General features: G+C 61.8%; 33 protein-coding genes (2 of these 33 cut by a window edge). 18 read left to right on the forward strand and 15 right to left on the reverse strand.

The features are described from left to right. The 9 genes from AACY11_RS02310 to AACY11_RS02350 all read left to right on the forward strand — a co-directional run. A protein-coding gene (locus AACY11_RS02310; RefSeq protein ID WP_339493780.1) for a TonB-dependent receptor crosses the window boundary here: on the forward strand, positions 1-172 show its end. It extends 2,540 nt beyond the left edge of the window; 172 of the gene's 2,712 nt are visible here — the last part of the coding sequence; the start codon falls outside the window, past its left edge; its stop codon occupies positions 170-172. 150 nt (positions 173-322) lie between these two features. Further along, a complete protein-coding gene (locus tag AACY11_RS02315) occupies positions 323-2,188 on the forward strand; it encodes an extracellular solute-binding protein (protein WP_339493782.1) in 1,866 nt (621 codons plus the stop codon). A gap of 1 nt (position 2,189) precedes the next feature. After that, complete coding sequence (locus AACY11_RS02320) at positions 2,190-3,254, forward strand: microcin C ABC transporter permease YejB (RefSeq protein WP_339493783.1); 1,065 nt, start codon at positions 2,190-2,192, stop codon at positions 3,252-3,254. Next, positions 3,254-4,276, forward strand: a complete 1,023-nt coding sequence (locus AACY11_RS02325) for an ABC transporter permease (RefSeq protein ID WP_339493784.1) — start codon at positions 3,254-3,256, stop codon at positions 4,274-4,276. Before AACY11_RS02320 ends, AACY11_RS02325 begins: the two co-directional genes overlap by 1 nt. A gap of 14 nt (positions 4,277-4,290) precedes the next feature. Continuing rightward, on the forward strand, positions 4,291-5,925 hold the full coding sequence (locus AACY11_RS02330) for an ABC transporter ATP-binding protein (protein WP_339493785.1): 1,635 nt from the start codon (positions 4,291-4,293) through the stop codon (positions 5,923-5,925). A gap of 167 nt (positions 5,926-6,092) precedes the next feature. Beyond that, entirely contained in the window at positions 6,093-6,614 is a 522-nt protein-coding gene (locus tag AACY11_RS02335) for a DUF3455 domain-containing protein (RefSeq protein ID WP_339431926.1), read from the forward strand. 155 nt (positions 6,615-6,769) lie between these two features. Continuing rightward, positions 6,770-7,306 carry a sigma-70 family RNA polymerase sigma factor gene (locus tag AACY11_RS02340; RefSeq protein ID WP_339493786.1) on the forward strand — a complete coding sequence of 179 codons (537 nt, stop codon included), beginning with the start codon at positions 6,770-6,772 and terminating at the stop codon, positions 7,304-7,306. Continuing rightward, the gene (locus AACY11_RS02345; protein ID WP_339493787.1) at positions 7,303-8,004 is read left to right on the forward strand and encodes an anti-sigma factor; all 702 of its coding nucleotides are present in this window, start codon (positions 7,303-7,305) and stop codon (positions 8,002-8,004) included. Before AACY11_RS02340 ends, AACY11_RS02345 begins: the two co-directional genes overlap by 4 nt. A 132-nt stretch (positions 8,005-8,136) precedes the next feature. Next, entirely contained in the window at positions 8,137-8,499 is a 363-nt protein-coding gene (locus tag AACY11_RS02350) for a hypothetical protein (protein WP_339493788.1), read from the forward strand. A gap of 71 nt (positions 8,500-8,570) precedes the next feature. On the opposite strand, the gene AACY11_RS02355 is transcribed toward AACY11_RS02350, so the two are convergent. Then, complete coding sequence (locus AACY11_RS02355) at positions 8,571-9,662, reverse strand: DUF1615 domain-containing protein (RefSeq protein WP_339493790.1); 1,092 nt, start codon at positions 9,660-9,662, stop codon at positions 8,571-8,573. A gap of 190 nt (positions 9,663-9,852) precedes the next feature. Between AACY11_RS02355 and AACY11_RS02360 the strand changes: the two genes are divergently transcribed. Then, on the forward strand, positions 9,853-12,057 hold the full coding sequence (locus AACY11_RS02360) for a TonB-dependent receptor (protein WP_339493791.1): 2,205 nt from the start codon (positions 9,853-9,855) through the stop codon (positions 12,055-12,057). Positions 12,058-12,184: 127 nt separating this feature from the next. Continuing rightward, positions 12,185-13,720 (forward strand): FAD-dependent oxidoreductase, encoded by a 1,536-nt coding sequence (locus tag AACY11_RS02365; RefSeq protein WP_339493793.1) that lies wholly within the window; start codon positions 12,185-12,187, stop codon positions 13,718-13,720. 114 nt (positions 13,721-13,834) lie between these two features. Here AACY11_RS02365 and hemB read toward each other — a convergent pair whose 3' ends face one another. From hemB to AACY11_RS02380, 3 genes are all read right to left on the reverse strand, one after another. Then, positions 13,835-14,809: a porphobilinogen synthase gene (hemB, locus tag AACY11_RS02370; RefSeq protein ID WP_221734359.1), complete on the reverse strand. Its 975-nt coding sequence runs from the start codon at positions 14,807-14,809 to the stop codon at positions 13,835-13,837. Between the two features lie 147 nt (positions 14,810-14,956). Continuing rightward, the gene (locus tag AACY11_RS02375; protein ID WP_339493794.1) at positions 14,957-15,799 is read right to left on the reverse strand and encodes a PhzF family phenazine biosynthesis protein; all 843 of its coding nucleotides are present in this window, start codon (positions 15,797-15,799) and stop codon (positions 14,957-14,959) included. A 9-nt stretch (positions 15,800-15,808) separates the two neighbouring features. Further along, positions 15,809-16,507: a glutathione binding-like protein gene (locus AACY11_RS02380; protein ID WP_339493795.1), complete on the reverse strand. Its 699-nt coding sequence runs from the start codon at positions 16,505-16,507 to the stop codon at positions 15,809-15,811. A gap of 226 nt (positions 16,508-16,733) precedes the next feature. Here AACY11_RS02380 and AACY11_RS02385 point away from each other — a divergent pair, with 226 nt between their 5' ends. Continuing rightward, complete coding sequence (locus AACY11_RS02385) at positions 16,734-17,408, forward strand: histidine phosphatase family protein (RefSeq protein WP_339431917.1); 675 nt, start codon at positions 16,734-16,736, stop codon at positions 17,406-17,408. Between the two features lie 54 nt (positions 17,409-17,462). Here AACY11_RS02385 and mnmH read toward each other — a convergent pair whose 3' ends face one another. Next, on the reverse strand, positions 17,463-18,566 hold the full coding sequence (gene mnmH, locus AACY11_RS02390; protein WP_339493797.1) for a tRNA 2-selenouridine(34) synthase MnmH: 1,104 nt from the start codon (positions 18,564-18,566) through the stop codon (positions 17,463-17,465). Continuing rightward, on the reverse strand, positions 18,566-19,600 hold the full coding sequence (gene selD / locus AACY11_RS02395; protein WP_339493798.1) for a selenide, water dikinase SelD: 1,035 nt from the start codon (positions 19,598-19,600) through the stop codon (positions 18,566-18,568). Before selD ends, mnmH begins: the two co-directional genes overlap by 1 nt. Positions 19,601-19,895: 295 nt before the next feature. On the opposite strand from selD, the gene AACY11_RS02400 reads away from it, so the two are divergent. Both AACY11_RS02400 and AACY11_RS02405 read left to right on the forward strand, forming a co-directional pair. Continuing rightward, positions 19,896-20,855: a nucleoside-specific channel-forming protein Tsx gene (locus AACY11_RS02400; RefSeq protein WP_339493799.1), complete on the forward strand. Its 960-nt coding sequence runs from the start codon at positions 19,896-19,898 to the stop codon at positions 20,853-20,855. Between the two features lie 15 nt (positions 20,856-20,870). Continuing rightward, positions 20,871-21,893, forward strand: coding sequence for a purine-nucleoside phosphorylase (locus AACY11_RS02405; protein ID WP_339431913.1), 1,023 nt, complete (start codon positions 20,871-20,873; stop codon positions 21,891-21,893). Positions 21,894-22,033: 140 nt separating this feature from the next. Here AACY11_RS02405 and AACY11_RS02410 read toward each other — a convergent pair whose 3' ends face one another. From AACY11_RS02410 to AACY11_RS02420, 3 genes are all read right to left on the reverse strand, one after another. After that, on the reverse strand, positions 22,034-22,990 hold the full coding sequence (locus tag AACY11_RS02410; protein WP_339464945.1) for a quinone oxidoreductase family protein: 957 nt from the start codon (positions 22,988-22,990) through the stop codon (positions 22,034-22,036). 31 nt (positions 22,991-23,021) lie between these two features. After that, complete coding sequence (locus tag AACY11_RS02415; RefSeq protein WP_095138741.1) at positions 23,022-23,195, reverse strand: DUF1427 family protein; 174 nt, start codon at positions 23,193-23,195, stop codon at positions 23,022-23,024. A 149-nt stretch (positions 23,196-23,344) separates the two neighbouring features. Beyond that, positions 23,345-24,121, reverse strand: coding sequence for an AraC family transcriptional regulator (locus tag AACY11_RS02420; protein WP_339493801.1), 777 nt, complete (start codon positions 24,119-24,121; stop codon positions 23,345-23,347). A 137-nt stretch (positions 24,122-24,258) separates the two neighbouring features. Between AACY11_RS02420 and AACY11_RS02425 the strand changes: the two genes are divergently transcribed. Next, on the forward strand, positions 24,259-24,486 hold the full coding sequence (locus AACY11_RS02425) for a DUF6555 family protein (protein WP_221734424.1): 228 nt from the start codon (positions 24,259-24,261) through the stop codon (positions 24,484-24,486). Between the two features lie 41 nt (positions 24,487-24,527). Further along, positions 24,528-24,800: a hypothetical protein gene (locus AACY11_RS02430; RefSeq protein WP_221734423.1), complete on the forward strand. Its 273-nt coding sequence runs from the start codon at positions 24,528-24,530 to the stop codon at positions 24,798-24,800. A 23-nt stretch (positions 24,801-24,823) separates the two neighbouring features. Here AACY11_RS02430 and AACY11_RS02435 read toward each other — a convergent pair whose 3' ends face one another. The 5 genes from AACY11_RS02435 to AACY11_RS02455 all read right to left on the reverse strand — a co-directional run bounded on the left by AACY11_RS02435 (position 24,824) and on the right by AACY11_RS02455 (position 54,504). Further along, the gene (locus AACY11_RS02435) at positions 24,824-24,991 is read right to left on the reverse strand and encodes a metallothionein (RefSeq protein WP_221733310.1); all 168 of its coding nucleotides are present in this window, start codon (positions 24,989-24,991) and stop codon (positions 24,824-24,826) included. A gap of 194 nt (positions 24,992-25,185) precedes the next feature. Then, on the reverse strand, positions 25,186-26,145 hold the full coding sequence (locus AACY11_RS02440) for an alpha/beta hydrolase (RefSeq protein WP_339431908.1): 960 nt from the start codon (positions 26,143-26,145) through the stop codon (positions 25,186-25,188). A gap of 68 nt (positions 26,146-26,213) precedes the next feature. After that, complete coding sequence (locus AACY11_RS02445) at positions 26,214-41,204, reverse strand: non-ribosomal peptide synthase/polyketide synthase (protein WP_339493803.1); 14,991 nt, start codon at positions 41,202-41,204, stop codon at positions 26,214-26,216. Further along, complete coding sequence (locus AACY11_RS02450; protein ID WP_339493804.1) at positions 41,204-53,524, reverse strand: non-ribosomal peptide synthetase; 12,321 nt, start codon at positions 53,522-53,524, stop codon at positions 41,204-41,206. Before AACY11_RS02450 ends, AACY11_RS02445 begins: the two co-directional genes overlap by 1 nt. 242 nt (positions 53,525-53,766) lie before the next feature. Further along, complete coding sequence (locus AACY11_RS02455) at positions 53,767-54,504, reverse strand: thioesterase II family protein (RefSeq protein WP_339464950.1); 738 nt, start codon at positions 54,502-54,504, stop codon at positions 53,767-53,769. 129 nt (positions 54,505-54,633) lie between these two features. Between AACY11_RS02455 and AACY11_RS02460 the strand changes: the two genes are divergently transcribed. Then, a complete protein-coding gene (locus AACY11_RS02460) occupies positions 54,634-55,767 on the forward strand; it encodes a cupin-like domain-containing protein (RefSeq protein WP_339432428.1) in 1,134 nt (377 codons plus the stop codon). Between the two features lie 20 nt (positions 55,768-55,787). Here AACY11_RS02460 and AACY11_RS02465 read toward each other — a convergent pair whose 3' ends face one another. Next, positions 55,788-56,960 (reverse strand): MFS transporter, encoded by a 1,173-nt coding sequence (locus AACY11_RS02465; protein ID WP_339432429.1) that lies wholly within the window; start codon positions 56,958-56,960, stop codon positions 55,788-55,790. 377 nt (positions 56,961-57,337) lie between these two features. Between AACY11_RS02465 and AACY11_RS02470 the strand changes: the two genes are divergently transcribed. Next, on the forward strand, positions 57,338-57,671 hold the 5' end (the start) of the coding sequence (locus AACY11_RS02470) for a family 2 encapsulin nanocompartment cargo protein terpene cyclase (RefSeq protein WP_339493832.1). 710 nt of this gene lie beyond the right edge of the window; only the first 334 of its 1,044 coding nucleotides appear in the window; the start codon lies at positions 57,338-57,340; the stop codon falls past the right edge of the window.

The raw sequence follows: 57,671 nt of genomic DNA on the forward strand, positions 1-57,671 counted from the left end.
GGCCGGCTACACCTTCGACAAGGTGCTGGACGTGGACGCGGGGATGAAAAACATGTTCGACCGCAACCCACCGTTCTCCAACCAGGCTTACAACTTCCAGAGCGGCTATGACCCCCGCTACACCGACCCGCTGGGCCGCACGCTGTTCGCGCGCATGACTTACCACTTCTAACCGCAAACACCAGATGTCTCCCCTGTGGGAGGGGGCTTGCTCCCGAAGGCGATGTGTCAGTCAACACCCCCTTCACTGATCCATCGCCTTCGGGAGCAGCCCCTTCCCACAGATTGATCTGTGTGCATTCAGGAATTAAGGAGTGACTTCATGACTTTCATGCGCAACATGGCCGCTCTGCTGCTCGGCAGCACGCTGCTGTGCAACGCGGCACCTGCGCTGGCCGTCGGCAGCTATGCGATGACGGTGTACGGCGAAGCGCCGAAATACCCGGCGGGTTTTCAGCATTTCGATTTCGTCGATCCCCACGCGCCCAAGGGTGGCTCACTCAGCCGCGCGTCGATGGAGATTGGCCAATACAACTACATCACCCCGTATGCCGATCAGGGCATTTCCGTGGTGCAGGTCAACGATTGGGTGTATTCGCCGCTGGCGTTCCGTTCGCTGGACGAGCCCTACACCGTCTACGGCCTGGTCGCGCAGCAGATGGAGCGCGATCGCGCAGGACTCTGGGTGCGTTTCACCCTGAACCCCAAGGCACGCTTCGCCGACGGCACGCCGATCACCGCCGAAGACGTGCGCTACACCTTCAACCTGCTGATGACCAAGGGCAGCCTGAGTTATCGCCAGCAATACGCCGACGTGCAGGACGTGTTGATCGAAGGCCCAAAGCAGGTGCGTTTCACCTTCAAGAACAATCTGAATCGCACGCTGGCGCTGGATCTGGCGACGATGCGCGTGGTGCCCGAACACTGGTGGAAAACCCGCGACTTCGCCAATGGCGGCGGTTTCGAGCCCCCGCTGGGCAGCGGCCCGTACCGGGTCAGCAAGGTCGACGCCGGGCGCAGCATCAGTTTCGAGCGCGACCCGAACTGGTGGGGCAAAGACCTGCCGGTCAGTCGCGGGATGTACAACTTCGACACCCTTACGGTGAATTTCTACGGCGACACCGACGTCGCCCGCCAACTGCTGCAGGCCGGCGCATTCGACTACAACCGCGAGTTTTCATCCTCCGGTTATGTGGTCGGCTACGACAGCCCGGCGCTGCGCGATGGGCGCCTGCAACAGTCAATCCTCGCCCCGGAAAAACCGACGGCGGCGCAGGGCTTCGTGTTCAACCTGCAAAACCCGATTTTCCAGGATCGCCGGGTGCGTCAGGCGATCAGCCTGTTGTGGGATTTCGAGTGGACCAACAAGCAGATGATGCGCGGCTTCTACGTGCGTCAGAACAGCTACTGGCCCAAAAGCGAAATGGCCGCCACCGCGCTGCCTGACGCCGAGGAACTGAAAATCCTCGAACCGCTGCGCGGGCAGATCCCCGACGAAGTATTTACCGAGGTCTACAAGGCGCCGAAAACCGATGGCAGCGGCTATATCCGTGACAAGCAATTGCAGGCGCTGAAGCTGCTGGCCGAGGCCGGCTGGACGGCGAAAAACAATCGGTTGGTCAACGCCAACGGTGAGCCGCTGGCGTTCACCTTTCTCGACGGTCAGGGCGGTTTCGACCGCATGTTGCTGCCGTTCAAACGCACCCTCGCGCAGATCGGCATCACCCTCAATCTGCGCCGGATCGATTCGGCGCAGTACGTCAATCGGCTTAATGCCCGGGACTACGACATGATCGTCACCAGTTTCCCGCGCAGCGGCGATCCGATCGTCTCTCCCGGCCGCGAGTTGTACAGCCTCTACGCCTCGCAAAGTGCCACGCAAGTCGGCAGTTCCAACTCGATGGTGTTGGCCAACCCGGCGGTTGATCAGTTGATCGACGGCCTGGTGCAGGCCAACACCCGCGACGCCATGGTGCATTACGCCCGCGCCCTCGACCGGGTGCTGCAATGGGGTTACTACATGATTCCCAACTACTACTCCAAGGGCACGCCGACGGTGTACCAGAACCGTTTCGGCATGCCGCCGGTGCAACCGGCGTACGACGAAGGCCTCAACACCTGGTGGGAAGTCTCGGCCAAGCCGTTGACCACGCAACAGATGCACGCACAACGTGCGGGGGGCCAGTGACATGCTGCGCTATCTGAGTCGACGCCTGCTGCTGATCATCCCGACGTTGCTGTGCATTCTGGTGGTCAATTTCCTCATCGTGCAGGCCGCGCCGGGTGGCCCGGTGGAGCAAGCCATCGCCCGCCTGCAAGGCTTTGGCGGGCACAGCATGGGCGGTGGTGGCGAGGTCGCGGCAATTGGCGGCGCCGGGCGCAGCAGTCGCGGTCTGGACCCGGCGCTGATCGAAGAAATCAAGCACCACTACGGCTTCGACAAACCGCTGCATGAACGCCTGTGGCTGATGCTGAAAAACTACGCGCAACTGGATCTGGGCAGCAGTTTTTTTCGTGGCGCCAAGGTTACCGAACTGATCATTCAGAAACTGCCGGTGTCGCTGTCCCTCGGCTTGTGGGCGACGCTGATCACCTATCTGATCTCGATCCCGCTGGGTATCGGCAAAGCGGTCAAGAACGGCAGCGCCTTCGATGTCTGGAGCAGCACGGCGATCATCATCGGCTATGCGATGCCGGCGTTTCTGTTCGCGATTCTGCTGATCGTGGTGTTTGCCGGCGGCAGCTACGTCAACTGGTTCCCGGTGCAAGGGCTGTTCTCGGATGACTTCGACAGCCTCAGCACGCTGGGCAAGGTCGGCGACTACCTCTGGCACCTGGTGTTGCCGGTGACCGCATTGGTGATCGGCGGCTTCGCCACACTGACGATCCTGACCAAGAACAGCTTCCTCAACGAGATCAGCCGCCAGTACGTCATCACGGCGCGGGCCAAGGGTTTGACCGAACGGCGCGTGCTTTACGGCCATGTGTTTCGCAACGCCATGCTGCTGGTGGTCGCCGGGGTGCCGTCGGCACTGATCGAGGTGTTCTTCGCCGGTTCCTTGCTGATCGAAACCCTCTTCAACCTCGACGGCCTCGGGCGCATGAGTTACGAGGCGGCGGTGTCGCGGGACTATCCGGTGGTGTTCGGCGCGCTGTTTCTGTTCACCCTGTTCGGCCTGCTGATCAAGTTGATCGGCGACCTCTGCTACACCCTGCTCGACCCGCGCATCGACTTCTCGGCGAGGACTGCCTGATGTTCACTCTCTCTCCTCTGGGCCCGCGCCGTGTCGCTCAATTCAAGGCCAACCGGCGCGGGTGCTGGTCACTGTGGCTGTTCATCGGTCTGTGCCTGATCTGCCTGGGTGGCGAATTGATCGCCAACGACAAACCGTTGGTGATCCGCTACCACGACGCCTATTACTTCCCCATCCTCAGTGATTACCTGGAAACCGATTTCGGCGGCGAGCTGCCGTTCCAGCCGGACTATGCCAGCGCCTACGTACACAAACTGATCGAGGATCAGGGCGGCTGGATGCTGTTCCCGCCGATCCCGTTCAGTGACGACACGGTCAATTACGACCTCACCGAACCGGCACCGAGCCCGCCTTCGACGAGCAATTGGCTGGGCACCGACGATCAGGCGCGGGACGTGTTGGCGCGAGTGATTTTCGGCACGCGGATCTCGATCCTGTTTGCGTTGATCCTCACCGGCATCAGCGCATTGATCGGCATCGTGGCCGGGGCGTTGCAGGGTTACTACGGCGGCTGGGTCGACTTGCTTGGGCAACGGATTCTGGAAATCTGGTCAGGGTTGCCGGTGCTGTACCTGCTGATCATTTTGTCTGGCTTCGTTTCGCCAAGCTTCTGGTGGCTGCTGGGGATCATGGCGCTGTTCTCGTGGCTGGCGCTGGTCGACGTGGTGCGCGCCGAGTTTCTCCGTGGGCGCAATCTGGAATACGTCAAAGCAGCGCGAGCCTTGGGCCTGACCGACAGCGAACTGATGCGCCGGCACATCCTTCCCAATGCGATGACCTCTACCCTCACTTACCTGCCGTTCATTCTGACCGGCGCTATCGCCACCCTCACGGCGCTGGATTTTCTCGGTTTCGGCATGCCGCCGGGCACCGCGTCGCTAGGCGAGTTGATCGGCCAGGCCAAGCGCAATCTGCAAGCGCCATGGCTGGGGCTGACGGCGTTTTTCGCGTTGGCGCTGATTCTGTCGTTGCTGGTGTTTATTGGTGAGGCTTGCCGTGATGCATTCGACCCACAATCCTGATCAGCGGAGCTGACATGAACGACCATTTGATCGAGATCCGCGACCTGCGTGTCGCCTTCGCCGGGCAGGCAGTGGTGCACGGTTTGAACCTGGACATTCGCCGTGGCGAGTGTTTGGCCCTGGTCGGCGAATCGGGCTCGGGCAAGTCGGTGACGGCGCATTCGATCCTGCGCTTGCTGCCGGGGAAAACCGTCAGCAGCACGGGCAGCATCCACTACAACGGCGTGGACTTGCTGCACGCCAGCGAGCAACAGATGCGCGGCTTGCGCGGCAACCGGATTGCGATGATTTTCCAGGAGCCGATGACTTCCCTGAACCCGTTGCACACCGTGCAAAAACAGGTCAGCGAAGTGCTGGAAATCCACAAGGGGCTGAAGGGCCGCGCCGCCCGCGCTCGCACCTTGGAATTACTGGAACTGGTCGGCATTCGCCAACCTTTGCAGCGTTTGAAAGCCTATCCGCACCAACTCTCCGGCGGCCAGCGGCAGCGGGTGATGATCGCCATGGCGCTGGCCAACGAGCCAGAACTGTTAATCGCCGACGAACCGACCACCGCGCTCGACGTCACCGTGCAGCAGAAGATTCTTGAGCTGCTGATCGAGTTGCAACAGCGACTCGGGATGTCGCTGCTGGTGATCAGTCACGACCTCAATCTGGTCCGGCGCATCGCTCAGCGGGTGTGCGTGATGCGTCACGGCGAGATCGTCGAACAGGCCGATTGCGAAACCCTGTTTCGCGCCCCACAGCATCCTTACAGCCGCTTGTTGATCGAGGCGGAACCGAGCGGCGCACCCGTGCCGAGTCAATACGATCACAACTTGCTGGAGGTGGATGACCTGAAAGTCTGGTTCCCACTGCCCAAAGCGCTGTTCAGCCGTCAGCAGGACTACATCAAAGCGGTCGATGGCGTCAGTTTCAGCCTGCAACGGGGCAAGACCCTGGGGATTGTCGGCGAGTCCGGCTCGGGCAAATCGACGCTGGGTCAGGCGATCCTGCGGTTGGTGGAATCGCAGGGCAATATCCGTTTCGGCAACAAGCAACTGAGCCTGCTCAATCAGCGTTTGATGCGCCCCTTGCGCCGGCAGATTCAGGTGGTGTTCCAAGACCCGTTCGGCAGCCTAAGCCCGCGCATGTCGGTGCAGCAGATCATTGCCGAGGGCTTGTTGACCCATGGCATCGGCACCGAGGCTGAGCGAGAGACAGCGGTGATTCGCGTACTGGAGGAAGTCGGGCTTGATCCGCAAAGTCGTCATCGCTATCCCCACGAGTTTTCCGGCGGCCAGCGCCAACGCATTTCCATCGCCCGGGCATTGGTGCTGGAACCGGCGCTGATTCTGCTCGATGAACCGACCTCGGCGCTCGATCGCACGGTGCAGAAGCAGGTGGTGGAGTTACTGCGGCAATTGCAGATCAAGCACGGGCTGACTTATTTGTTCATCAGCCATGATCTGGCGGTGGTGCATGCTCTGGCCCATGACTTGATAGTGATCAAGGATGGCAAAGTCGTTGAACAAGGTGCTTCGCGAAAGATCTTTGCGGCGCCGCAGCACCCCTATACCCAGGAACTGCTGAAAGCCTCCGGCCTCAAGCCTGAAGAAGAACCCTGTGGGAGCGGGCTTGCTCGTGAAAGCGGTGTGCCTGTTATATGAGCTGTGATTGACCCATCGCCTTCGCGAGCAAGCCCGCTCCCACAAGGGAAATTGCGATGCCTTAAAAATATTTTCCAGGCACTGCATCCAATCGGCTCCGCCACGGGTAGTCCCTGTAACAGCCACTGTTGGCTGCCAGCGATCTACCCCTTTCGGAGAAAACACTGATGAACACCACACAGCTGATTTGCTTCACCGGTTTGCTTGCAGCCACCTCGACGGCCTTCGCCCAAAGCAGTTACCCCGACACCATCAAAGTGCCGGCCGGCCACAAGATCGCGATGGAAACCACCGGTGTCGGCGAGGTCACCTACGAGTGCCGCGACAAACCCAATATGGCCGGGCAGACCGAGTGGACCTTCGTCGGGCCGAAAGCGGTGCTCAATGATCGCAGCGGCAAGCAGGTGGGCACCTACTATGGCCCACCGGCTACCTGGCAGGCTAAAGACGGTTCGAAAATCACCGGCACGCAACTGGCGGTGGCGCCATCGGGCGCGGGCAATCTGCCCTATCAACTGGTCAAGGCCAACCCGGCCGAAGGCAAAGGCGCCATGAGCGGCGTGAGTTACATCCAGCGCGTTGCGCTCAAGGGTGGCGTGGCACCGAGCAGCGAGTGCACGGCAGCCAACAAGGGCCAGCAGGAAGTGGTGAAGTATCAGGCCGATTACATTTTCTGGGCGGCGAACTGAAGTCACAGGCTCAGCGCAAAACCTGTGGGAGCGGGCTTGCTCGCTAAAGCGGTGTAACCGTGACAGTGATGCCGACTGACACAACGCCATCGCGGGCAAGGCCGCTGCCAAAGGGCTCTGTGTGCTGAAGTTAAATGTGAGCTAGATTGCATTGCATGTCCTTACCCGAATCCGAATTCGATTACCAAGCCCGTCTCGCTGCCTGTGCCCGCGGCGAGCGAGCGGCCCTGCGCGATTTGTATGTGCAGGAGGGCCCGCGCCTGCTGGGTGTGGCCAAGCGGCTGGTGCGCGATACGGCGCTGGCGGAGGACATTGTCCATGAGGCGTTCCTCAAGATCTGGAACGGTGCGGCAGGATTCGATCCGGCGCGCGGTTCGGCGCGTGGCTGGATGTTCACCGTGACCCGGCACCTGGCGCTGAATCTATTGCGCAATCAGGCCCGGGAAACGCCGTTCAGTGAAGATCATGAAATGGCCACGCACGACGATGACGGCTTCGATGCCCAGGCGCATTCGGCGCGCATTCACCGCTGCCTGGAACAGCTCGATCCACAACGCCGAAGCTGCATCCTTCACGCCTATGTCGACGGCTACAGCCATGCGCAGATTTCCACGCGTCTCAATACGCCGCTGGGCACCGTCAAAGCATGGATCAAACGCAGCCTCAACGCTTTGCGGGAGTGCATGGGATGACCACTGAATCGGCACAGGAACGCGATGAACTGGCCAGTGAATATGTGCTGGGCACGCTCCCGGCGGAAGATCGCGCCAAGGTTCAACGACGCCTGTCGACCGACCCCGAACTGCGTGCCGCGGTGGAGGCCTGGGAACGACGCCTGCTGGACCTGACCGAGCTCGCCGCGCCGCAACAGCCGTCACCACGACTCTGGCCACGGATTGAGCGCAGTGTTGAACGGCTCACGCGGCCCCCCCCAATGGCAGAGAAAACCTCATGGTGGAATCTGCTGCCGCTGTGGCGTGGACTGACGGCTGCCGGATTGGCCGCGACATTGCTGCTCGGCTCGATCCTGCTGACCCAGACCACGCCGAAGCCGAGTTATCTGGTGGTACTGGTCGCACCGCAGGACAAGGCCCCGGGCTGGGTGATTCAGGCCAGTAATTCGCGGGAGATTCAGTTGATTCCGCTGGGCGTGGTGGAGGTGCCGGCGGACAAGGCCCTGGAATTCTGGACCAAGGCTGACGGCTGGCAAGGACCGGTGTCACTGGGCCTGGTCAAACCGGGACAGGCATTGAAAGTGCCGCTGGACAAGCTGCCCCCGCTGCAACCCAATCAGCTGTTCGAGCTGACGCTGGAAGGCGCCAACGGTTCGCCGATTGGCAAACCGACCGGGCCGATTCAGGCGATCGGGCGCGCAGTGAAGGTGTTGTGAAGCGCTAAGCTGCGGGTTCTGGCAATCATCATCGGCATCGATGTTCACCATCACGGCAATGAAGTTCTCATAAAAAATCTCCGGCGTAACATCTGCTCCATACCAACCAATAACACCCCGGAGCACACCATCATGAAACGCCAAACGCTTCTCAGCATCGCTTTCTCGGTTTTCGCAATTAACGCTTTTGCCGCAACTCCAGCGCACACGATGATCGCCGCTGATGGCTCGGATCGCCTGCAAGGCAACACCGTCGCAGCCGATGGCTCGGATCGCTTGCAAGGCAACACCTTCGCCGCTGACGGTTCGGATCGCCTGCAAGGCAACACCGTCGCCGCTGACGGCTCGGATCGCTTGCAAGGCAACACCGTCGCCGCTGACGGTTCGGATCGTCTGCAAGGCAACACCGTCGCCGCTGATGGCTCGGATCGCCTGCACGGCAACACCGTAGCTGAAGGTGGTGCTGATCGTCTGAACGAACTGCGCAACGCTTGAATGAATGGCGTCATCGCAACAAACCAGAAAAACCCGGCGCCCATCAGCCGGGTTTTTTATGTCTGCAACAATCAGCCAGCCTTGGCCATACAGCGTTTGTAGCGTTCGTCCACCCGCTTGGCGAACCAGGCGGTGGTCAGTTTGCGGGTGATTTTCGGGCTCTGCAGCACGATCCCCGGCAACACCGCACGCGGCAGTGTTTTACCCTCGGTTTTCTCGGCCAACTCGAATACACGCTGATAAAGCCTGGTCTCTTCGAATGCCAGGGTTTTGCCCTTTTCCAATTGATCGCGAATGGTCGGATTACGCATGCCCAAGGACTTGCCCAGGGTGCGCACGGCCAGTTCGGTGCTGCCGGGCATGATCGAGTCATAGCGAATCAGGTCGCCATCCAGTGCCAACGGGATGCCCGAAGCGCGGCTGACGGCGTTCTGAAACGCGGCATTGCGGCTGGCGTACCAACCGGCGTTGAAGTCGGCGAAGCGGTACAGCGGTTCGCGATAACTGACGGGGTAGCCGAGCAAATGGGCGATACCGAAATACATACCACCACGACGAGTGAACACTTCATGGCGGATCGTGCCGGCCACCGGGTACGGGTAATCCTTGGCATGCTGCTCGGCGAATTCGATGCTGACCTGCATCGGCCCGCCGGTGTGCACCGGGTTGAAGCCGCCAAACAGCGTGCTGCCCATGGGCACCATGCCGATGAAGTCGTCGAAAATCGCGCTCAACTCCTTCTCGCTACGCGCCGCATTCAAGCGCTCGCTGTAGCTTTTGCCATTGGGAGAGCGCACTTGCAGGGCGCCGCTGACCAACAAGCCGGGGATATGAATGTTGCCGGCACGACGGTCGATTTCGTCGCGGGCGATTTTGCCCAGGCCCGGCACAGTAGGGTCAGCCTGAAAGGTTGACTCCTGTTCGGCAACGGCCAGCACCGAGCACAGATGCTGCGTGGTCGGGCTGATGTGTTGCGCGGCGAACGCGGCGTAGATATCGGTGGCCCAGCCTTGGCGATCGGCGATTTTGACCGGCATCAGCCGCACGATCTCGGCCTTCACTTCGGCGGGAGGACGCGGGGCGGGCTCGCCGCTGCGCTGACTGGCGCAACCGCCGAGTACGAGCAGGGCGGCGAGGGTGATCAGTAATCGAGGGGGGTGCATGCGGCTCCATCATCCAGTCCGTTGAGGCGGGTTAACCATACACAATCCCTTCGGCAGCTCAAGGTGATGACAAACTGATTGCAATACGTTACTGAGAAAACCTATCATTTGCACCTGGAGTCGCATTTGCGCAAGGAGTTGCGCGCAGCCCTTATTTTTCTCACTGGCCGTGCGCCTCCAGGTACGAAACATGCCCGCTTCAGCTCGACTCGCTGCTCCCTTTCGTCCGACGCTTCTCGCCCTGCTGTGCTCCCTGACTGTCACCGCTCACGCCGCCGAAGGCGATAACAAACAACTGGTGCTCGACAACGTCAACATCAACGCTCAGGCCCCAGCGCCAGATGCCCTGCCCCCCACCTACGCCGGTGGTCAGGTCGCTCGCGGCGGCCAATTGGGCGTGTTGGGCAATCAGGACATGATGGACGTACCCTTCAGCGCCGCGTCCTACACCGAGCAACTGATCCAGGATCAGCAGGCTGAAAACGTCGCCGATGTGCTGCTCAACGATTCCTCCGTGCGCCAGGCCTCGGGCTACGGCAACCAGGCGCAGGTTTTCATGATCCGCGGCCTACCGCTCAACGGTGACGATATTTCCTATAACGGCCTGTACGGCGTGCTGCCACGGCAGATCATTTCCACCGATGCTCTGGAGCGCGTGGAAGTGTTCAAGGGCCCGAACGCCTTTATCAATGGCGTAACCCCGACCGGCTCGGGCATCGGCGGTGGTGTCAACCTGCAACCCAAGCGCGCCGGTGACGTGCCGCTGCGTCGCTACACCACCGACATCAATAGCGAAGGGCGCATCGGTCATCACTTCGATATTGGCCAGCGTTTTGGTGAAGACAACCGTTTCGGCGCAAGGATCAATCTGTCCCAGCGCGAAGGCGATACCGCTATCGATCACCAGAACCAGCGCTCCAAACTGTTCGCCATTGGCCTGGATTACCGTGGTGATGCCCTGCGGATTTCCGGTGATTTCGCTTACCAGAAAGAGCGCGTCAACGGTGGCCGCAGCTCGGTCAACCTCGGCACTGCCACGCACATTCCGGACGCACCCTCGGCCGACACCAACTACGCGCCGAAGTGGGGCTACACCGACATCGAAGACACCTTCGGCATGCTCCGCGCCGAGTACGACCTGAACGACAACTGGACCGCCTACGCGGCCGGCGGCGCCAAGCACACCCGTGAAGTCGGGCGCTACAACTCGACCACCCTGGTCGGCAACAGCGGCGCCTCGTTCACCACCGGCTCGTTCATTCCCCACGATGAAGACAACACCAGCGTCATGGCCGGCCTCAACGGTAAATTCAATACGGGTCCGGTCAGCCATAAGCTCAACTTCGGCCTGACCGGGATCTGGGCCGAGCAGCGCAGTGCCTATGATTTCGACCTGACCCGCTACAGCAACAATATCTACCACCCGGTGCAAACCCCATCGCCGGTGGGCAACTTTGCCGGTGGCGATGTGAACGACCCGGGCATCGTCGGCAAGACCTTCAACCGCAGCCTCGCGATCTCCGACACCCTCGGTTTCTTCGATGATCGCCTGTTGATCACCGCGGGCCTGCGTCGTCAGCAACTGGTCGTGCAGGGTTACGGTTACGCCAGCTATGGCAGCGGCCCGCGCTCGTCGAGCTACGACGAATCGATCACCACGCCGGTGTACGGCATCGTGTTCAAGCCGTGGGAGCATGTGTCGTTTTACGCCAACCACATCGAAGGTCTGGCCCAGGGCCCGACCTCGCCGACCAGCTCCGGCGGCTTTCGCGTGACCAATGGCAACGAAGTCTACGCACCGGCCCGTTCCAAGCAGACCGAGGCCGGGGTGAAAGTCGACATGGGCACCTACGGCGCGAGCCTGGGTGTATACCGCATCGAGCAACCGAGCGACGGCTATTGTGAAATCGACAGCGCCAGCACCTGCACTTACGTGCGTGAAGGCGAGCAGATCAACAAAGGCGTGGAAATCAACGTGTTCGGCGAGCCGATCAACGGCCTGCGCCTGATCAGCGGCCTGACCTTGATGGACACCGAACTGAAGAACACCCTCAACGGCGCCAACGACGGCAACCGTGCCATCGGCGTGCCGACCTTCCAGTTCAACGCGGGCGTGGACTGGGATGTACCCGGCCTGCAAGGCGTTGCGCTGAATGCGCGGATGCTGCGCACCGGCGGCCAATACGCCGACGCGGCGAACAACCTCAGCCTGCCGACCTGGAACCGCTTCGACGCCGGCGCGCGTTACGCCTTCAAGGTCTCGGAAAAAGACGTGACCTTGCGTCTGGGCGTGGAGAATCTGGCGAACAAGAAATACTGGGCATCAGCTCAGGGCGGTTATCTGACGCAAGGTGAACCGCGAGTGGCGAAGTTGTCGGGCACGATCGACTTCTAAGCAACGTCGTAGCCCGAAAGAGGCCTCGCAACGTCACGGTTGCGGGGCTTTTTTCCGTCTGGCTGATCAACTGGCCACCCTCTCCTTCTGATCCATACTTGCTCCACAGCAAACGGAGGACAGGCCCATGAACCGCAGCGACATCCTGATCATCGGCGCCGGCCCCACCGGCCTGGTGCTGGCCCTGTGGCTGAGCAAACTGGGCGTGCGCGTGCGCATCATCGACAAGACTTCAGCCCCGGGCACCACCTCCCGCGCACTGGCGGTACAGGCGCGAACCCTGGAGCTGTACCGGCAACTGGACCTGGCCGACACCCTCGTACGCAACGGCCACCGAGTGGCGGCGGCAAATTTCTGGGTCAATGGCAAACCCGTTGCGCAGCTACCGCTCAACCGCATCGGCGAAGGTCTGACGCCCTACGCCTTCGTCGAAATCTTCCCGCAGGACGAGCACGAACGGCTGTTGATCGAGCGTCTCGAAGACTACGGCGTCGTGGTCGAGCGTCATACCGAACTTGAGCGCTTCGAGGAAACCGGTGACGGCCTCACCGCGCATTTGCGCCTGCCCGATGGCGAGCAGGAAATCTGCCAGGCCTGTTATCTGGCGGGATGTGATGGCGCCCGTTCCGTGGTGCGCAACACCCTCGACACGGGCTTTCCCGGTGGCACCTATCAGCAGATTTTCTACGTCGCGGACGTCAAGGCCAGCGGCCCGGCGATGAATGGCGAGCTGCACCTGGATCTGGATGAAGCAGATTTTCTCGCGGTCTTCCCGTTGGCGGGCGAAGGGCGGGCGCGGTTGATCGGGACGGTGCGCGACGAACGTGCGCAGCGCGCCGACACCCTGGAGTTTTCCGACGTCAGCCGCCGCGCCATCGAACATTTGAAAGTCCAAATCGAAGATGTCCACTGGTTCTCCACCTACCGCGTGCATCACCGCGTGGCGGAGCACTTTCGCAGCGGCCGCGCCTTTCTGCTCGGCGATGCCGCGCACGTCCACAGCCCGGCGGGCGGTCAGGGCATGAACACCGGTATTGGCGATGCGATCAATCTGGCGTGGAAACTCGCCGCCGTGCTCAGCGGCGCTGCCGAGGCCAGACTGCTCGATACTTACGAAACGGAACGCATCGCCTTCGCCCGGCGGTTGGTATCGACCACCGACAAAGTCTTCAGCTTCGTCACCGCCGAGGGGCGCATGGCCGACCTGCTGCGCACACGGCTGGCACCGTTTCTGATCCCGAAACTGGCCTCATTCGAAACGAGCCGCGAGTTCCTCTTTCGCACTGTGTCGCAAGTCACCCTCAACTACCGTGGCATGCCGCTCAGCCAAGGCGTGGCCGGCCACGTTCACGGCGGTGATCGCTTGCCGTGGGCCCATGACGGTGAAGGGGATAATTACGAGCCGCTCAAGCAGCCGTGCTGGCAGGTGCATGTGTACGGTGACACCAGCGACGAAATGATTGCCTGGTGTCACGCACATCATCTGCCGCTGCATGTGCTCGACTGGCGCCCGGCGTTTGAAACGGCGGGGTTGGCGCGTAACGGCTTCTATCTGCTGCGCCCGGACACCTACGTGGCGATTGCCGATAACAGCGCCGATCCGAAAGTGATCGAACGCTATTTCCACGATCACGGGATCAGACCATTTTTCGCCTGCACCTGACATCAATGTGGGAGCGGGCTTGCTCGCGAAAGCGGTGTATCAGCAACCAATAGTTGCCTGGTACGACGCCTTCGCGAGCCAGCCCGCTCCCACCGTCTGGATTGATGGTGTTTGTCAGATGCCGGCCAGGGCCAGGTCCATCGCAAAGTAAGTGAAGATCAGATCCGCACCGGCACGTTTGATCGCGCCGAGGCTTTCGCGCACCACGCGATCTTCATCAATCGCACCCGCCTGAGCGCCGAACTTGATCATCGCGTACTCGCCGCTGACCTGATACGCCGACAGCGGCAGGTTCGAGGCTTCACGGATGTCGCGGATGATGTCCAGATACGCACCCGCCGGTTTGACCATCAGCGCATCGGCGCCTTCCTGTTCGTCCAGCAGCGACTCGCGCAGGGCTTCGCGGCGGTTCATCGGGTTCATCTGGTAACTTTTGCGGTCGCCCTTGAGCGCGCTGCCGCCGGCCTCGCGAAACGGGCCGTAAAGCGCCGAAGCGAACTTGGTCGAATAGGCCATGATCGGAATCTGCGTGAAACCGGCCGCGTCGAGCGCCTGACGAATCGCCCGCACCTGGCCGTCCATTGCCGCCGACGGCGCAATCACATCAGCGCCGGCACGGGCCGCCGCCACGGCCTGTTTGCCGAGGTTGACCAAGGTCTGGTCGTTATCCACTTCATGGTTGTGCATCACGCCGCAGTGGCCGTGATCGGTGTATTCGCAGAAGCAGGTGTCGGACATCACGATCATTTCCGGCACCGCGTCCTTGGCGATCCGCGACATGCGCGAGACCAGACCGTTTTCGCGCCAGGTGTCGCTGCCGTTGCCATCCAGATGATGGGAGACGCCGAAGGTCATCACCGATTTGATGCCGGCACGGGCATACCGCTCGATCTCGCCGGCCAGTTTGCGCTCGGGAATGCGCATTACCCCGGGCATGCTCTTGATCGGCACGAAGTCGTCGATTTCTTCCTCGACGAAAATCGGCAGCACCAGATCGTTCAGGCTGAACTCGGTTTCCTGGAACAGACTGCGCAGGCTCGCATTGCGGCGCAGACGGCGGGGACGTGCTTCGGGGAACTGACTGGACATGGGGCTTTCCTGAAACCTGCAGATGAGACGAAAGTCGTAGGGGGCCAAGCTTATGCCTTGCGGGGGGCGCGGTACAAACCTGGATCAATCAAGAGTGCATTACCGCGTACGCAACAATGGATGGCTTCGCCCCGATGCATTTTGCGGTCAGAGCGTCAGCTGTCCTGCAATGCACGTCACCACAGCCCCGCCGACCCAGATTTCATCGCCAAGGCGACTGATCCGAATCCGCCCGGCCCGGCCCATGCTCAAGCCCTGACTGACCGTATAAGCGCCTGGTGCCATGCCCTCGCCCAGTAACCATTGGGCAATCCCGGCATTCAAGCTGCCGGTGGCCGGGTCCTCCGGCATCCCATCACCGCAAATAAACGCACGGACCTCGAACTGGGCCTCATCGCCGTCACGCTCAGGATTCCACGGCGCTATGACGCCTACCGCCAACCCCTGCATCTGTGAATGGTCCGGTTGCAGAGTCAGCACCTGCTGCCGGTCCTTGAGCATCACCGCCAACCACCCAGCGCCGTTGTCCACCCATTGCGCGTGGACAATGGCGTCGCCGCTAAGCCCCAGCCCCCGCTGCACCCGCGCCATGACTTCGGCCTCGACGGGGCCCGACCTTAGCAATGGCGGGGCGAGAAACGCGAGTTCTGCGCCCTCGCGGCGTATCCGTACCAGCCCGACGCCGCACTCCTGAATGATGTCATTGCCTTTGGGCACCCCACCTGCTTCCAGCCAGGCATGGCAGGTGCCGAGTGTCGGATGACCGGCAAACGGCAATTCGCTCAGGGTCGTGAAGATCCGCACCCGATAATCGGCGCGCGGATCTTGCGGTTCAAGAATGAAGGTGGTCTCACTCAAATTGGTCCAGGAGGCAAAGGCGGCCATGCACTGGTCGCTCAGAGCGTCGGCGCCAAAAACCACCGCCAGCGGATTGCCTTTAAGCGCTCTCTGGCTGAAAACATCGACTTGCTTGAAATCGAACGAACGCATACACCGTCCTTATTGAGGAATGCTCAAGCCACGCAGCACCGCCGGCCGCGCCACAAATCGCTCCAGCACACGGGTGACATTCGGGAAGTTCTCAATACCAACCAAATCACCCGCCTCGTAGAAACCCACCAAATTACGCACCCACGGGAACGTGGCGATGTCAGCGATGGTGTAGCGCTCGCCCATGATCCAGTCGCGGCCTTCCAGGCGCTTGTCGAGCACGTTGAGCAGGCGTTTGCTTTCATCCACGTAGCGATCACGCGGACGTTTGTCCTCGTAATCCCTGCCGGCGAATTTATTGAAGAAACCGAGCTGGCCAAACATCGGGCCAATGCCGCCCATCTGGAACATCAGCCACTGGATGGTTTCGTAGCGCAGGGCGCCTTCCTGGGCCAGGAGCTGACCGCTCTTGTCAGCCAGATAAATCAGGATCGCGCCGGACTCGAACAGCGGCAGCGGTTGGTCCTGCGGGCCGTGGGGATCGAGAATCGCCGGGATCTTGTTGTTCGGGTTCAGCGACAGGAACTCGGCGGACAACTGATCGTTGCTGTCGAAACCGACGCGGTGCGGCTCATACGGCAGGCCGATCTCTTCAAGCATGATCGAGACTTTGACGCCGTTGGGGGTAGGCAAGGAATAGAGCTGAATCCAGTCGGGGTACTGCGCCGGCCATTTCTGGGTGATCGGGAACGCGGACAGATCGGTCATGGGAAGCATCCAGTCACAAAAGAGACCCGATCATAATGCATCAATCGTCACATCCTGCGGCTAGCGTGCAAAAGCCAGGATCGAACCAAACCGGCCTCAGGGGACTCTGAGCTATGCCTTTATTGAAAGGGACGCCGTTCACGACATGGAAAACACCCGGTGCTGGGAGCCCGAGGTGCAGAGGTTTGTCAGCCTTAACCGAATATGCTGAAGAACCTTTTATTTCATGACGAACCTGCTGAGTTTCGCCAAGCGCTTCAAACAACGCGCTTATGTGGCCCTGCCCTCGCTGCTGGCAGTCAGTGCATTGATTCTGTCACTTGAGTCCAGTGAGAGCCGCGCACAACCGGTCGACGGTACCCAGACGCTGGTGTTTTTGCGCCACGCGGAAAAACCCGAGGGCGGTCTCGGTCAGCTCAACTGCCAGGGCCTCAATCGCGCCATCGATCTATCAACGCTGCTGCCGGAAAAGTTCGGCAAGGCCAATTATGTGTTCGCCGCCAATCCGACGCGCAATGTCGAGGAGGGTGAGCTGGACAACGCCTACAGCTACATTCGTCCGCTGATGACCATCAGCCCCGCTGCGATCAAACTCGGCCTGCCCGTGAACATCGAGTTTTCGGCCAATGACACCAGCGACCTGGCCCGCGAACTGCTCGAAGACAAGTATCACAACTCGACGATCTACACCGCCTGGTCCCATGGCTATCTGCCGGAGCTGATCAACAAGGTGGCCGGCAAAGCGCTGGGCGAGAAACAGACCATCACCGATGATTGGGCCTCCAGTGATTTCGATTCGCTGTACGTGCTGACACTGACCTGGCACAACGGCAAGGCCAGTTTGCAGAGCCACAGCTACAAGCAGGGGCTGGATCATGGCAAGCAAACCTGTCCCACCTGATGGCGATGTCGTCTGATCCGGCGCTTGCTCGCGAAGAGGCCATTCAAACCAACATCAATTTTTCTGACTCACCCGCTCACGCAGATACTCAAGAACCGCCGCCCGCTCCCCGGCAAACTCGATCCGCCCGCCCTTCTTCTCCCGCTGAAACACATACATCGGGTCGTAATACTCACGCAGCAGCCCCTCGATCCAGCCGCGATGCAGATCCACCGCGCCACTGCGGGCCTGCTCGGCCAGCGCCTCTTCCATCAGCGTCAACATGCGTTGATGACGTTCGCCCCCCAAACGCTTCTGCACGTTGTTCAGGCTTTCCAGCAGCCGCTGCGAAAACAGCACGAATCCATCTTCGCCATGCACCGCCGAAAATTCAGCCGACAGGTCCACCACATAGTCACGCAGAATCCGCTCGACACGATCCTCAAAACTGTCTTCCAGCCAGACCATCGGGTACTGCTGCATGCCTTGATACAGCGGCAGCGGCAACGCACAACTGCCGACCACCCGGCTTTCGTCCTCCAGCACAAACTGCTCGATGCCAGTCTCGCGCTTCTTGAGGATGTCGATTGACAGACGGTTTTCAAAATCGATATTCGACGGCTGCCCGGTGGCACGTTTACCAAAACTGGAGCCGCGATGGTTGGCGTATCCTTCCAGGTCCAGCCCATTGCGCAACTGCACCAGCACTTCGGTTTTACCCGTGCCGGTCATGCCGCCCAGCAAGACGAAATCACATTGCGCGATGGCTTGCTCAAGGGTGTTGATCAGAAAACCGCGCATCGCCTTGTAGCCACCACCGACGCGTGGATAGTCGATGCCGGCCTCGTCACGCAACCACTGCTGGGTGATCTGCGAACGCAAGCCTCCTCGAAAACAATAGAGATAACCATCAGGATGGGCCCGGGCGAAGTCGGCCCAGGCCTGAATGCGCTCGGCCTTCACCGCACCGGACACCAGTTGATGGCCCAGTTCGATGGCCGCTTGCTGACCCTGCTGTTTGTAGCAAGTGCCGATTCTCTGCCGCTCGATGTCGTTCATCAGCGGCAGATTGACCACACCGGGGAACGCGCCGTGGGCAAATTCAATCGGCGCGCGGGCGTCCATCAGCGGTCGGTCGTTGAGGAAAATGTCGCGGTAATCGGTGCAGTCGCGGAGCATCAAATCACCTCGACTGCGGTGGTCTGTCGCTCAACCAGTTCGCCGATTGGCGCAAGGTTCAGGCCCAGTTCGGCGGCGACGGCGAGGAACTCGTCATTGCCTTCAGGCGTTACGGCAATCAGCAGGCCCCCGCTGGTTTGCGGGTCGCACAGCACACGCTTGTGCAGTTCCTGCACGCGGCCGACCTTGCTCGAATAGCTGTCGAAGTTGCGCAACGTGCCGCCGGGCACACAGCCCTGATCGAGGTAATACTCGATGCTGTCCAGGCGTGGCACACGGTCATAGGCGATGCGCGCCGTGAGCTGGCTGCCATCAGCCATTTCCACCAGATGCCCGAGCAGGCCGAACCCCGTGACGTCGGTCATCGCGGTGACACCGGCGAGTTTGCCGAAACGGCTGCCGGGTTTGTTCAAAGTGCACATCCAGTCGCGGGCCACACCGACATCGGCGGCGCGCAACTTGCCCTTCTTTTCAGCGGTGGTGAGGATGCCGATGCCCAGCGGTTTGGTCAGGTACAGCAGGCAGCCGGCCGTGGCGGTGTCATTGCGTTTCATGTGGCGCTTTTCGACAAGACCGGTGACCGCCAGACCGAAGATCGGCTCCGGCGCATCGATCGAATGCCCGCCCGCCAGCGTAATCCGCGCCTCGTCGCACACTGCACGGCCGCCACGAATCACTTCCCGCGCCACTTCCGGCGCCAGCACATTGACCGGCCAGCCGAGGATCGCAATCGCCATCAGCGGATCACCGCCCATCGCATAGATGTCGCTGATCGCGTTGGTGGCGGCAATGCGGCCGAAGTCGAACGGGTCATCGACAATCGGCATGAAAAAGTCAGTGGTCGACACCACACCGCGCTCGGCATCGATCTCATACACCGCCGCGTCATCACGCGAGGCGTTGCCGACCCACAGTTTCGGGTCGAGGTTCTGCGCGCCGCTGCCGGCCAGGATCACCTCCAGCACCTGCGGGGAAATCTTGCAGCCGCAACCGGCGCCATGGCTGTATTGGGTCAAACGAATCGGCTCGCTCATGGGGAAGTCTCTGGCAGGGAATGGGGCGGATTCTAGCAGAGCGTGGGATGGCGGATTTGTGCGGTGAATCGCAGGAGCCCATCGCGAGCAAGCCCGCCCCTATATTTGGAATGCGTGCGCCTGCGCAAGCCAGTCTGCAGGCAGGGCAAGCGCGCACCCACTGAGGATTTTCAACGTACAAGAAAGAATTGGTACGGCTTATGCAAACGTTTGCGAGCCCTCAATCCCGGCATTTTCGTCACAAAACCTTACAGGCCCGCAGACCCGGGCCTTGATCCGTAAAAAAGGACTTTGAATGCACAGCGCCTCGCTTCTTCGCGCCCCATTTTCGCGCACGATTGCTGTTTCCTTGCTACTGGCCGGCGTTACCGGACTTCTCAGCCAAAGTGCTCTGGCACAATCGACGCCAGCCGAAGAGTCCGCCCAAGGCGAAACCCTCAGCCCCGAAGCCAGCCCGCCGAAAAAAGGGGCGTACCTGTCGGATTGGTATAACCAGGACCTGACCCTGATCGGCAGCAAGGACATCAGCTTCGGCCCTCAACCGGCCGACGATATCTACCTGGAATACGAGTATTTCGGACGCAAAGGCCCGTTCGAGCTGTACGGCTACATTGATGTGCCAAAGATTTTCAACATCGGCAACAGCCATGACAAAGGCGTGTGGGACCACGGTTCGCCGGTGTTCATGGAGCACGAACCGCGCATCTCCATCGACTACCTCGCCGGCCGCAGCCTGGCCATCGGCCCGTTCAAGGAATGGTACGTAGCGTTCGACTGGATATACGACCACGGCAGCCGCAAAGAGAACCGCGCCAACACCCTCTACAGCGGCTTCGGCACCGACATCGACACCCATTCGCGGGTCAATCTGTCGGCCAACCTGTATGGGCGTTACCAGTGGGAAAACTACGGTGCGAGCAATGAGTATTCCTGGGACGGCTACCGCGCCCAACTCAAGTACATCATCCCCATCGACAGTTACAGCAACGGCGCCTCGCTGACCTATATCGGCTTTACCAACTTCGACTTCGGCTCCGACATGCACAAGGACAATCCGGCACGCACCGCCAACGCCACGGTGGCGACCAATGTCTTGTTGTACTCGTTCACGCATTTGCGCTTCACGCTGGTGGGGCGTTATTTCCACAACGGCGGCAACTGGGAGGACGGCAGTGAGTTGAACTTCGGCGACGGTAATTTCCGCGCCCGTTCCAACGGCTGGGGTTACTACGCCGGCATCGGTTATCAGTTCTGAATCCAGGAGATGTTCATGCAAGCAATGATGCGAGTTTCACTGGCCGCAGCCACCCTGCTCTCTTCCACGGCGTGGGCTGTCGAAGCGCCGATCCAGCCCAAGGTTGTCCTGATCACCATGTTCGCCCCCGAGGCACAGCACTGGATTGATCGCTTGGAGCTCAAGCAGCAAATCCGCGTGCCGGGCCTGTCCGCCGAATACCCGACCATCCGCTGCAACACGCAGCAGGTGTGCCTGTTGACCACCGGCATGGGCCAGACCAACGCTGCCGCGTCGACCCTGGCACTGGCCTTGTCGCCGAAATTCGACCTGCGCAAAAGCTATTTCCTGATCGCCGGCATTGCCGGGATCAGCCCCAAACACGGTACCCTCGGCACCGCCGCGTGGGCGCATTACCTGGTGGAGTTCGGCACGCAGTGGGAGCTGGATTCACGCGACGCACCGTCGAGCTGGCCGACCGGTTATCTGGGCATCAACACCCGGGGCCCGAACGAAAAACCGCCGCTGGACTACAAGACCGAAGTCTTCGAACTCAACCCGACATTGCAGGCCAAAGCCTTCGCGCTGAGCCACGACGTGGCACTGAGCGAGAGCAAGGAATCCGCCGCGTGGCGCCTGAAATACCCCACCGCCCCGGCCAATCAGCCGCCAGTCGTCACTCGCTGCGACACACTGGCAGGCAACACCTGGTTCTCCGGCACGCGCCTGAGCGAACGGGCCGAGGTCTGGACCAAACTGTTGACCGACAACAAAGGCGAATACTGCACGACGCAACAGGAAGACAACTCGACCTATGAAGCGCTGCTGCGTGCCAGCCGCGAAGGTCTGGTCGACGTGCAGCGCCTGGCCGTGGTGCGCGCCGGCTCCGACTTCGACCGCCCGGCCCCGGGCGGCAGTGAAGTGGACAATTTGCTCAAATACGCCGATCAGGGCGGTTTTGTCCCGGCACTCGAAAACCTCTACCGCGCCGGCAATCCGCTGGTGCAAGACATCCTCAAGCACTGGTCTGCCTGGGAAAACGGCGTCCCGCAATCCTGAACCCCACGCAATACAAACGGTGGGAGCGGGCTTGCTCGCGAAAGCGTCGTATCAGTCGATATTTCTATTGCCTGACACACCGTATTCGCGAGCAAGCCCGCCCACCGTTTTGCGTTGTGGTGTATCAGGGAATCAGGGAATCAGGGAATCAGGATGACCTTGTCACCACGGCCCTGATTGACCTCGGTATACCGCGCCAGGCCTTCGGCCAGCGGCGCTTCCACCAGCCCTTGGGGCAACGGCAGCAAGTCTTCATCGAAGAGGCGCCCGAATTGTTCCAACATGGCCGCGCACGCTTCAACGCCGTACAGCAGCGAGTTGATGCCGACCACCGAACCGCCCTTGCGATACAGCGCCAATGCTGGCAACTGCACATGGCCGTCGGTCGGCGCGGCGATGATGGCGATGCGGCCGAACGGCGCGAGTGCCGCAACGGAGGCCGGCAACCAGAAACCCGTGGTGTCAAAGATCACATCGGCACCGCCGGTATACACCGCGTTGACCTGCGCACCGAGGTCTTCAGGTTTATCCAATTGCAGCGTCTGGTAGCCCTGCGCTTGCAAGTCCTTGACCTGCTCCGGCCGCCGCGCCGCTGCCAACAACTGCGCGCCGCGAACGTTGGCCAACGCCAACGCTGCCGTGGCCACCGCACCGCCGCCGATCACCAGCAAACGGGTTTCGGCGGTAACCAGACTGCGCTCCAGCGCATCCCACGCCGTGGTGTACGGCACGCCGAGGCTGGCAGCCTGGGCGAAACTCAGGTGCGACGGTTTATGCGCAACGCCCTTGATCGGGAGTTTGACGAATTGCGCATGGGAGCCATCGGCGAAAAACCCCAGCTCACGCCCGGTGCCCCAGACTTCCTGACCGATCAACGCCTGCGGGCCTTGGACCACAACCCCGGCAAAATCCCGCCCGGGAATGCGTGGCAGCGTGGTGTAGGGAAAACGCCCGAGGACGTTTTTCACGTCGCTGGGGTTCAGGCCGGCGGCCTTGATCTCGACCAATACTTCATCATCGCCGGGCACCGGGGTCGGCACTTCAACGTAGCGCAGGGAAGACAAGTCGCCGGTTTGATCGAATTGCAGTGCTTTCATGGACACATCCACCGAATAAGAAAGAGGGATTTCAGGACAACCAACCGGCCACCAGTTGCCGGCCCATCGGCCACAACTGCTCACCCGCGAGCATGCCCAGCAAGCCAACCAGCGCAATGGCCGGTGGGGCTGGAGAACGGAAATCCAGCGCACCGTAGAGCAGGCCGACACCAAGGCCGATGCCCAGCGAAATCAGGTAGTTCATGGAGAAAACTCCGCCGCGTAAAGGGAATGGGCAGAGTCTAGGGAAAGGACTTGATCGCTACCGGCCAAGGACTTCTGATTATCGGCCAAATGCCTGAAGTACGCCGACAGTCCCTGTGGCGGGCTTGCCCGCTCCCACAGGATCTGCGTTCAGTCTGCCGTGAATTGTGAAGGGGGAACACCCAGCTCCCGGCGGAACATGTCGCTGAAACTGCTCGGCGAATAGCCCAGCTCACGGGCGATGGCGCTCACGGCAACGCCTTGGATCAACTGCGCCACCGCCGTCGCCAGTTGCACTTGCCGCCGCCATTCGGCGAAGCCCATGCCCAGGCTGTCCTTGAACAACCGCGCCAATGTCCGCACGCTGGCCCCGGCGTGTTCCGCGTGCTGTTCGAAAGAAATCTCCAGCGACGGTGCGGCCATCACCGCCTGACACACATTCATCAAGCGCCGGTCGGAATCGTCCGGCAACGGGATCTTCAACGGCGAACGCCTGGCGCGTTTGAGCTCCAGCAAGGCCAGACCGACCATCGCCTCGTAGTAGGCCGGCTCACCACTGTCGCCTTGCTCCACCAGCCCGACGATCAACTCACGCAGCAACCCGCCGACCTCGATCACCTGCACCGTCTCATCCAGTGTCGCCGCGAGCGCCGGACGCCAGTAGATATTGCGCATCTGCAAATCCGACACCACGCGAATCCCGTGCGGTACCCCGGGCGGCAACCACACCGCCCGCTGCGGCGGCACCACCAGCGCCTCGTGCGGGGTTTCAACCCACATCACCCCGCTCATCGCATACAACAACTGCCCCCAGACATGCTCATGCGGCTCGATATACAAACCACGCGGATATGTACGCGCCAGCGGCTGCACGGGGACATCGGTGTCACTGAGATCGGGGGGCGCAGCGAGGGCCATGGCGAGCATTCATTGGGGGTTGGTGAAGCCGTCATGGTAACCAGTGCGCCACCGCGTCGCCATGGATAGATACCGTCCGACAATCCGAGTGAATTTTCCGCTCGCGCCGCGATCCTTCTATTACCACAGGGAGGATTACGGGCTTTATGAACAACGCAAAACTGTTTGTCATCGATTACACCCTTCACGGCACGCCCAAGTCGTTCATTATCCGCTCGGACAAAATGGACAACGCCGAGGCGTGGCACTGGGCGAGCTGCGACGCGGGAGTGGGTCGAATTCCGCGCTTCGGTCGCGAAAAGGTGCAGAAGACCAGCAAACCGATGGCGGAAAAATTCGGCGTGGAAAACGTCATGTGGCGACCGGCGAGCTAGGCTTTGCCTGGCGATTGGAAAAAATCGGGGGGGAATGCACCATGAGCACCATCAGCAGTCCGGCGCATCTGGATTACGGCCTGGACACACTGTTCGGTCGTATCACCAAAAGTGTCGATTGTCAGGTGGGGCTGGAAGCTGTCGAAGACGACCCGTTCAGCTTCGCCCTGCGCGTGTCAGCGCCGCTCCCCGACAGCCTTGACCAAGCGAAAACCGTGGTGGTCAGGGTTGAAGGCCGACGATTGCAAGGCACAGTGCGGCATACCGAACGGCTGGATGACGACAGCCTGAAACTGCAAGTGGAGCCTGATTAGGCTCCACTTTTTGTGAGCGGTCGTTAGCCGTGTGCGCATTTACAGCCCTTGCTTGAACACGCCTCACCATGTTCGTGGTGCTTGGCACAGCCTTCGCAGCAGTAGTGCTTGCCGTGGCGCGCAATCGGATGTTCGCCGAGCTTGCAGTTGCATTTAGGACAGTCACAGGTGCTTTCAGAAGTAACAGGCATGGGACAGACTCCTTCAGTGGTGGTTGTCTGAGGCTTGAAGGGCAAGCCATAGCAATCAGTGTAGGAGCTGTCGAGGGCTGCGATCTTTTGATTTGGTTTTTCCGCGGATTTGAGCTTGAGGTTTGTGAGCATATCCGTTGCCGCGGCAACGCCTGCTCAGGGTTGCCCAAAGCAACGGATATTCACCCATCCCGTCATGCCACAGCAAACACCTCGACCAAACGCTCAGCAATATGCTGCTGCGCCTCTTGAGCCTCATCGATAATCGCGCCCATGCGCATGAAGTCGTGGGTCATGCCCTCATAAACCTTCAATTGCACCTCAACCCCCGCCGCCTGCAAATGACGCGCATACGCCACGCCCTCGTCGTGCAACGGATCACACTCGGCCAGCACCAACAGCACCGGCGCGACATTGGCGTTGACCTGCGCCAGCAACGGCGAAAACCGAGGATCGAGACGATCGCTGACATCACGCTGATAGTGCTCGTAGAACCAGTGCAGCGAATCTTTCTCCAGCAAATGCCCTTCGCCAAAACGCTCGATCGACGGCGTGCTGCGACTGGCATCCGTGACCGGATAAATCAGCACCTGCAAGCGCGGCTGCACGGCGGCGCCCGCCAGTTGCGCGGCGAGTACCGTGGCCAGGCTGCCGCCGACACTGTCACCGGCTATCGCCAGGCGCGAGGCGTCGATGCCCATATCCTCGGCACTGACCACCAGCCAATCCCAGGCATCCCGGGCATCATCGGCCGCCGTTGGAAAGCGAAACTGCGGCGCCAACCGATAAGCCACCGACAGCACCACACAATCGGCCATCGACGCCAATGCCCGGCAAAGCGAATCATGGGAATCGAGGCTGCCGACCACATAACCCCCGCCGTGGAAATACAACAGCGCCGGACGTCCGGCACCTGCATACAAGGGCTGATTGCTGTAGATCCGTGCGTTCAGGCGCGTACCATCGCGCACGGGTAATTGCAGTTCATCCACCACTTGCAAGTCTTCGCCGCCGGCATCCATCAACAGTGACGACCGATCAAATTGCTCGCGGGCTTCTGCCGGGCTCAGCTCATGCATGCCAACACGTTTGCCACTGGCACGGCCGTTACCGACCAGTTGCAGGAATGCGGCGATATCAGGGTTCAAAGGCATTTAATTCTCCAAAAGCATTCGCACGCTATGAGCGCCCGAATGCTTTCTTTCCGGTTTCAGAGCAAATTTCAGGACATGGCTACTGGTTCAACGATCTCGCCGAGCATTTCTTCAGCCTCGGACAGGAAAGTTTCATCGCGCGGGATCTGGAAGTGCCCGCAATCGAGCCATTCGCCGCCCATGCCCGGCTGTCCAAGTTGCGCCGCCAGTTCCACGGCCTCCTCTTCGCGCCCCAGGGTCCACCAGCAGATGGGGTTGAGCGCCAACGGTGCACAGCGATCCAGTTGCAACGACAGTTGCTTGAGTCGACGCGCCACGCTGAACACATGGGCCAGTTCATCGGCGCCCAGTGCCACGTAGGTCGAAGCCCCACGGTCGGCACTCATGGCTCCGGCGAACAAAGCGCGCAGGTTCTGCGGCGTTTCTTCACCATCGATGCTCAAGCCCGGCGCAGCGCCCGGCAGGGTCACCCGCAGGAAGTCACGCAGATCAGCCTGCCAATCATCCACCGTGCCTTCGTTGACCTTGGCCGACGGTACGAAGCTGTCCACCAGACCAACGAACTTGACTGTCTGGCCGACCTGTTCGAGTTGCGCGACCATCAACATCGCCAACGTCCCACCCAGCGACCAGCCCAACAGGTAATACGGCCCGTCTGGCTGTTTCTCACGGATCTGCGCCACATAATCGCTGGCCATGTCCTGCAACGACACATCGTTGAACGCCGGATCCAGCAGCATGCGCGACTGAATCGCCAACACCTGCCGGCGCCCGCTCAAGCGGCGCGCCAATGGTTCGTAGTCGAACACCGTACCGAAGCCGGCGTGAATGCAGAACAACGGCGCAACGCCCTTGACCTCAGCGTTCATCGCCAGCAACCCGGAGGCTTTTTCGGCGGATCCCTGCACACTGGCAACCAGTTCGGCGATGCTCGGTTTCTGCATCAGGTCGCGCAGTTTCAGGCTCAGCCCTTGAGCTTTCAGCACGCGACTGCGCGCCACCACTTGCAGGCTGAGAATCGAATCACCGCCCAGTTCGAAGAAGTTATCGGTGAGGCCGACGCGTTCGATTTTCAGCACCTCTTGCCAGATCTTCGCCATGGCCCGCTCAAGCTCGGTGCGCGGCGCCACGTAATCCTGACGTTGTTCGGCGTCGGGACTGGGCAGGGCTTTGCGGTCGAGTTTGCCATTTGGGGTCAGCGGCATGCGCTCTAGCAACATCAGGTGCGCAGGCACCATGTAGTCCGGCAGGCTGGCCTTGAGCTGCTCGCGCAAGCGTTCGCACAAGCCGTCCGTTGCCGTTTCGGCTGTGGCCAGTACAAAACCGAGCAACTGCTTGCCGCTGACACCCTCGCGGGCCACCACGGCGGCGTCACGCACCCCCGGTTGTTGCTTGAGGCGCGCTTCGACTTCGCCCAACTCGATGCGGAAACCACGGATCTTCACTTGATGGTCGATCCGACCCAGATAGTCGACAGTGCCGTCCTCACGCTGGCGAACCAGGTCGCCGGTACGGTACAGGCGACTGCCATCAGCGCTGAACGGGTTGGCCACGAAACGCTCCGCAGTGCCGCCGGCACGTCCCAGATACCCACGGGCCAACGCGCCGCCCAGGTACAGCTCACCGGCAAGGCCCACCGGCAGCGGATTGAGGTCGGCGTCGAGCACATGACCGCAGCGCTCACCGACCACATTGCCGATTGGCGCATAGGCCGCACCGCACTGATCGTCAGCGCCGGCCTTCCAGATCAGGGGCGTAACCACGGTTTCGGTCGGGCCATAGCCATTGATGATGTATTGCGGTTTCAGTGCCCGTTTCGCCAGCTCGAAACTCGCCACCGGCACCGCATCACCACCGAAGCAATAGATGCGCACCGCCGGCGGGTTGCCGTGCTGTTGAGCGTGCTCGGCCAGTTGTTGCAAGTACACCGGCGGGAACGCGGCCACGGTTACGCCATGCTCATGCAGGGCGTTGTAGGTTTGCTCGGCGGTCCACAGGCTGTCATCACGGATCAGCAGGCGCGCACCGTGGGTCAGTGTCGTCAACCAGCGCTCATGGGCACCGTCGAAGGCGAACGACATGAAGTGCAGTTCGCAATCGGCTTCGCTCATCTCATAACGCTGACCGATGGCCTGGCAGTGCATCGCCAATGGCCCGTGAGCGACACCGACGCCTTTTGGCTGGCCGGTAGAGCCGGAGGTATAAATCACGTAGGCCAGATGGTCCGCATGCACCGCGACCTGCGGCGCCACCTCTGGCTGAGCGCTCAGGTCCAGGTGATCGAGTTCCAGCACATGCAGATTGTCCCCGGTCGGCATCACCTGGCGCAGACTCGAATCGCTGAGCAACAAGGCGATGCCCGAATCGCGCATCAGATAACTCAGGCGTTCGCGTGGATACGTCGCGTCCAGCGGTACATAAGCGCCTCCGGCCTTGAGCACCGCCAACAGCGCGACAATCATGTTTTCGCTGCGCGGCAGGGCCACACCGACGCGGACTTCCGGGCCGACACCTTCGGCGATCAGTGCATGGGCCAGACGATTGGCCCGGGCGTCTATCTGCCCGTAGCTGAACGCTTCGTCGTTGAAGATCAGCGCCGTTTGTTCGCGGTGCCGGGCAGCCCATTGGCCAATACGCTGATGCACCCATGGCGCGTGCGTTGGCATCCGAACGACTGGCGCCAACAAACGCTGGCCGGTCGGCAGACCGATGCGGCCCAGCGGCTGCGCGGCGTCTTGCGCCAACGCGGCGAGCAGACCTTCCATGTTGCTGCGGATGCCTTCCACAGTCACCCGGTCGAAATGCTCACGCAGGAACATGTACTCAATCACCAGACCTTCTTCGAGCGTGACCATCAGGTCCATCGGGAAGTTGGTCAGGCCGGCGTTGCTGATTTCGCCGAATTTCAGCGAGTCATCGCGCCATTCGCGCAGCGCCTGATCGATCGGGTGGTTCTCGAAAACGATGATGCTGTCGAACAGCGATTGCCCGGCACGTCCGGCCCAGCGCTGCACATCGGTGAGCGGGGTGTACTCGCGCTCACGCATTTCCAGGTTGAAGGCCTGCAAATCACGCAGCCACTCGCCGACCGACTGCTCGGCCGGCACATCCTTGATCACCGGCAAGGTATTGATGAACAGGCCGAGGATCGATTCCGACGCCGGCAGGCTCGCCGGGCGCCCCGCCACTGTCGCGCCGAACGCCACACAACGCTGACCGCTGTAGCGGCTGAGCAGCATCAGCCAGGCGCCCTGCACCAAGGTATTGAGGGTCACTTGCTGAGCTTGCGCAAAGGCCTTGAGCTGTTCGGTGCGCGGCTCGCCCAAGCGGCTATACAGTGCCTCGTGACCACGACCGCTGCCAGTACGCGCCACGGTGTCGGCCAGGTAGGTCGGCTCCTCGAGCTGGCTCAGGTGCTGACGCCAGAACCCTTCGCTGGCATTGCCGTCCTGTTGTTGCAGCCAGTTGATGTAACGACGATACGGCACCGCGTCGGCCAGCGGCTTGCCGGAATACTGGCTCAGCACTTCGCCGATCAACTGCGAACTGCTCCAGCCGTCGATCAGGATGTGGTGATAGGTCCAGATCAACTGATAGCTGTCCTCGCCCACTTGCACCAGCGTCAGACGTTGCAGCGGCGGCTGATCGAGGTCGAAGCCCTTGGCCCGCTCGCCGTCCGCCAAGGCCTGCAAGGCTTGGGCCGAGTGATCCTGTTCGCGCCAGTCGAGCAGGCTGAGCGGCAACGGCGGATCGGCGAGGACGAATTGCAGCGGTTCGGCCATGTCCTGCCAGAGGAAACCGGTGCGCAGGATGTCGTGACGACGGCTGACGGTTTCCCAGGCGTCTTTCAAGCGCGAAGGCTCAAGGCCTTGCACCGGAATGCACAACTGGTTGATGTAGAGGTCCGACTCCGGCGAGTTCAGGCCGAGGAACAGCATGCCCTGCTGCATCGGCGACAAGCGATAAAGCCCCGCCAACTGATCCTGCGGCAGCGGCAACTGCGCGATTTGCGCGTCGGTCAGACCGTGCAGAGGCATGTCGACCAGCGCTGCCACCGGTACGTGCGAGGTGTTGGCGACGCGTGGCGCCAGTTGCTCGATGGTCGGGTGCTGAAACAGGTCTTTCGGGCTCAGTTCCAGGCCTTGCTGACGGGCGCGGCTGACCACTTGAATCGAGATGATCGAGTCGCCGCCCAAGGCGAAGAAGCTGTCGGTGGTGCTGACCTGCGCCAGACCCAGCACGTCTTTCCAGATGTCCACCAGCGTCTGCTCGGTAGCATTGGCCGGTTCGACATGTTGTTGCGCGGCCGTGAGCACCAGCGCCGGCAAGCACTTGCGATCGATCTTGCCGTTGGGGGTCAGCGGTAGCTGCGCCAGCCACAGACGGTGAGTCGGCACCATGTATTCCGGCAGGGTCGCGCCCAGCCAGGTGCTGATGTCGTCGTGCAGTTCACGTTGCAGCTCAGTGCTGGCATCCAGCGTTGTCGGATCGGTCGGCACCAGGTAGGCGATCAATTGTTGGCTGCCCAGTACTTCACTGGCCACGACCACCCCTTCGCGCACGGCGGCGTGGGCCATCAGACGCGCTTCGATTTCGCCGAGTTCGATCCGCAGGCCGCGAATCTTCACCTGATGGTCGATCCGGCCCATGTACTCCAGTTCGCCCGCTTCACGCTCGCGGATCAGGTCGCCGGTGCGGTACATCCGCTCGCCATTGTCGGCGAGCGGGTTGGGTACGAACCGTTCAGCGGTCATCGCCGCGCGGCCCAGATAGCCGCGCGTGATGCCGGCCCCCGACAGGTACAGCTCAGCCGAAACGCCCTGTGGCACCGCGTGCAAATCGGCGTCGAGCACGTGACTGGCGCTGTGGTCGAGGGCACGGCCGATACGCGCCTGACCACCGGCACTGCGCCGAGTCCAGGTCGAATAGGTGGTGTCTTCCGACGGGCCGTAGAGGTCGTAGACATGCTCGACCGTCGACTGTTGATACAACGCGTCAACCAGCCCTTGCTTGAGCGGTTCACCGGCCAGATTGATGATCCGCACGCTTGGCGGAATCTGCCCGGCGCGTTGCAGCGCAGCAATCGCCGACGGCACGGTGTTGATCAAACGAACCTGATCGCGAGCCGGCAAGTGCGGCAGCTCCAGGGCATTGCGCGCGATGATCAGCGAACCGCCGTTGGCCAGTGTGACGAACAGCTCCCACACCGACAGGTCGAAGCACACCGAGGTCGAGGCCAGTACGCCTTGAATATCGTCGCGGCTGTAGACCTTGGCCGACCAGTCGATCAGCGCCATGACGTTGCAATGGGCAATCGCCACGCCTTTGGGTTTGCCGGTCGAGCCGGAGGTGTAGATCACGTAGGCAAGGTTATCCGGCGCGACCGATGTTTGAGGCGCGACATCTGAATAGCTATTCAGCGACACCTGATCCAGCAGCAACACTTGCGTTTCGCCAGGCACCGTCAGGGTCGCGGCGACCGCTTGTTCGGTCAGCAACACCCGCGCACGGCTGTCCTCGATCATGTACGCGACACGATCCGCCGGGTAATCCGGGTCCAGCGGCACATAGGCGCCACCCGACTTGAGCACCGCCAGCAAGGCAATGAGCAACTGCTCGGAACGCGGCATCGCCACGCCCACGCGCACTTCCGGGCCAACACCGAGCTCGATCAGTCTGTGCGCCAAGCGGTTGGCTTGAGCGTCGAGTTCGGCGTACGTCAGTTGCGTGCTGCCAAAGGTCACCGCCAGCGCATCCGGCGTCGCTACGACTTGACGAGCGATGCCCTGATGAATGCACAGCTCGGTGACGAAATCGGCAGCGACGCTCGGGACGCTTTCGATCAGGTTCAACTCACTGAGCGACCGCTCGCCCGACTCGCTCATCTGCCCGAGCAGGCGCTGCAAGTACTCGCCCAACTGCGTCACGCTGTGCGCCGCGAAACGCTCGCACTGGTAGCTGAAGTGCATCGACAACTCGTCGCTTAAATGCACCAGCAGCGTCAGCGGGTAGTTGGTCTGTTCGTGATTGTTGATCTCGCCAAAGCGCAACTCCTGCGGCGCGCCCTGCTCCAGCGCCTCGGACACCGGGTAGTTCTCGAACACCAGAATGTTGTCAAACAATGCTTCACCGTTGCGCGCGGCCCAACGTTGAATGTCGAACAACGGCGTGTGTTCATGCTCGCGCAGGGCAAGGTTCTGCGCCTGTACGCTCTGCAACCACTCACCCACGCTCGATTGCGCGTGGGGGCTGGCGATCACCGGCAAGGTGTTGATGAACAGGCCGATCTGCTGCTCGACACCTTTGAGTTCAGTCGGACGCCCCGCCACCGTGGCACCGAACGCCACGCTTTGTTGGCCGGTCAAGCGCTGCAACAGCAGCAGCCAGGCCGCCTGAATCAGCGTGTTGAGCGTGACCTTTTGCTGGCGAGCGAAATCGCCCAGTCGTAGGGTCTGCCGGGCATCGACAACACAGAAGTGCTCGCCATGACCGTCCCGTGGAGCGTCGCCACGCTGCGCCTGAAGTGCTTGCGCCAACAGTGTTGGCGCTTCCAGGTCAGCCAGTTGCGCGGTCCAGTAATGTTCGCTGGCCTGCACGTCCTGACGCTGTAACCACTCGATGTAATCGCAATAACGCCCGGCAAGCGCTGGCTGAGCAATGCCGCTGTAGCGTTGCAGCACTTCGCCGAGTAACTGCGAGTTGCTCCAGCCATCCATCAGGATGTGATGGTTGGTGTAGATCAAATGGCAGCGCTGGTCATCCAGACGCACAACGACCATGCGCAGCAGCGGCCCTTGGCTCAGGTCGAAACCTTGCGCCTGCTCGGCAGCAGCCAGTGCATTCAATTCGCCCTGGCCATCGCCATGCTCGCGCCAGTCGAGCACGCTGAACGGCATGTCCAGTTGCTTGTGTACCACTTGCACCGGTCGCGCCAGCTCACCCTGCCAGACAAAACAGGTGCGCAGGATATCGTGGTTGTCCACCGCCGCTTGCCAGGCCTGCTGGAAGCGTTGCGGATCAAGGCCTTCGACGTCGAGGCGAACCTGATTGATGTAATCGCCAGCGGCCTGTTCGTAAAGGCTGTGAAACAACATGCCCTGCTGCATTGCCGACAGCGGATAGACATCGGCAATCTGTTGCGCCGGCAATGGCAAGCCGTCGAGTTGCGTCTGGGTCAGGCCGGCCAACGGGAAGTCCGACGGGGTCAGACCTTCGACGCCCGGGGTCAGGCAATGGCCGATCAACGCGGCCAGTTCTTCGGCGTAATCGGCGGCCAGTGCTTCGATCACCGCACTGTCGAAGCGTTCGCTGCTGAAGGTCCAGCCCACGCGCAACTCGCCGCCATACACCTGACCATTGAGGGTCAGCCAGTTGCCCAGCGGCGCGTCCGGGCTTTGATCGAGGCCGGCGTTGTCCGGCGATGGCACGAACAATGCGCTGTCATCGCCCTCGAAACTGCCGTCGAACTGGCCAAGGTAGTTGAAGGTGATACGCGGGCTCGGCAAGGCACGCAGGCTCTGCTGCGCCTGAGCGTCACCGACGTGGCGCAGCACACCGAAACCAATGCCCCTGTCGGGGATCGAGCGCAGTTGTTCCTTGATCTGTTTGATTGACTCACCCGCTGTCGCGGCCGGGGTCAGGCACACCGGGAACAGGCTGGTGAACCAGCCGACGGTGCGGGTCAGATCGACGTCGTCAAACAGCGCTTCGCGACCATGGCCTTCGAGCTGAATCAGCGTCGACGCCTGTCCGCTCCAACGGCCGATGACCCGCGCCAGTGCCGTCAGCAACAGGTCATTGACCTGAGTGCGATACGCCGCCGGCGCTTCTTGCAGCAATTGCCGGGTCAGCTCGGCGCCGAGTCGGGTCTGCACAGTCTGCGCCAGTCGATTGTGCTGACCGGCGTCCACGCGTTTGCACGGCAGGTCGGTGCTGACATCGCTCAGACAGGCCCGCCAGTAAGCCAGCTCTGCCTGCAACGCCGGGCCGTTGGCGTAGCGCTGCAAGTGCTCGCTCCAGTCCTTGAAGGCGCTGGTCTTCGATGGCAGGCTCAGCGGCTGATCATCGAGCAATTGCTGATAAGCGTTTTGCAGGTCTTCAAGCACAATCCGCCACGACACACCGTCCACCGCCAAGTGATGAATCACCAACTGCAAACGCTGAGTGCCGTCGGCCAGATTTGCCAACACAGCGCGCAGTAACGGCCCGTTTTGCAGGTCGAGACTGCGCTGGGCGCGGTTGCCCAAGGCTTCCAGCGCAGCAGCATCGGCGACGTCCTCCTGCCAGAGCAGGTTCTGCGATGAGTCTTCCACCGCTCGGTGTTCGGCCTGCCACACGCCATCCTGCTGCGAAAAACTCAGGCGCAGGGCATCGTGATGGGCCACCAGCGCGCGCAGCACTTGCTCGACCTTGGCGGCGTCCAGCGCCTGACGCGGTTGGAGCAGCACCGACTGATTCCAGTGGTGACGTTCAGGGATCTCGTCTTCGAAAAACTGCTGCTGGATCGGCAGCAGTACCGCCGCGCCGGTCACCGCCTGTTGATCAATCGTCGACGAGTCATCGCCCAACTGTGCGACCAGCGCCAGACGCTGCACGGTCTGGTGCTGGAACAGGTCTTTGGGATTGAGACGAATACCGGCCTGACGGGCACGGCTGACCACCTGAATCGAGATGATCGAGTCGCCGCCCAGTTCAAAGAAGTTGTCGTTGAGACCCACTCGCGGCAGCTTCAGCACGTCTTGCCAGATCGCCGCCAGGCGCTGCTCCAGTTCGCTTTGGGGCGCCTGATAAGCCTGCTGCGCCTGACTCGCGTCCGGGGCCGGCAAGGCGCTGCGATTGAGTTTGCCGTTGGCGGTCAATGGCAGTTGCGCCAGCAGCAACAGGTGCGCCGGGATCATGTGATCCGGAAGGTTTGCCTTGAGCCCGGCACGCACACGGTCGCGCCACAGGCCTTGCTCGGCCGGGCTGGCATCAAGTAGCGCGGCATCGTCCGGCACCAGCCAGGCGACCAGTTGCTGACCACTGAGGCCCGGCTGCGCGAGTACCACGGCTTGGCGCACGACGGCTTGTTCGAGCAACTGCGCTTCGATTTCACCCAGCTCGATACGGAACCCGCGAATCTTCACCTGATGGTCGATTCGACCGACGTATTCGACGACGCCGTCAGCGCGGTAACGCGCCAGGTCACCGGTGCGGTACAGACGCCCGCCGTCAGCGGCAAACGGATCGGGAATAAAACGCAGGCTGGTCAGATCGGCACGGTTCAGATAACCCCGCGCCAGGCCGGCGCGCCCGATGTACAGCTCGCCGATACAGCCTTTGGCGACCGGGTTCAGGTCTCCGTCGAGCAAATACCACGACAAATCCGGAATCGGCTCGCCGATCGGGCTGCCGACATCGCCTTGCAGATCGGCCATCGACAATGGGCGGTAAGTCACATGCACGGTGGTTTCGGTGATGCCGTACATGTTGATCATTTGCGGCGCCTGATCGCCGAAGCGTTCGAACCACGGGCGCAGGCTCTTGACCTCCAGCGCCTCGCCGCCAAACACCACGTAACGCAGCGACGGCTGAAGCGCGGCGTGTTGCGGGGCGCACGCCACTTGCATCAATTGCTTGAACGCCGAGGGCGTCTGGTTCAGTACGGTGATGCCTTCGCGGCAGAGCAAAGCGTAGAAATCTTCCGGCGCACGGCTGACCTCGTAAGGCACCACCACCAGTTTGCCACCGTACAGCAGCGCACCGAAAATCTCCCACACCGAGAAATCGAAGGCGCAGGAATGGAACAGGCTCCAGACATCGGTCGGACCAAAACCGAACCACGCATCGGTGGCTTCGAACAGGCGCAGCACGTTGCGATGCGCCAGCAAGGTGCCCTTCGGCTGGCCGGTCGAACCGGAGGTGTAGATCACGTACGCCAGGTTGTCCGGGCTCATGCTGACCTGCGGGTTGCTGTCGCTGTAGCCTTGGAGAGCGTCGCGGTCCTGATCGAGCATCAAACTGCGGACCGAGTCCGGCACCGGCAGACGATCAAGCAGATGGCTTTGGGTCAGCAGCAGGCCGATGCCGCTGTCGCCGATCATGTAACTCAGGCGTTCTTGCGGGTAGCTGGGGTCCAGCGGCACGTAAGCGCCCCCGGCCTTGAGGATCGCCAACAGCCCGACCAGCATGTCGAGGCTGCGCTCAACCGCCAGACCGACACGCACGTCCGGGCCGACACCGCTGGCGATCAATTGGCGGGCCATCTGATTGGCGTGGCTGTTGAGCTTCTCGTAGGTCAGCGTCTGTTCGCCGCAGGTCACGGCAATCGCTTGCGGGGCGCGCGCAGCCTGGACTTCGATCAATTGATGCAGGCACCGCTCGCTGGGGAAATCGGCCACGGCCGGGTTCCATTGCAGCACGGTCGCCGCGCGTTCGGCTGCGTCGTGCAGCGGCAGTTCGGCAATGCGCTGACCGCTGTCGGCGACGATGCCTTGCAGCAGATTCGTCCAGTGTTGCGCCAGACGCACGATGGTCGCGGCGTCGAACAAATCGGTGGCGTACGTCAGCTCGGCCCAGACGTTATCGGTGGATTCGAAGGTGTTCAGGGTCAGGTCGAACTGTGCAGTGTTCGACGCCCAGTTCAGGCCTTCGATCTCGATGTTCGGCAAGCGCGTGGCGCCCTGTGCCTGACGGGCCTGGCTCTGGTGATTGTGCAGCACCTGGAACAACGGACTGTGGCTGAGGCTGCGCTCCGGTTGCAGCGCATCGACCAGTTGCTCGAACGGCAGATCCTGATGAGCCTGGGCGCCGAGCACGGTGCTTTTCACTTGCTGCAGCAGGCTGCGGAACGTCTGCTGGCTGTCGAATTCGGCTTTCAGCACCTGGGTGTTGACGAAGAAGCCGATCAGCCCTTCCGTCTCGACCCGGTTGCGGTTCGCCACCGGCACACCGACGCGGATGTCGGCCTGACCGCTGTAGCGATGCAGCAAGGTCTGGAACGAGGCCAGCAACAGTGTGAACAGCGTGACGTTTTCACGCTGGGCAACCTGCTTGAGCGCAGACGCCAGTTCCAGGCTCAGCGGGATATCACGACGGGCGCCGCGATAGCTTTGCTCAGGCGGACGTGGGCGGTCGGTCGGCAGCTCCAGCAGCGGCTGATCGCCATCGCCCAGTTGCGCCGTCCAGTAGTTCAACTGACGCTCGCGTTCACCGGCGTCCATCCACTGCTTTTGCCACACCGCGTAGTCGGCGTATTGCACCGCCAACGCTGGCAATTGCACCGCCTGCCCCTGGCTATAAGCGGCGTACAACGCCACCAGTTCATCGACCATGACCGTCATCGACCAGCCATCGGAAACGATGTGGTGCAAGGTGATGACCAGTGCGTGGTCGTCATCTGCAAGACGCAGCAATTTGACTCGCAGCAGCGGGCCTTGCTGAAGATTGAACAGGTGCAGGGTTTCTTCGGCGACCAGCGCTTGCAGCGCGGCCTCGTCCAGATCGGCGGCAACGTCCTGAACGTGCAGATCCAGCGTGCCGTGGGCCTGAATCACTTGCAGGGTCTGGCCCTGCTCTTCGACGAAGCAGGTGCGCAGGGCTTCGTGGCGGGCGATCAGAGAATCGAAGCTGCGCTGCAACGCCACCAGATCCAGTTCACCGCGCAGACGCAGCGCGGCCGGGACGTGATAAGCGGTGCTGGTCGGCTCCAGTTGCCAGAGGAACCACTGGCGCTCCTGAGCATACGAAAGCGCCAACGGTTGCAGACGCGGCAGCGCGACAATCGGCGGTTCCCAAGTCGCCTGATCAATACCGAGCGCGGCGACAAAATCTTGCAGCGTGCTGTGTTCGAACAGCGTGCGCAGCGGCACCTGAACGTTCAGTACCTGACGCACCCGCGAGATCACTTGAGTGACCAACAAGGAGTGGCCGCCCAGTTCGAAGAAATTATCGCCAAGGCCCACGCGATCCAGCTTCAGCACCGCTTGCCAGATCTCGGCGACGGTGTGCTGGGTGGCGGTTTGCGGTGCGCTGTAGGTCGATTGCAACTGGCTGGCGTCGGGCGCCGGCAAGGCTTTGCGATCCACTTTGCCGTTGGGGGTCAGCGGCAGTTGCGCCAGGAACAACAGGTGCGCCGGTACCATGTACTCCGGCAGTTCAGCCTTGAGGCTGGCCTTGAGCGCGGCACGCAAATCGGTTTGCGAAACATCATTGACCGATGGCACCACGTAGGCCACCAGTTGTGGGCCGGTCGGGCCGTCCTGCGCGACCACGACGGTTTCGCGCACGCTGTCGAGCGCGAGTAAACGCGCTTCGATTTCACCGAGTTCGATACGCAAACCCCGGATTTTCACCTGATGGTCGATCCGCCCGATGTACTCGATCACACCCTCGGCGCGATAGCGCGTCAGGTCACCGGTGCGGTACAGACGCGCACCGTTTTTCGCGAAAGGATCCGGCACAAAACGTTCGGCGGTGAGGCTTGGGCGCTGGAAATAACCACGGGCCAAACCGTCACCGCCAATCAGCAATTCACCCGGCGCGCCGAGCGGATTGAGCTCAAGGTCACTGCCGAGGATGTACAACGCGGTGTTGTCGATGGGCGTGCCGAGGAACGGACGGCTGTTGTCCGCACTCAGTGCATGTTGTGCTGACCAGATCGTCGTTTCGGTCGGGCCATAGAGGTTCCACACGCGTGGCGTCAGCGCCAGCATGCGCTGCGCCAGTTCCTGCGGCAGCGCTTCACCGCCACAAAGGAACGTGCGGCCGTTGAGGATCGCGGCGTGTTCGTTGTCCAGCAGCATGCGCCAGGTCGACGGCGTGGCTTGCAGCACACTGACGGCGTGACGCTCGATCAGTTCGAGCACCGCTTGCGGGTCTTGATGCACGTCCTTGCCGGTCAGCACCACGCCGGCGCCGGCCAGCAATGGGCCGTAGATTTCCAAGCCGAAAATGTCGAACGAGAACGTGGTCAGCGACAGCATGCGATCAGTGGCTGCGATCCCTGGTTGCTTGATCATGCTCGCGACAAAGTTGCTCAGCGCCGCGTGACGCACCATCACGCCTTTGGGGTTGCCGGTGGAACCAGAGGTGTAAATCGTATAGGCCAGGTGTTCGCCGTTGACCGCAACATCCGGCGCGGTCTGAGGATACGCCGCCAGCCAGCCGTGTGGCTGATCCAGCAACAGCATCTGCACGTTCGCCGGGATCGGCAACTGCGCCTGCAAGTGCGACTGGGTCAGCAGCAACTGCAAACCACTGTCCTCGATCATGTAGGCCAGACGATCTTGCGGGTACGCCGGGTCCAGCGGCACATAAGCGCCGCCAGCCTTGAGGATCGCCAGCAGGCCGACGATCATTTCGACGCTGCGCTCGACCGCGATGCCGACCCGTTGATCCGGGCCAACCCCGGCCTCGATCAGTTTGTGTGCCAGTTGATTGGCCCGGGCATCCAGTTCGCCATAGCTCAGCACGTCTGCGCCGATGATCAGCGCGGTCGCTTGCGGGGTTTGTTGCGCCTGCAACGCGAACACCTGCTGCACGTAACCGCCCTGCGTGGTGTGATCGGCCACGCGTACCCAGTCCTGCAACAGCACATCGCGTTCGGTACTGTCCAACAACGGCAATTCGCCGACGCGGCAGGTCGGAGCGGCCACGATGCCACGCAGCAGGTTCTGCCAGTGACGAGCAATGCGCTCGACGGTCTCAGGCTTGAACAGGTCAGTGGCGTAGGTCAGCTCAGCGGCGAAACCGTCGCTGGATTCATAAGTATTGAGGGTCAGGTCGAACTGCGCGGTGCGCCCTTCCCACTGCACATCCTCGACACTCAACTGCGGCAGTTGCACCGCGCCACGCTGCTGATCACGGCGGGTCTGGTGGTTGAACATCACCTGGAACACCGGGCTGTGGCTCAGGCTGCGCTCCGGTTGCAGCGCTTCGATCAATTGCTCGAACGGCAGATCCTGATGCGCCTGAGCATCCATCGCCGCTTGCTTGACCTGCGCCAGCAAGCGGTTGAACGGTAGTTGCCCGTTCACCTCGGCATTCAATACCTGAGTGTTGACGAAAAAGCCGATCAGGCCCTCCGTCTCGACGCGGTTACGGTTGGCCGCAGGCACACCGACGCGAATCTGCGCCTGGCCGCTGTAGCGATGCAGCAAGGCCTGGAACGACGCCAGCAACACCATGAACAGGCTCGCACCTTCGCGCTGGGCCAGATGTTTCAGGGCGTCGCCGAGATCCGCCGGCAAGTCCAGCTCAAGGCGCGCACCGCGCAGGCTTTGCACCGCCGGGCGGGGGAAATCGATGGGCAACTCCAACACCGGCTGCTCGCCGTCCAGCGTCTTGATCCAATAAGCCAGTTGCCGCTCACGCTCGCCCGCTTCCAGCCAGTGACGCTGCCAGATCGCGTAGTCGGCGTATTGCACGTCCAGCGCCGGCAGCGTCAAGGGCTGCCCGCGGGTGTCGGCGGCGTAATGCTGGATCAGCTCATTGACCAGCACTTTGATCGACCAGCCATCGGAGATGATGTGGTGCTGGATCAGCACCAGCACATGATCGTCCTGCGCCACTTTCAGCAGCGCCACGCGCAGGAGCGGGCCCTGTTGCAGGTTGAACGGGCGTGCGGTTTCGCTTTCGACGAACGCCTTGATCGCAGCCTCTTCACCGGCGGCATCAAGACCTTCGGGCAGCGGAACCAGACTGATGTTCAGCGGCAGTTGCGGATGAATCACCTGGCAGAAGGTTTCGCCCTGCTCGGCGAAGGTCGTGCGCAAACTTTCGTGACGCGCGGCCACGGCATTGAAACTGCGTTCCAGCGCCGCCACCTCCAGCCGCCCCTTGAGGCGCAGGGCGCTGGGGATGTGATACGCGGTGCTGTGCGGGTCCATTTGCCAGAGGAACAATTGACGTTCCTGGGCATACGACAGAGGAATCGCCGCAAACCCGGAACGTGTCTCCGGGATCGGCAGGTTGGCCGCAGAGACGCCCTCTTCGAGCATCTTTTCCAGGTACAGCTTACGTTTGTCCAGCGGCAGAGTGATAAAGCGCTTGGCTACCCTCAAAGCAACACTCTTGTCCATCAGACTTCCTCCATATCGTCAAGCAGGGCTTCCAGCTTGCTCAGTTTCTGTTCATTGATTGCCCCGCCTCCTGTATCGAGGTGAGCGACAAAGTCGCTCAGGACGGGGTGCTGGAATAACAGTTGCGGGGTCAGCGTCAGGCCCAGTTCGAGGGCCATGCGCGACACCACGTTGACCGCCAGCAGCGAGTGCCCGCCCAGTTCGAAGAAGTGATCGTTCAGGCCGATGCGTTGCACGTCGAGCACTTGCTGCCAGATCGCCGCGACCCGCTGCTCAAGCTCACTGTGCGGCGCGACATACGCGGCCTGCATCTGGCTGGCATCGACCGCTGGCAAGGCCTTGCGGTCGAGTTTGCCGTTGGGGGTCAGTGGCAACTGCTCAAGGAACAGCAGGTGCGCGGGAATCATGTAGTCAGGTAACGAAGACTTGAGGCCAGTCTTTAGTCCGTCGCGCAGGAGCCGCTGCGCTTGGCCGTCGCACAGATCCAGTGGCGGGGCGACCACATAGGCCACCAGTTGCGCGCCAGCCTCACCTTCGACGGCCAGCACCGCCGCTTCGGTGACGGCCGGTTGGGCGAGCAATCGCGCCTCGATCTCCCCCAACTCGATGCGCAATCCACGAATCTTCACCTGATGGTCGATCCGGCCCATGTACTCCAGTTCGCCCGCTTCACGCTCGCGGATCAGGTCGCCGGTGCGGTACATCCGCTCGCCATTGTCGGCGAGCGGGTTGGGTACGAAGCGTTCAGCGGTCATCGCCGCACGCCCCAGATAGCCGCGCGTGATGCCGGCGCCCGACAGGTACAGCTCAGCCGAAACCCCTTGCGGGACAGCGTGCAAATCAGCGTCGAGCACGTGACTGGCGCCGTGGTCGAGGGCACGGCCGATACGCGCCTGACCACCGGCACTGCGCCGAGTCCAGGTCGAATAGGTGGTGTCTTCCGACGGGCCGTAGAGGTCGTAGACGTGCTCGACCGTCGACTGTTGATACAACGTGTCAACCAGCCCTTGCTTGAGCGGTTCACCGGCCAGATTGATGATCCGCACGCTTGGCGGAATCTGCCCGGCGCGCTGCAATGCAGCAATGGCTGACGGCACAGTGTTGATCAGGCGCACCTGATCGCGGGCCGCCAGTTGCGGCAGCTCAAGGGCATTACGGGCGATGATCAGCGAGCCGCCGTTGGCCAGTGTGACAAACAGCTCCCACACCGACAGGTCGAAGCACACCGAGGTCGAGGCCAGTACGCCTTGGATATCGTCGCGGCTGTAGACCTTGGCCGACCAGTCGATCAACGCCATGACGTTGCGATGGGCAATCGCCACGCCTTTGGGTTTGCCGGTGGAGCCCGAGGTGTAGATCACGTAGGCAAGGTTGTCTGGAACGACCGATGTTTGAGGCGCGACATCTGAATAGCTATTCAGCGACACCTGATCCAGCAGCAACACTTGCGTTTCGCCAGGCACCGTCAGGGTCACGGCGACGGCTTGCTCGGTCAGCAGCACCCGCGCGCGGCTGTCCTCGATCATGTACGCGACACGATCCGCCGGGTAATCCGGGTCCAGCGGCACATACGCGCCACCCGACTTGAGCACCGCCAGCAAGGCAATGAGCAACTGCTCGGAACGCGGCATCGCCACGCCCACGCGCACTTCCGGGCCAACACCCAGTTCGATCAGTCTGTGCGCCAAGCGGTTGGCTTGCGCGTCGAGTTCGGCGTACGTCAGTTGCGTGCTGCCAAAGGTCACCGCCAGCGCATCCGGCGTCGCTACGACTTGACGAGCGATGCCCTGATGAATGCACAGCTCGGTGGCGAAATCGGCAGCGACGCTCGGGACGCGTTCGATCAGGTTCAACTCACTGAGCGACCGGTCGCCCGACTCAGTCATCTGGCTCAGCAGACGCTGCAAATGCGCGCCCAACTGCGCCACGTTGGCCGCCGCAAAGCTGTCGCGCTGATAGCTCAAATGCACCGTCAGTTGCGTGCTCATGTTTACCAGCAGGGTCAGCGGATAGTTGGTCTGCTCCTGATTGGCCACCGCGCCGAAACGCAAACCTTGCGGCGCGCCACGTTCCAGCGCGTCGGCAATCGGGTAGTTCTCGAACACCATCAGGCTGTCGAACAGCGCATCACCGCCCTGCCCGGCCCAACGCTGAATATCGGCCAGTGGCGTGTGTTCGAACTCGCGCGACGCCAGGTTCTGCGCCTGCACGCCTTGCAGCCAACGGACCAGACTCTGCTGCGCCTGCGGCGCAGCAACCACCGGCAAGGTATTGATGAACAGACCGATCTGCGCTTCGGCACCCGGCAAATCCGCCGGACGCCCGGCGACGGTGGCGCCGAACGCAACACAGTCTTTGCCGGTATAGCGCTGCAACAGCAACAGCCAGGCGCCTTGCACCACGGTGTTGACCGTGACTTTCGTAGCCCGGGCAAATTCCCCCAGACGCTGAGTCAGATCCGCGTCCAGCACTTGGTAATGATCGCCATAGCCGACGCTCGGCAAACCGTCATGCGGCCGCGCGATGGCATTGGCCAGACGCGTTGGCTCTTGCAGGTTGTGCAGCGTCGCCAGCCAGTAGGCCTCGGCCGCCGCCGCATCCTGGCGTTGCAGCCAGCCGATGTAATCGCGATAGCGCCCTGCCGGACGTGCGACCGTTTCGCCGCTGTAGTGCTGCAACACCTCGCCGAGCAACTGCGCGCTGCTCCAGCCGTCCATCAGGATGTGGTGGTTGGTATAGATCAGGTGATGACGATCCGTCGCGGTGCGCACCAGCACCAGGCGCAGCAGCGGCGCACAGGTCAAATCCAGCCCCTGTGCGCGCTCTTCGTCGGCGAGGGTTTGCAGCGCCGCGTCCAGCCCGGCTTTGTCGTGCCAGTCGAGCACGCTGAACGGCACTTCAACCTGGCGCTGCACCACTTGCACCGGTTGCGGCAGATCGCCCTGCCAGAAAAACCCGGTGCGCAGAATGTCATGGGCATCCACCACCGCTTGCCACGCCGCCTGGAAGCGTTGTGGATCGACGCCGTCGACGTCCAGGCGCATCTGGTTGATGTAGTCGCCGTTGCCATGTTCGAGCAACGTATGGAACAGCATGCCCTGCTGCATCGGCGACAGCGGGTAGATGTCATCGATGCTTTGCGGTTCGAGCACCAGCGCATCGAGTTGCGCCTGCGACAGTTGCGCCAGCGGGAAGTCCGACGGTGTCACGCCACGGTTGGCGTTGTCGCAGCAATGGCCGATCAGCGCCGTCAATTCCTGCACGTAATCATCGGCCAGACGCTGGATGGTCGCCGCGTCGAACATCGCGCCGCTGTAGGTCCAGCTCAGGTCCAGTTCGCCGCCGAAGACTTTGCCGTTCAGCGCCAGCGGGTTGCCCAGCGGGCCCTGCAGATTGACTTCGGCGCCGCCGGATTCGCCAGTCGGTGCAAACAGGGCGTGGTCGGCGGCATCGAAACTGCCGTCGAACTGGCCCAGATAGTTGAAGGTCAGGCGTGGTGTCGGCAAGGCTTGCAGGGTTTGGCGAGCCTGCTCATCGCCCAGATGCGCGAGCGCGCCGAAGCCGATGCCTTTGTGCGGAATCGCCCGCAGTTGTTCCTTGACCTGCTTGAGCGATGCGCCCGGTTCGGTAACCGGCGAAAGGCGCGCCGGGAACACACTGGTGAACCAGCCGACAGTGCGCGTCAGGTCGACGCTGTCGAACAGGTCTTCGCGACCGTGACCTTCGAGCAATACCAGCGCATGGTCGGCACCGGTCCAGCGCACCATCACCCGCGCCAGAGCCGTCAGCAGCAGATCGTTGACCTGCGTGCGATAAGCCGCCGGCGCATCCTGCAACAGCTGACGGGTCAGGGTCTGGTCCAGTTTGCTGCGAATGGTCAGCGCCTGATCGTGTTGCTGCCCACCGTCGGGACGGTCGAAAGGCAACGTCGCCGATGCACCTTGCAACTGTTGCTGCCAGAAGCCCAGTTCAGACTGCAGCGCAGGCGTGGCGGCGTATTCCTGCAAGGCCTGCGCCCAAGCTTTGACCGCATGGGTCTTGGCCGGCAACTGCACGGCATTGCCCGTAGCGATCTGCCGGTAAGCGTTTTGCAGATCTTCAAACAGAATCCGCCACGACACGCCATCGACCACCAGATGATGGACGATCAGCAGCAGGCGTTGACTGCCATCGGCCAGGTTCGCCAGCACCGCGCGAATCAGCGAGCCACCGCTCAGTTGCAGGCTGCGCTGGGCCTTGTCGCCCAATGCCTCAAGGGCTGCGAGGTCGGCGACCGCGACTTGCCAGAGGATCGTTTCACCCGCCTGGGTCACAACGTCGCGATATTGCGCCGACCAGCCATCCGCCTGCTCGACAAATTCCAGGCGCAGGCTGTCGTGGTGCAGCACCAACGCATCCAGCGCTTGCTCAAGCAAGTTGCCATCGAGCGCCTGACTCGGTTTGAGCATCACCGACTGGTTCCAGTGATGACGATCAGGAATCGCCTGAGCGAAGAACTCCTGATGAATCGGCAACAGTGCCGTGCTGCCGGTGACCGGTTGCTGATCGATCATTTGCAGCGCTTCGCCCGTCTGCGCGACAACGGCCAACGCCTGAATGGTCTGGTGCTCGAACAGGTCTTTGGGCGTGAAGCGGATACCCGCCTGCCGCGCACGGCTGACCACTTGAATGGAAATGATCGAGTCGCCGCCCAGCTCAAAGAAGTTGTCGCTGATACCGGCCTGCTCAAGCTTGAGCACGTCTTGCCAGATCGTCGCCAATTGTTGCTCCAGCGCGTTCTGCGCAGCGACATAGGTCTGTTGCAGTTGGCTGACATCCGGTTTCGGCAGGTTCTTGCGGTCGAGTTTGCCGTTCGGCGTCAGCGGCATGCGTTCCAGACGCAACACATACGCCGGCACCATATGGCCCGGCAGGGTTGCCTTGAGCTGCGCACGCAGCTCTTCGGTGAAGTCGGCGCGGGCAGAATCACCCACCACATAGGCGACCAGACGCTTGCCGCTGCCGGCACTGCCTTCCTGGGCCACGACCACGGCTTCACGCACGCCGTCGAGCGCTTGCAGGGCGGCTTCGACTTCGCCGAGTTCAATGCGAAAACCGCGGATCTTCACTTGATTGTCGATGCGATCCAGATAGTCGAATGTGCCATCGGCGCGCTGGCGAACGAGGTCGCCGGTGCGATAAAGCAAGCCGCCAGTGCGGCTGAACGGATCAGCGACAAAACGCTCGGCGGTCAGCCCCGGACGATTCAGATACCCCCGGGCCAGCCCCGTGCCACCCAGATACAGCTCACCAGCCATACCTTGCGGCAACAGGTTCAGATCGGCGTCGAGCACGTAGGCACTACGGTCACCGATGCGGCTGCCGATTGGCGCGTAAGCGGCGCCGCACGGCACATCGCGGCCGGCCTTCCAGATCAGCGGCGTGACCACGGTTTCGGTCGGGCCGTAGCCGTTGATGATGAAGTCCGGATCGAGCGCCCGTTTGACCCGCTCGAAACTGGCGTTGGGTACCGCGTCGCCGCCAAAGCAATAGATGCGCACGTTGGGCGGATTGCCCACACGCTCGGCGTGTTCGGCCAGTTGTTGCAGGTACACCGGCGGGAACGCGACCACGGTCACGCCATGCTCAATCATGGCGTTGTAGGTCTGCTCCGGTGTCCACAGGCTGTCGTCGCGGATCAGCAACGAGGCGCCGTGGGTGAGGCTGGTCAGCCAGCGCTCATGGGCGCCGTCGAAGGCGAACGACATGAAGTGGAATTCGCAATCGCTGTCGCGCATTTCATAACGCTGACCGATGGCCTGGCAATGCATCGCCAAGGGGCCGTGAGCGACGCTGACGCCTTTGGGGTTACCCGTGGAGCCGGAGGTGTAAATCACATACGCGAGGTTATGCGGATCGAGTTGCACGGGCGGCGCGGTGATCGGCCATTCGCGCAAGTCGAGGCGATCGAGTTCAAGCAGCGGCACCGATTCGGCCACAGGCAATTGCGCCGACACCGACGAGTCGCTGATCAACAGCGCGAGCCCCGAATCCTCGATCAGGTAGGCCAGACGTTCACGCGGATAGCTGGTGTCCAGCGGCACGTATGCGCCGCCAGCCTTGAGCACCGCCAGCAACGCGACGATCACCGCCTCACTGCGCGGCAGGGCCACACCGACGCGGGTTTCCGCACCGACGCCACGGGCGATCAACGCGTAGGCCAATTGGTTGGCGCGCTGATCGATTTCGCCATAGCTGAAGCGCTGACCGTTGAAGATCACCGCCGTGCGTTGCGGACTTTCGCCGGCCAGCGCGGCAATACGCTGATGCACGCCGATGTCCACCGGGTACGGTTGCGGATGGTTTTCGGCTTGCTGGCGCGCCTGCTCTTCAGCGCTGGCCAGGCCGATTTCGCCGAGGTTGCGTTCAGCCGACACGGCAAACTGCTCAAGCAGTTGCAGCAGGTGCGCACTGATGCCGGCGATGACATCGCCGGCGAACTGGCCACGGTCGAAGCTGTAATGCAACGCCAGTTGCTCGCCGAGCGTGACCGCTACGCTGAGCGCATAGTGCGTTTGCTCCAGATTGCCCACGCCACCGAACACCAGCCCTTGCCCGGCCTGACTCAGGGCCTGGGCAATCGGGTAGTTTTCGAACACCAGGATGTTGTCGAACAGCGCTTCGCCACCCTGCCCGGCCCAGCGCTGGATGTCCGCCAGCGGCGTGTGTTCGAAGTCGCGCAGGCTGAGGTTCTGCGCCTGCACCGCTTGCAGCCATTGGCCGACGGTTTGGTCCGGACGCGGCGCACCGATCACCGGCAAGGTGTTGATGAACAGACCGACCTGCTGCTCGATGCCCGGCAGATCCGCCGGACGCCCGGCCACGGTCGCGCCGAACGCCACCGCTTCGTGACCGGTGTAGCGTTGCAGCAACAGCAGCCAAGCCGCTTGCACCAAGGTGTTGACGGTGACTTTCTGCTGACGGGCAAACGCTTCCAGTGCCTTTGTGCGTGGCACGTCCAGCGTCAGGTAGTGGTCGCCGTGACCGCTGAGGTTTCCCCCACCGGTGGCGGCGCGGGCCAGTCGGGTCGGCTCTTGCAGCGCAGCGAGTTGTTCGCTCCAGAAGTCCTGACTGAGTTGACCGTCCTGCCGTTGCAGCCAGGCGATGTAATCGCGAAAACGTCCACCGCCGCTTACCGGCGTCCGGCCGCCGTAACGCAGCAAGACTTCGCCAAGCAACTGCGAGTTGCTCCAGCCGTCCATCAGGATGTGGTGGTGGGTGTAAATCAGGTGCCATTGCTCGGCGCCGGTCTGCACCAGCACCAGTCGCAGCAACGGTGCGCAACTCAGATCAAAGCCTTGCTGACGTTCGGCATCGGCCAACGCTGCTAGAGCGGCTGGCTGATTGTCGCGGTTGCGCCAGTCCAGCGTGGTAAACGGCAACTGCACCTGCTTGTGCACGATCTGCAGCGGCTGCGTCAGTTCGCCCTGCCAGACGAAACCGCTGCGCAGAATGTCCTGCGCGTCGACGGTGGCTTGCCATGCAGCGCGGAAACGCTCGGGATCAACGCCTTGCACATCGACGCGCAACTGGTTGATGTACTCACCCGCCGCTTGCTCGTAGAGGGTGTGGAACAGCAAACCCTGCTGCATCGGCGACAGTGGATAAAGGTCATCGACCTGACCGGCCGGCACCGGCAGTGCATCGAGTTGCGCCTGCGTGACCTGCGCCAGCGGGAAGTCCGACGGCGTCGCTTGCGCGGCTTGCAGGGTGCAGCAATGTTCGATCAGCGCGTGCAACTCGACGGCGTATTGATCCACCAGTTTCTGTACGGTTGCGCCGTCGAACATCTCGCGGCTGAACCCCCAACTCATCGACAGTTCGCCGCCATACACCTGACTTTCCACGGCCAGCCAGTTGGCCAGCGGCGCCTCTGGATCCTGCGCGACACCGCTGTTTTCAGCGCACGGTACGAACAGCGCCGCCTCGTCGAACTGGCGGTCGAACTGGCCGAGATAGTTGAAGGTAATGCGCGGCGGCGCCAGCGACTCAAATTCGGCGCATACCGACGGCGCCGCGAGATAACGCAGCACGCCATAGCCCAGACCTTTGTCCGGCACCGCGCGCAGTTGCTCCTTGATCGACTTGATCGAACCGTCGAGATCGTCGTCGGCAATCAGATTTACCGCGAACAGGCTGGTGAACCAGCCCACAGTGCGACTCAGGTCGATGTCATCGAACAGATCTTCGCGACCATGCCCCTCCATCTCGATCAGCGTGCCCGGTTGCTCGCTCCAGCGGCTGATGGTGCGCGCCAGTGCCGTGAGCAGCAGATCGTTGACCTGCGTGCGATACGCTGCCGGCGCCTGTTGCAACAGTTGACGGGTGCGCTCGGCGTCGAGGCGCCATTGGATTTTCTCGCCATGCCGGTTCTGCAGGCTGCCATCCGGACGCTCGCACGGCAGATCCCGGGCATCCTGATGCTGGGCTTTCCAATAGCTCAGTTGGTCGTCGAAACGCGACGCTGCGCTTTCGAGGCGTGCTGTCCAGCTCTGGAAGGCTGTGGTTTTTGCCGGCAATTGAATGCCGCCGCCCGCTGCCAGTTGCTCATAGGCCTGCTGCACATCTTCCAGCAGCACTCGCCAGGAAACCCCATCCACCACCAAGTGATGAATGATCAGCGCCAGACACTGGCTGCCATCGGCCAGCGTGACCAGCAACGCGCGCACCAGCGGGCCGTTGCGCAGATCAAGACTTCGCTGGGCCTCGTTGCATAAGGCGTTCAACTGCTCGACAGAGTCGGCGTCGCGCTGCCACAGCCCAGCGCTTTCAACCCGTGGGCCGTGGCTTTGCTGCCAGCCTTCGGCGTTTTCGACGAAGCGCAGCCGCAGGGCATCGTGGTGGTTGATGACGTGCGCCAGCGCGGTATCGAGCCACTGAGCGTTCAAAGTGGCGCGCGGGGTCAGCAGCAGCGACTGGTTCCAGTGCTCACGCACCGGCATCGCATGGCTGAAGAAGTGTTGCTGGATCGGCCCGAGTACGGCGTCGCCGGTCACTGGCCCTTGATCCACCGACGTCTGGCTGTCCAGCGTGGCGACCCGTGCGAGGCTGCGCACGGTCTGGTACTGGAACAGATCACGCGCACTGACGCGAATCCCGACCTGTCGCGCCCGGCTGACCACTTGAATGGAGATGATCGAGTCGCCGCCCAGCTCGAAGAAGTTGTCTTCGAGGCCGACGCGCTCAAGACCGAGCACGTCGGCCCAGATCGCCGCCAGGGCTTTTTGCATCGTGTCCTGCGGCGCAACGAAGGCTTGCTGCGGCGCGGCGTCAGGTTGCGGCAGAGCCTTGCGATCCAGTTTGCCGTTGGCGGTGACCGGCAGTGTGGCCAGGGTCATCAGGTAGGTCGGCACCATGAATTCCGGCAGACTGCCGAGCAGCCAGGCCTTGACGTCCTGCTGCCATTGTTCGTGCGGCTGAGTATTTTCCAGCACCAGATAAGCCACCAGATGCTTGCCGCCCTGCACCAGCACCACGGCCTCACGCACCCGCGAGTGCTGCATCAGGCGGGTTTCGATTTCACCGAGTTCAATGCGCAAACCGCGCAGTTTCACCTGATGGTCGAGACGACCCAGGTACTCGATCACGCCGTCAGTTCGCTGACGCACACGGTCACCGGTACGGTACAGGCGCGCGCCCTCATGGAACGGGCACGGCACAAAACGTTCGGCGGTCAGTGCCGGACGCTGGTGATAGCTGCGCGCCAGCCCCGCTCCGCCCAGGTACAGTTCGCCGGCCACGCCAGTTGGCACCGGCGACAGTTCGGCGTCGAGCACATGGGTGCGCAGGTTGGCGATCGGACGACCGATCGGCACGCTGTCGGCGCCTTCGTTGACGCACGTCCAGTGGGTGACGTCGATGGCCGCCTCCGTCGGACCGTAGAGGTTGTAGAGGCCGGCATTCGGCAGTTTGGCGAAGACTTGCAGTTGCGCATCCAGTGGTAATGCTTCACCGCTGCACACGATGCGTTTGAGGCCGGCGCACGTTTCGACGCCCGGCTCGTGAATAAACGCCTGCAACATCGATGGCACAAAATGCAGCGTAGTAATGCGGTGGCGGTTAATGGTGTCGATCATCTGCCGCGGATCACGGTGCGCCCCAGGCGCAGCGACGACCAGACGCGCACCGCTGAGCAGCGGCCAGAAGAACTCCCAGACCGATACGTCGAAGCTGAAAGGGGTTTTCTGCAGCACCGAATCACTGGCGTCCAGAGCGTAAGCGTCCTGCATCCAGCACAAGCGGTTGACCAGCGCGGCGTGACTGTTGCCGGCCCCCTTGGGCTTGCCGGTGGAACCGGAGGTGTAAATCACGTACGCAAGATTCAACGGATCAACCGGTACATCCGCACGGCTTTCACTGTAGCCGTCGAGCAGGCCCGGCTGATCCAGCGTAATGACTTTGACGCCGTCAGTCGGCAGGGATGTCAGCAGCGCCGCTTGGGTCAACAGCAAGGTGATGGCGCTGTCCTCGATCATGTAGGCCAGACGTTCCTGCGGATACTCCGGGTCCAGCGGCACATAGGCGCCACCCGCCTTGAGGATGGCCAGCAGGCCGACGACCATCTCCAGAGAGCGCTGGGCGCAGATGCCGACCAGACTGTCGGCCTGTACGCCTTGCTCACGCAGCAGCTGCGCCAGTTGATTGGCCCGGGCATCCAGCTCGACGTAGCTCAAGGTCTGCTCACCAAACACCAGCGCTGGCGCATTCGGCGTACGGGCAACCTGCGCTTCGATCAGTTGATGAATCGACTGCTCGGCCGGGTAAAGCGCCGGCGTATCGTTCCAGGCGTGCACCAGCGCGTGATGTTCATCGACCTCCAGCAGTGGCAACTCGCCAACCCGCTGCGACGGATCAGCGACCATCGCTGCCAGCAAGCGCAGCCAGTGACGCGCCATGCGTGCGATGGTCGCGGCGTCGAACAGGTCGCTGGCGTAGGTCAATGCGGCGTGCAGCTTGCCACCCTTCTCGCAGGTATCCAGGGTCAGGTCGAACTGCGTGGTACGACTCTGCCAGTCGAGACTGCTCAGCGCCAGACCCGACGCGGTGCTCAGCGCGGCGACGTCGGCCACTTGCGGCTGGTGGTTGTACATCACCTGGAACAGTGGCGTGTGGCTGAGGCTGCGTTCCAGTTTCAGCGCTTCGACCAGTTGCTCGAACGGCAGATCCTGATGAGCCTGGGCGCCGAGCGCGGTTTCCTTGATCGCGCGCAGCAGATCATCGACGCGGGTCTGGCCGTCCAGTTGCGTGCGCAGCACCTGGGTGTTGACGAAGAAGCCGATCAGCCCTTCGATGTCCCCACGGTTGCGGTTGGCAATCGGTACGCCGACACGGATATCCGTCTGACCGGTATACCGGTGCAGCAGCGCGTTAAAGGCGCCGAGCAAAAACATGAACAAGGTGACCTGATGCTGCTGCGCGGTGTTGCGCAGTTGCTCGGCCAACTGAGCGTCGACGGCAAATTCGTAGCGGGTACCGCGATAGCTCGGCACCGTCGGGCGCGAATGATCCAGCGGCAATTCCAGTACCGGATGTTCGTCGCCCAGTTGCGCCTGCCAGTAGTCGAGTTGGCGTGCCTGCTCGCCCGCCTCCAGCCAGCGCCGTTGCCACAGGGCATAGTCGCTGTACTGAATCGGCAGCGGCGCCAGTAGCGGCGGCTGATCGCCATCGAACGCGTCGTAGCAGCGGATGAATTCATCGATCAGCACGTTCATCGACCAGCCATCGGAGACGATGTGGTGCAAGGTCAGCAACAGGACGTGTTCCTGCTCCGCGAGTTTGAGCACATTGACCCGCAGCAGCGGGCCGACTGCCAGATCGAACGGCAGCACCGATTGTTGCTCGGCGGCGTGAACCACAGCCTGCTCGCGTTCGGCCTGCGGCAGAGCGCTGAAATCTTCACGGGCAATCACCAGCGGTGCGCTGGCCGGCACTTGCAGCAGGCGGTCATCGGCCTGGCGCTGGAACACCGTGCGCAGGGTTTCGTGACGCTCCACCAGACAGGCGAAGGCTTGCTCCAGCGCCGCCACATTCAAGCGCCCACTCAGACGCACTGCGCCCGGCAAGTTGTAGGCGCCACTTTTCGGATCGAGTTGCCAGAGAAACCACATGCGCCGCTGCGCGTAGGACAACGCCTGACGATCCTCGGCCTCGATGCCGGCGGGGATCGGAAACCGGGCGAAATCCACGCCCTCCTTTTGCAAAGCCGCAAGGAACATCTGGCGCTTTTCCAGCGGCAGTCCGATAAACCGGCGAGCAAGTTTCAAGGAGTCTTCAGCATTCATTTCTCAGCATCCGGATCAGTAGGCAGGCAGCACAAAGGCACGTCGTCCCTATGAAACGAATGCAGACCGGAAAAATTAGCGAATGAGAACAACTGTCAGGCGGGAAGCAGAACGGGGATTTTTCAGTTAACACAAATCAAATGTGGGGGGGGGCTTGCTCGCGAATGCGCTTATCAGTCAGCAATACATCAACTGAAACACCGCATTCGCGAGCAAGCCCGCCCCCACAGGTATTGCCGTGATCATGCGGTTGCGGCGCTGGCATGCCGGCGATGATGCAGGTCGAGTTGATCCTTGATCACCTTCAGCACCTTGGCCTCATGCTCATGAATGAAAAAGTGCCCACCGGCGAGCATGTCCACCGAGAAGCTGCCACGGGTTTCCTTGCTCCAGCCGATCAACTGCTCGGCGGTGGCGCGGTCAGCCTTGCCGCCGAACACATGCACCGGGCAATTGAGCAGTGGTCGCCGTAACGGCTCGAATCTGCCGCAGAGCTGGAAGTCCGCGCGCAGGATCGGCAGCGTCAGGCTCATCAACTCCGCGTTGGCCAACACTTCTTCGCTGGTGCCATTGAGTGTGCGCAATTGATCGATCAGCTCGGCGTCGGTTTTCGGCTCGGCAAACCCGCGATCGTAATCGGCGCGCATCGTCGGCGCTGCCGTGCCCGAGGCGAACAGTGCAACCGGTTCCGGGCAACCGAGGGCACGCAAGGCGTGCGCCATTTCGCAGGCCAGCAACGCGCCAAGGCTATGGCCGAACAACGCGTAAGGCGTCTTGAGTGTCGGGCACAACTCTTTAGCCAGTTGCCTCGCCAGTGCACGCATGTCGGTGTGCAATGGCTCACCGAAACGTGCGCCGCGCCCCGGCAGCTCTACAGGTTGCAAGTGCAGCCATTGCGGCATCTTCGGCCGCCAGCGGCTGTACACCATGGCACTGGCGCCAGAGTACGGCAGGCACAGCAGGGTCAGCTTGGTCACCATGCGCTCCTCAAAAAAACTATCCGTAGTGAGAAACGGATTGCGCCCTGAACAAATTAGTCGCCAGCCAGTAAATCCTGCATACAGGCGCTCGTTAACTGTTCAGACCAAAACCAATAATGAGGATTCACCGTGGACCTGCAGCGCATTCTGGGCAAGTTGTTCGCCAATGCCGGTGCCGTCGGCATCGAAGGCGTTTTCCAATTCGTGTTTGGCCCGCAGCAGGCCTACTGGTCCGAGGTCAAGGCCAGCAGCCGCACTGTGCCGGGCCGACATGCCAGCCCCGATGTGACCATCGAAGTCGCCGAGTGTGATTTTCTCGGGATCATGGGCGGCATGGCCAACGTCGAAGAACTGTTCGCCAGCGGTCGCCTGAGGATCGGCGGCAACATGGGCCTGGCGACGCTGCTGCCGCAGATCATCGAGCATGCGATGCACGGTGGCCCCGTGACGGAAAAGGTCGACATGAACAAGCGCTATCCGACCCCGCCGCGCTTCAGTGAAAAACTCACCGCCAGCCTGCCGACACAGATCAGCATCGAGCGACGCGCGCGCAACGAGTTGTCGGTCAGCGAATTCAAAAGCAAGTACTTGCCTAACGGTATTCCCGTGGTGATCAGCAACGCGCTGCACGACTGGCCGTTGTTCAAACTCAGCCGCGAAGAATCGCTGGTGCATTTCGCCGAACTGCAAGGCATCACTCGCCATGGCGATTACGTGAAGAAAACCTTCTCTACCGAACGCGATTTCCGTTCGACATCGATGGCCGACTTCATCGCCTCGCTGGACACGCCAGCGGCCAAAAGTGCAGACGGTGAACCGCCGGCGTACATGGGCAACAACATTCTGCCGACGCAATTGATGCAGCAGATCCAGTACCCGCCCTACTTCGATGCCACGCTGTTCATCCCGCCACGAATCTGGATCGGCCCCAAAGGCACGCTGACGCCGTTGCATCGCGACGACACCGACAATCTGTTTGCTCAGGTCTGGGGGCAGAAGACGTTCACCCTCGCCGCGCCTCATCACCGTGAAGCGCTGGGCACCTGGTCGACGGCGCCCAAGGGCGGTCTGGATGGCTGTGACTTCAACCCGGATGCGCCGGACTACGAACGCTTCCCGGCGGCGCGGGATGTGACATTCCTGCGGGTGACGCTGGAGGCAGGGGACCTGCTGTTCTTGCCGGAGGGCTGGTTCCATCAAGTGGTGTCGGTGTCGACGTCGCTGTCGGTGAACTTCTGGGTCAACTCGGGGCGCGGTTGGTGACCGCGCCCACAAGGACGAGCTCATTTCAAATGTCGGAAGCTCTGCACCGCCGAAACCAGCACCACCGATCCGGCCGCAATCGCCAGCCAGAAACCGCTACGCGCGCCAAAGGCATCCACCAGCGCCCCGGACCCGGCAGCACCGACAGCGACGCCGATGCTCAGACCGGTCACCAGCCAGGTCAGACCTTCAGTCAGTTTGGCCGGCGGCACAATACGCTCAATCAACGCCATCGCCACAATCAGCGTCGGCGAGAAGAATAGCCCGGCGATAAACACCGCCACCGACAACCCGAAAATATTGCTCGCCAGCAGCAACGGCAAGGTTGTCACCGCCGTCGCCATACCGCCATACAAAAACAATCGCGGCAACGGCAGTTTCGAACGCATCGCACCAAACGCGATCCCGGCCAGGCACGAGCCGATGGCGTACACCGACAGCACAATGCTCGCCGCGGCCGGCTGCCCTTGATGCTGGGCGAACGCGACGCTGACCACATCGATCACGCCGACGATGATGCCCATGGCGGTCATCAACAGCAGCAACCATTGAACGTCCGTCGAGCGAATGATCGAGCCTTGGTGATGGGATGCGTGGGGATGCACCGCCGGCTCGGTGCTGCGCTGGGCCACGAACGCCGTTACGCCGATCGCCAACATCAACAACGCCGCCAGCGGCCCGGCTTCGGGAAACACCGCCACGCACAATCCCACCGACAGCGGCGGGCCGACGATAAAGCAGACTTCATCGAGCACAGACTCCAGCGCATACGCGGTCTGCAGTTGTGGCTGGCCGCGATAGATTTGCGTCCAGCGCGCCCGCACCATCGCCGACATGCTCGGCATGCAACCGGCCAACGCGGCGAAGATGAACAGCGTCCAGGTCGGCGCCTGCAACCGCGTACACAGCAACAACATCAACAACGCCCCGCCACCGATCAATGCCGACAGCGGCAAAACGCGCCCCTGACCAAACCGATCGACCAGCCGCGACACCTGCGGCGCACAAAACGCGGTGGCCAAGGCAAACGTCGCCGCCACCGCACCCGCCAGCGCATACCCGCCCTTCAACTGCGACAGCATGGTGATCACGCCGATGCCCGTCATGGAAATCGGCATACGCGCAATCATCCCCGCCAGCACAAAATTTCGGGCGCCGGGGGCATTGAACAATTCGCGGTAAGGGTTTGCCATCGGTTGCAGCCTCATCAGGGGCGGCCAAGTTGCCATAAAGGCTGATGAGCGTGGAAGCGGGGAATTGTTGGTGGAGTGTGAAAGCCTTTTGCTTTGGATGGTGTTCATGGCCGGATCAGCCACTGGCGCGAAATGGCACCGACCGCCTGTCGAAAAACCAAGCGAACCTGTCAGGTCTGACAGGTGTATTTTTCCGTCAGACACGCTCTCATTCATCCTGCCCCTCAAGCAGGAACCACTGCGATGTTCAGGTACATCAACTTCACCCCTACAGCGCCCGCTCGCCGCGCCAGATCATTTGATGAACTGGCGCCAGACGAAAATGCCTCACATCCGGTCTGCGCTGGAAAAGGCGCTGGACTGATCAAGCCGCTGGCATCGAATCACGATGTGCTGAAGCCGGGGGAGCCCCCATGACCCCGTCAAAGTCCACCGCACAAACCGAAATGCCTGCGAAGGATGCCTACGCTGTGCGCCCTCTTCGCTGCCCGGAAGCGCAGGATATCGATGAGAACCTTGGCGCAGAGGTCAATCGGCGCTTGATGAGCTGGATCGAACAGGTCGGTATTTTCCCTGGCAAACAGACAGCTGTCCGTGACTCGAATTTCGGCCGCTTCGCCATGCTCTGCCACAGAGATACCGACGATCCCGACCGTCTGCTGCTTTCGGCGCAATGTTTCGCTGCTCTGTTCGCGGTCGACGACTATTACT

The organism is Pseudomonas sp. RA_105y_Pfl2_P56, assembly GCF_963970845.1.
GTDB classification, from domain to species: Bacteria; Pseudomonadota; Gammaproteobacteria; order Pseudomonadales; family Pseudomonadaceae; genus Aquipseudomonas; species Aquipseudomonas baetica_A.

What these genes read in the sequence shown, in the direction of transcription:
- AACY11_RS02315 (WP_339493782.1), top strand. Translation starts at nt 323, where the DNA reads ATGACTTTCATGCGCAACATGGCCGCTCTGCTGCTCGGCAGCACGCTG.
- AACY11_RS02320 (WP_339493783.1), top strand. Translation starts at nt 2,190, where the DNA reads ATGCTGCGCTATCTGAGTCGACGCCTGCTGCTGATCATCCCGACGTTG.
- AACY11_RS02325 (WP_339493784.1), top strand. Translation starts at nt 3,254, where the DNA reads ATGTTCACTCTCTCTCCTCTGGGCCCGCGCCGTGTCGCTCAATTCAAG.
- AACY11_RS02330 (WP_339493785.1), top strand. Translation starts at nt 4,291, where the DNA reads ATGAACGACCATTTGATCGAGATCCGCGACCTGCGTGTCGCCTTCGCC.
- AACY11_RS02335 (WP_339431926.1), top strand. Translation starts at nt 6,093, where the DNA reads ATGAACACCACACAGCTGATTTGCTTCACCGGTTTGCTTGCAGCCACC.
- AACY11_RS02340 (WP_339493786.1), top strand. Translation starts at nt 6,770, where the DNA reads ATGTCCTTACCCGAATCCGAATTCGATTACCAAGCCCGTCTCGCTGCC.
- AACY11_RS02345 (WP_339493787.1), top strand. Translation starts at nt 7,303, where the DNA reads ATGACCACTGAATCGGCACAGGAACGCGATGAACTGGCCAGTGAATAT.
- AACY11_RS02350 (WP_339493788.1), top strand. Translation starts at nt 8,137, where the DNA reads ATGAAACGCCAAACGCTTCTCAGCATCGCTTTCTCGGTTTTCGCAATT.
- AACY11_RS02355 (WP_339493790.1), bottom strand. Translation starts at nt 9,662, where the DNA reads ATGCACCCCCCTCGATTACTGATCACCCTCGCCGCCCTGCTCGTACTC.
- AACY11_RS02360 (WP_339493791.1), top strand. Translation starts at nt 9,853, where the DNA reads ATGCCCGCTTCAGCTCGACTCGCTGCTCCCTTTCGTCCGACGCTTCTC.
- AACY11_RS02365 (WP_339493793.1), top strand. Translation starts at nt 12,185, where the DNA reads ATGAACCGCAGCGACATCCTGATCATCGGCGCCGGCCCCACCGGCCTG.
- hemB (WP_221734359.1), bottom strand. Translation starts at nt 14,809, where the DNA reads ATGTCCAGTCAGTTCCCCGAAGCACGTCCCCGCCGTCTGCGCCGCAAT.
- AACY11_RS02375 (WP_339493794.1), bottom strand. Translation starts at nt 15,799, where the DNA reads ATGCGTTCGTTCGATTTCAAGCAAGTCGATGTTTTCAGCCAGAGAGCG.
- AACY11_RS02380 (WP_339493795.1), bottom strand. Translation starts at nt 16,507, where the DNA reads ATGACCGATCTGTCCGCGTTCCCGATCACCCAGAAATGGCCGGCGCAG.
- AACY11_RS02385 (WP_339431917.1), top strand. Translation starts at nt 16,734, where the DNA reads ATGACGAACCTGCTGAGTTTCGCCAAGCGCTTCAAACAACGCGCTTAT.
- mnmH (WP_339493797.1), bottom strand. Translation starts at nt 18,566, where the DNA reads ATGCTCCGCGACTGCACCGATTACCGCGACATTTTCCTCAACGACCGA.
- selD (WP_339493798.1), bottom strand. Translation starts at nt 19,600, where the DNA reads ATGAGCGAGCCGATTCGTTTGACCCAATACAGCCATGGCGCCGGTTGC.
- AACY11_RS02400 (WP_339493799.1), top strand. Translation starts at nt 19,896, where the DNA reads ATGCACAGCGCCTCGCTTCTTCGCGCCCCATTTTCGCGCACGATTGCT.
- AACY11_RS02405 (WP_339431913.1), top strand. Translation starts at nt 20,871, where the DNA reads ATGCAAGCAATGATGCGAGTTTCACTGGCCGCAGCCACCCTGCTCTCT.
- AACY11_RS02410 (WP_339464945.1), bottom strand. Translation starts at nt 22,990, where the DNA reads ATGAAAGCACTGCAATTCGATCAAACCGGCGACTTGTCTTCCCTGCGC.
- AACY11_RS02415 (WP_095138741.1), bottom strand. Translation starts at nt 23,195, where the DNA reads ATGAACTACCTGATTTCGCTGGGCATCGGCCTTGGTGTCGGCCTGCTC.
- AACY11_RS02420 (WP_339493801.1), bottom strand. Translation starts at nt 24,121, where the DNA reads ATGCTCGCCATGGCCCTCGCTGCGCCCCCCGATCTCAGTGACACCGAT.
- AACY11_RS02425 (WP_221734424.1), top strand. Translation starts at nt 24,259, where the DNA reads ATGAACAACGCAAAACTGTTTGTCATCGATTACACCCTTCACGGCACG.
- AACY11_RS02430 (WP_221734423.1), top strand. Translation starts at nt 24,528, where the DNA reads ATGAGCACCATCAGCAGTCCGGCGCATCTGGATTACGGCCTGGACACA.
- AACY11_RS02435 (WP_221733310.1), bottom strand. Translation starts at nt 24,991, where the DNA reads ATGCCTGTTACTTCTGAAAGCACCTGTGACTGTCCTAAATGCAACTGC.
- AACY11_RS02440 (WP_339431908.1), bottom strand. Translation starts at nt 26,145, where the DNA reads ATGCCTTTGAACCCTGATATCGCCGCATTCCTGCAACTGGTCGGTAAC.
- AACY11_RS02445 (WP_339493803.1), bottom strand. Translation starts at nt 41,204, where the DNA reads ATGGACAAGAGTGTTGCTTTGAGGGTAGCCAAGCGCTTTATCACTCTG.
- AACY11_RS02450 (WP_339493804.1), bottom strand. Translation starts at nt 53,524, where the DNA reads ATGAATGCTGAAGACTCCTTGAAACTTGCTCGCCGGTTTATCGGACTG.
- AACY11_RS02455 (WP_339464950.1), bottom strand. Translation starts at nt 54,504, where the DNA reads ATGGTGACCAAGCTGACCCTGCTGTGCCTGCCGTACTCTGGCGCCAGT.
- AACY11_RS02465 (WP_339432429.1), bottom strand. Translation starts at nt 56,960, where the DNA reads ATGGCAAACCCTTACCGCGAATTGTTCAATGCCCCCGGCGCCCGAAAT.